The sequence below is a fragment of the Enterococcus sp. AZ188 genome (genome assembly GCF_050544075.1).
GTDB classification, from domain to species: Bacteria; Bacillota; Bacilli; order Lactobacillales; family Enterococcaceae; genus Enterococcus_D; species Enterococcus_D entomosocium.
Genome location: NZ_CP172943.1, coordinates 286,971 through 344,641, shown reverse-complemented (window position 1 = coordinate 344,641; position 57,671 = coordinate 286,971). Strand labels below are relative to the sequence as shown.

The 57,671-nt window shown below is 43.6% G+C and carries 51 protein-coding genes (1 of these 51 only partly in view); 11 read left to right on the top strand and 40 right to left on the bottom strand.

All coding sequences use genetic code 11. From position 1 onward, the window contains the following. Positions 1 to 139: 139 nt before the first annotated feature. From pepT to IGI86_RS01645, 4 genes are all read right to left on the bottom strand, one after another. On the bottom strand, positions 140 to 1,375 hold the full coding sequence (gene pepT, locus IGI86_RS01660; RefSeq protein ID WP_008376304.1) for a peptidase T: 1,236 nt from the start codon (positions 1,373 to 1,375) through the stop codon (positions 140 to 142). Positions 1,376 to 1,412: 37 nt separating this feature from the next. Then, a complete protein-coding gene (mgsA, locus tag IGI86_RS01655) occupies positions 1,413 to 1,835 on the bottom strand; it encodes a methylglyoxal synthase (protein ID WP_430617677.1) in 423 nt (140 codons plus the stop codon). 118 nt (positions 1,836 to 1,953) lie between these two features. Next, positions 1,954 to 2,730 (bottom strand): Cof-type HAD-IIB family hydrolase, encoded by a 777-nt coding sequence (locus tag IGI86_RS01650; RefSeq protein WP_005227160.1) that lies wholly within the window; start codon positions 2,728 to 2,730, stop codon positions 1,954 to 1,956. 218 nt (positions 2,731 to 2,948) lie between these two features. Then, complete coding sequence (locus tag IGI86_RS01645) at positions 2,949 to 3,746, bottom strand: formate/nitrite transporter family protein (protein ID WP_005227159.1); 798 nt, start codon at positions 3,744 to 3,746, stop codon at positions 2,949 to 2,951. Positions 3,747 to 4,114: 368 nt separating this feature from the next. Here IGI86_RS01645 and rpsD point away from each other — a divergent pair, with 368 nt between their 5' ends. After that, complete coding sequence (gene rpsD / locus IGI86_RS01640; RefSeq protein ID WP_005227158.1) at positions 4,115 to 4,726, top strand: 30S ribosomal protein S4; 612 nt, start codon at positions 4,115 to 4,117, stop codon at positions 4,724 to 4,726. 149 nt (positions 4,727 to 4,875) lie between these two features. On the opposite strand, the gene spx is transcribed toward rpsD, so the two are convergent. From spx to IGI86_RS01590, 10 genes are all read right to left on the bottom strand, one after another. Further along, complete coding sequence (gene spx, locus IGI86_RS01635) at positions 4,876 to 5,325, bottom strand: transcriptional regulator Spx (protein WP_008376310.1); 450 nt, start codon at positions 5,323 to 5,325, stop codon at positions 4,876 to 4,878. Between the two features lie 50 nt (positions 5,326 to 5,375). Further along, complete coding sequence (locus IGI86_RS01630; protein ID WP_005227156.1) at positions 5,376 to 5,777, bottom strand: Asp23/Gls24 family envelope stress response protein; 402 nt, start codon at positions 5,775 to 5,777, stop codon at positions 5,376 to 5,378. 287 nt (positions 5,778 to 6,064) lie between these two features. Further along, positions 6,065 to 7,486: a peptidoglycan DD-metalloendopeptidase family protein gene (locus IGI86_RS01625; RefSeq protein WP_430617676.1), complete on the bottom strand. Its 1,422-nt coding sequence runs from the start codon at positions 7,484 to 7,486 to the stop codon at positions 6,065 to 6,067. A gap of 223 nt (positions 7,487 to 7,709) precedes the next feature. Next, complete coding sequence (locus IGI86_RS01620; protein WP_086299008.1) at positions 7,710 to 10,004, bottom strand: glycoside hydrolase family 65 protein; 2,295 nt, start codon at positions 10,002 to 10,004, stop codon at positions 7,710 to 7,712. A gap of 13 nt (positions 10,005 to 10,017) precedes the next feature. Next, on the bottom strand, positions 10,018 to 11,031 hold the full coding sequence (locus IGI86_RS01615; RefSeq protein WP_086299007.1) for a LacI family DNA-binding transcriptional regulator: 1,014 nt from the start codon (positions 11,029 to 11,031) through the stop codon (positions 10,018 to 10,020). A 220-nt stretch (positions 11,032 to 11,251) separates the two neighbouring features. Beyond that, entirely contained in the window at positions 11,252 to 11,899 is a 648-nt protein-coding gene (locus IGI86_RS01610) for a DUF624 domain-containing protein (RefSeq protein WP_087626795.1), read from the bottom strand. 62 nt (positions 11,900 to 11,961) lie between these two features. After that, positions 11,962 to 13,527: a sugar ABC transporter substrate-binding protein gene (locus IGI86_RS01605; protein ID WP_375826438.1), complete on the bottom strand. Its 1,566-nt coding sequence runs from the start codon at positions 13,525 to 13,527 to the stop codon at positions 11,962 to 11,964. Positions 13,528 to 13,538: 11 nt separating this feature from the next. After that, positions 13,539 to 14,426 (bottom strand): carbohydrate ABC transporter permease, encoded by an 888-nt coding sequence (locus tag IGI86_RS01600; protein WP_016609205.1) that lies wholly within the window; start codon positions 14,424 to 14,426, stop codon positions 13,539 to 13,541. Between the two features lie 9 nt (positions 14,427 to 14,435). Further along, the gene (locus tag IGI86_RS01595) at positions 14,436 to 15,395 is read right to left on the bottom strand and encodes an ABC transporter permease (protein WP_430617938.1); all 960 of its coding nucleotides are present in this window, start codon (positions 15,393 to 15,395) and stop codon (positions 14,436 to 14,438) included. A gap of 315 nt (positions 15,396 to 15,710) precedes the next feature. After that, positions 15,711 to 17,072 (bottom strand): citrate/2-methylcitrate synthase, encoded by a 1,362-nt coding sequence (locus IGI86_RS01590; protein ID WP_086332918.1) that lies wholly within the window; start codon positions 17,070 to 17,072, stop codon positions 15,711 to 15,713. A 235-nt stretch (positions 17,073 to 17,307) separates the two neighbouring features. Between IGI86_RS01590 and acnA the strand changes: the two genes are divergently transcribed. The 4 genes from acnA (at position 17,308) to IGI86_RS01570 (ending at position 22,851) form a co-directional block, all read left to right on the top strand. Beyond that, entirely contained in the window at positions 17,308 to 20,004 is a 2,697-nt protein-coding gene (gene acnA / locus IGI86_RS01585; protein ID WP_430617675.1) for an aconitate hydratase AcnA, read from the top strand. Next, a complete protein-coding gene (gene icd, locus IGI86_RS01580; protein ID WP_315040770.1) occupies positions 19,997 to 21,247 on the top strand; it encodes an NADP-dependent isocitrate dehydrogenase in 1,251 nt (416 codons plus the stop codon). Before acnA ends, icd begins: the two co-directional genes overlap by 8 nt. Before the next feature lie 104 nt (positions 21,248 to 21,351). Continuing rightward, the gene (locus IGI86_RS01575; protein ID WP_430617674.1) at positions 21,352 to 22,206 is read left to right on the top strand and encodes a helix-turn-helix domain-containing protein; all 855 of its coding nucleotides are present in this window, start codon (positions 21,352 to 21,354) and stop codon (positions 22,204 to 22,206) included. Between the two features lie 105 nt (positions 22,207 to 22,311). After that, complete coding sequence (locus IGI86_RS01570; RefSeq protein ID WP_005232455.1) at positions 22,312 to 22,851, top strand: biotin transporter BioY; 540 nt, start codon at positions 22,312 to 22,314, stop codon at positions 22,849 to 22,851. A gap of 91 nt (positions 22,852 to 22,942) precedes the next feature. Here IGI86_RS01570 and IGI86_RS01565 read toward each other — a convergent pair whose 3' ends face one another. From IGI86_RS01565 to IGI86_RS01540, 6 genes are all read right to left on the bottom strand, one after another. Continuing rightward, on the bottom strand, positions 22,943 to 23,509 hold the full coding sequence (locus tag IGI86_RS01565; RefSeq protein ID WP_430617673.1) for a nucleotidyltransferase family protein: 567 nt from the start codon (positions 23,507 to 23,509) through the stop codon (positions 22,943 to 22,945). A 30-nt stretch (positions 23,510 to 23,539) separates the two neighbouring features. Beyond that, positions 23,540 to 24,289 (bottom strand): 3-oxoacyl-ACP reductase, encoded by a 750-nt coding sequence (locus IGI86_RS01560; protein ID WP_005232459.1) that lies wholly within the window; start codon positions 24,287 to 24,289, stop codon positions 23,540 to 23,542. Then, positions 24,286 to 24,507, bottom strand: coding sequence for a DUF2829 domain-containing protein (locus IGI86_RS01555; RefSeq protein WP_005227147.1), 222 nt, complete (start codon positions 24,505 to 24,507; stop codon positions 24,286 to 24,288). Before IGI86_RS01555 ends, IGI86_RS01560 begins: the two co-directional genes overlap by 4 nt. A gap of 85 nt (positions 24,508 to 24,592) precedes the next feature. Continuing rightward, positions 24,593 to 25,486 (bottom strand): metallophosphoesterase, encoded by an 894-nt coding sequence (locus IGI86_RS01550; RefSeq protein WP_005232461.1) that lies wholly within the window; start codon positions 25,484 to 25,486, stop codon positions 24,593 to 24,595. Between the two features lies 1 nt (position 25,487). After that, entirely contained in the window at positions 25,488 to 25,865 is a 378-nt protein-coding gene (locus IGI86_RS01545; protein WP_428214735.1) for an iron-sulfur cluster biosynthesis family protein, read from the bottom strand. Positions 25,866 to 25,880: 15 nt separating this feature from the next. Next, positions 25,881 to 26,450 carry a GNAT family N-acetyltransferase gene (locus tag IGI86_RS01540; RefSeq protein WP_430617672.1) on the bottom strand — a complete coding sequence of 190 codons (570 nt, stop codon included), beginning with the start codon at positions 26,448 to 26,450 and terminating at the stop codon, positions 25,881 to 25,883. A 107-nt stretch (positions 26,451 to 26,557) separates the two neighbouring features. Between IGI86_RS01540 and IGI86_RS01535 the strand changes: the two genes are divergently transcribed. Together IGI86_RS01535 and IGI86_RS01530 are read left to right on the top strand one after the other, a co-directional pair. Continuing rightward, the gene (locus tag IGI86_RS01535; protein ID WP_430617671.1) at positions 26,558 to 27,010 is read left to right on the top strand and encodes a YueI family protein; all 453 of its coding nucleotides are present in this window, start codon (positions 26,558 to 26,560) and stop codon (positions 27,008 to 27,010) included. Between the two features lie 14 nt (positions 27,011 to 27,024). Further along, a complete protein-coding gene (locus IGI86_RS01530) occupies positions 27,025 to 27,444 on the top strand; it encodes a hypothetical protein (protein WP_194199328.1) in 420 nt (139 codons plus the stop codon). 70 nt (positions 27,445 to 27,514) lie between these two features. Here the strand turns inward: IGI86_RS01530 and gshAB are convergent, their stop codons facing one another. Next, positions 27,515 to 29,779, bottom strand: a complete 2,265-nt coding sequence (gene gshAB / locus IGI86_RS01525) for a bifunctional glutamate--cysteine ligase GshA/glutathione synthetase GshB (RefSeq protein WP_244732905.1) — start codon at positions 29,777 to 29,779, stop codon at positions 27,515 to 27,517. A 245-nt stretch (positions 29,780 to 30,024) separates the two neighbouring features. Between gshAB and IGI86_RS01520 the strand changes: the two genes are divergently transcribed. Further along, positions 30,025 to 30,393, top strand: a complete 369-nt coding sequence (locus IGI86_RS01520) for a BlaI/MecI/CopY family transcriptional regulator (protein ID WP_005227140.1) — start codon at positions 30,025 to 30,027, stop codon at positions 30,391 to 30,393. Positions 30,394 to 30,675: 282 nt separating this feature from the next. Here the strand turns inward: IGI86_RS01520 and ftsY are convergent, their stop codons facing one another. The 14 genes from ftsY to IGI86_RS01450 form a co-directional block, all read right to left on the bottom strand. After that, positions 30,676 to 31,968 carry a signal recognition particle-docking protein FtsY gene (gene ftsY / locus IGI86_RS01515; protein ID WP_413132112.1) on the bottom strand — a complete coding sequence of 431 codons (1,293 nt, stop codon included), beginning with the start codon at positions 31,966 to 31,968 and terminating at the stop codon, positions 30,676 to 30,678. Between the two features lies 1 nt (position 31,969). Beyond that, the gene (locus IGI86_RS01510) at positions 31,970 to 32,788 is read right to left on the bottom strand and encodes a Cof-type HAD-IIB family hydrolase (protein ID WP_005227138.1); all 819 of its coding nucleotides are present in this window, start codon (positions 32,786 to 32,788) and stop codon (positions 31,970 to 31,972) included. A gap of 12 nt (positions 32,789 to 32,800) precedes the next feature. Next, positions 32,801 to 36,379, bottom strand: a complete 3,579-nt coding sequence (gene smc / locus IGI86_RS01505) for a chromosome segregation protein SMC (RefSeq protein WP_430617670.1) — start codon at positions 36,377 to 36,379, stop codon at positions 32,801 to 32,803. A 15-nt stretch (positions 36,380 to 36,394) separates the two neighbouring features. Continuing rightward, entirely contained in the window at positions 36,395 to 37,087 is a 693-nt protein-coding gene (gene rnc, locus IGI86_RS01500; protein WP_005227136.1) for a ribonuclease III, read from the bottom strand. A gap of 213 nt (positions 37,088 to 37,300) precedes the next feature. Further along, entirely contained in the window at positions 37,301 to 39,085 is a 1,785-nt protein-coding gene (locus IGI86_RS01495; protein ID WP_008376345.1) for an oligopeptide ABC transporter substrate-binding protein, read from the bottom strand. A 16-nt stretch (positions 39,086 to 39,101) separates the two neighbouring features. After that, positions 39,102 to 39,971, bottom strand: a complete 870-nt coding sequence (locus IGI86_RS01490) for an ABC transporter permease (RefSeq protein WP_153883525.1) — start codon at positions 39,969 to 39,971, stop codon at positions 39,102 to 39,104. Between the two features lie 63 nt (positions 39,972 to 40,034). Continuing rightward, on the bottom strand, positions 40,035 to 40,991 hold the full coding sequence (gene opp4B / locus IGI86_RS01485) for an oligopeptide ABC transporter permease (RefSeq protein WP_005227132.1): 957 nt from the start codon (positions 40,989 to 40,991) through the stop codon (positions 40,035 to 40,037). Beyond that, complete coding sequence (locus IGI86_RS01480; protein ID WP_005232492.1) at positions 40,991 to 41,935, bottom strand: ABC transporter ATP-binding protein; 945 nt, start codon at positions 41,933 to 41,935, stop codon at positions 40,991 to 40,993. The genes opp4B and IGI86_RS01480 overlap by 1 nt, the downstream gene beginning before the upstream one ends. Further along, positions 41,936 to 42,943 (bottom strand): ABC transporter ATP-binding protein, encoded by a 1,008-nt coding sequence (locus tag IGI86_RS01475; protein WP_005232494.1) that lies wholly within the window; start codon positions 42,941 to 42,943, stop codon positions 41,936 to 41,938. A 322-nt stretch (positions 42,944 to 43,265) separates the two neighbouring features. After that, the gene (acpP, locus tag IGI86_RS01470) at positions 43,266 to 43,508 is read right to left on the bottom strand and encodes an acyl carrier protein (RefSeq protein WP_005227129.1); all 243 of its coding nucleotides are present in this window, start codon (positions 43,506 to 43,508) and stop codon (positions 43,266 to 43,268) included. Between the two features lie 110 nt (positions 43,509 to 43,618). Then, positions 43,619 to 44,638, bottom strand: a complete 1,020-nt coding sequence (plsX, locus tag IGI86_RS01465) for a phosphate acyltransferase PlsX (RefSeq protein ID WP_005232496.1) — start codon at positions 44,636 to 44,638, stop codon at positions 43,619 to 43,621. A gap of 45 nt (positions 44,639 to 44,683) precedes the next feature. Next, positions 44,684 to 46,714, bottom strand: coding sequence for an ATP-dependent DNA helicase RecG (recG, locus tag IGI86_RS01460; protein ID WP_430617669.1), 2,031 nt, complete (start codon positions 46,712 to 46,714; stop codon positions 44,684 to 44,686). A gap of 113 nt (positions 46,715 to 46,827) precedes the next feature. Next, the gene (locus IGI86_RS01455) at positions 46,828 to 48,510 is read right to left on the bottom strand and encodes a DAK2 domain-containing protein (RefSeq protein WP_005232500.1); all 1,683 of its coding nucleotides are present in this window, start codon (positions 48,508 to 48,510) and stop codon (positions 46,828 to 46,830) included. 46 nt (positions 48,511 to 48,556) lie between these two features. Then, on the bottom strand, positions 48,557 to 48,919 hold the full coding sequence (locus IGI86_RS01450) for an Asp23/Gls24 family envelope stress response protein (protein WP_005227125.1): 363 nt from the start codon (positions 48,917 to 48,919) through the stop codon (positions 48,557 to 48,559). Positions 48,920 to 49,185: 266 nt separating this feature from the next. Between IGI86_RS01450 and rpmB the strand changes: the two genes are divergently transcribed. Together rpmB and IGI86_RS01440 are read left to right on the top strand one after the other, a co-directional pair. After that, the gene (gene rpmB / locus IGI86_RS01445) at positions 49,186 to 49,374 is read left to right on the top strand and encodes a 50S ribosomal protein L28 (RefSeq protein WP_005232504.1); all 189 of its coding nucleotides are present in this window, start codon (positions 49,186 to 49,188) and stop codon (positions 49,372 to 49,374) included. 162 nt (positions 49,375 to 49,536) lie between these two features. Next, a complete protein-coding gene (locus tag IGI86_RS01440) occupies positions 49,537 to 52,185 on the top strand; it encodes a YfhO family protein (RefSeq protein WP_430617668.1) in 2,649 nt (882 codons plus the stop codon). A 208-nt stretch (positions 52,186 to 52,393) separates the two neighbouring features. Here IGI86_RS01440 and IGI86_RS01435 read toward each other — a convergent pair whose 3' ends face one another. Beyond that, positions 52,394 to 53,380, bottom strand: a complete 987-nt coding sequence (locus IGI86_RS01435) for an Rgg/GadR/MutR family transcriptional regulator (protein ID WP_008376357.1) — start codon at positions 53,378 to 53,380, stop codon at positions 52,394 to 52,396. Positions 53,381 to 53,682: 302 nt separating this feature from the next. Between IGI86_RS01435 and IGI86_RS01430 the strand changes: the two genes are divergently transcribed. Beyond that, positions 53,683 to 54,996, top strand: coding sequence for an MFS transporter (locus IGI86_RS01430; protein ID WP_008376359.1), 1,314 nt, complete (start codon positions 53,683 to 53,685; stop codon positions 54,994 to 54,996). 57 nt (positions 54,997 to 55,053) lie between these two features. Here IGI86_RS01430 and truA read toward each other — a convergent pair whose 3' ends face one another. The 4 genes from truA to IGI86_RS01410 all read right to left on the bottom strand — a co-directional run. Beyond that, the gene (gene truA / locus IGI86_RS01425) at positions 55,054 to 55,800 is read right to left on the bottom strand and encodes a tRNA pseudouridine(38-40) synthase TruA (RefSeq protein WP_008376361.1); all 747 of its coding nucleotides are present in this window, start codon (positions 55,798 to 55,800) and stop codon (positions 55,054 to 55,056) included. A gap of 155 nt (positions 55,801 to 55,955) precedes the next feature. Next, positions 55,956 to 56,753: an energy-coupling factor transporter transmembrane component T family protein gene (locus IGI86_RS01420; protein WP_005227113.1), complete on the bottom strand. Its 798-nt coding sequence runs from the start codon at positions 56,751 to 56,753 to the stop codon at positions 55,956 to 55,958. After that, positions 56,743 to 57,609, bottom strand: coding sequence for an energy-coupling factor ABC transporter ATP-binding protein (locus IGI86_RS01415; RefSeq protein ID WP_008376364.1), 867 nt, complete (start codon positions 57,607 to 57,609; stop codon positions 56,743 to 56,745). Before IGI86_RS01415 ends, IGI86_RS01420 begins: the two co-directional genes overlap by 11 nt. After that, positions 57,585 to 57,671, bottom strand: the final stretch of a protein-coding gene (locus IGI86_RS01410) for an energy-coupling factor ABC transporter ATP-binding protein (RefSeq protein WP_005227109.1). It continues 750 nt past the right edge of the window; 87 of the gene's 837 nt are visible here — the last part of the coding sequence; its start codon lies off the right edge, out of view; the stop codon is at positions 57,585 to 57,587. Before IGI86_RS01410 ends, IGI86_RS01415 begins: the two co-directional genes overlap by 25 nt.

Sequence of the window (57,671 nt, the reverse complement as noted above, 5' to 3'; positions counted from 1 at the left end):
TCTTCTCTTTTAGCTTCTTTTCTATTATAAGGGTTTTGGTCCAGAAAAAAAAGGTTCTTTCACTTGCTGTTCTTCCTTGCAGCAAAACAAAAAAACACGCTAGACTTTTTCGCTTTAGTCTAGCGTGTTGCCGCGTTCTCTAGGAAACGGTAGTGTCTTCTTTCCCGACATGTTCCACGATCGCCACGATCAAATCACGGGCTTTTTCCATCGCTTCCACGGTAATAAATTCATACTGGCCATGGAAGTTTTCACCGCCAACAAATAAGTTCGGTGTTGGAATGCCTTTATAGGTGATTTTCGAGCCATCGGTCCCGCCACGAAACGGCGCTTCGATCGGTGTCACACCAATCGCTTGCATCCCTGCTCGGGCAGCTTCGATACTGCGGGGATCTTTCTTGATCAAATCCCCCATATTGTAATATTGGTCATACAGCGTATAGGTGATGCGTTCTTGCCCATAGGCTGTGTTCAATTCGTCAATGATCCCCACGATGTTAGCTTTTCGCTGTTCAAAAAGCATATGATCGTGATCACGAATGATATAAGAAACTTCTGCTCGACCAATATGTCCCGTCAAATTGTGCAGTAGGTAAAAACCTTCATACCCGCGGGTGCGTTCAGGAACTTCCTCTGCTGGTAAGGCATCGTCGATTTGATGCGCGATTTTCAAGGCGTTGACCAAACGACCGTAAGCAGTTCCAGGATGCACACTCGTACCATCAATCGTTATATCAATACGAGCAGCATTAAAGGTTTCATATTCCATATGCCCCACACGACCACTGTCCATCGTGTAAGCAAATGCCACTGGAAAATCCGCCGCATCAAAGCGATCAGCGCCAGTCCCGATCTCTTCGTCAGGCCCAAAAGCGACCCAGACATCGCCACGTTTATGCGCATCCATCGTTTGTAAGATTCGCAGCGCGTCAATGATCTCTGCGATACCAGCTTTATCATCTGCACCCAGCAGGGTCGTTCCATCCGTTGTGATCAGCGTTTCGCCGACATAGTCTTTGAGATTAGGAAATTCAGCAGTTGTCATATAAATGGCTTTTTCTTTATTTAAACAAACATCCTTGCCATCGTAATTTTCATGGATCTGCGGCTGAATATTTTCAGCTTCGAAATCTGCCGTGTCTACATGGGCAATAAAGCCAATCGCCGTTTTTTCAGGATTACCAGGTAGACGTCCGATCACAAAACTATTCTTTTCATAGTAAGCAACATCCGCTACCCCCATCTCGATCAACTGATCTTTCAATAAAAGAGCCAACTCAACTTGTCCCGGCGTCGTTGGGATGGTCTGACTCGTCGCATCTGAGCGAGTATTCATTTTTGCATAGGTCAAAAAATCCTTTAAGATTGCTTTCAATTCTGCACGTCCTTTTTCTTCAATTCTTCTACTATCTTTATAACGACAAGGGACGATTGTCCGTTTCGTGGATCACTTGTCGAAAATCAGCAAAGCCAGCTGCTAACCCCCGCAACAAGATTTCTGCCGTTCCCATATTGGTAGCTAAAGGAATCTCGTACACGTCTGACAAGCGAATCAATGCCGTTACATCTGGTTCATGGGGTTGCGCGGCTAAAGGATCGCGCAAAAAGATCACCATGTCCAAGTCATCTTGCGAAATCATGGCGCCAATTTGCTGATCTCCTCCCAGCGGCTCTGATTTGTAGCGGTGGACAGGCAACTGGGTTGCTTCTTCGATCCTCTTCCCCGTAGTTCCTGTTGCGAAAAGTTCATGCTGCGCTAAAATTTCTCGATAGGCAGTCACTAATTTTACCATTACATCTTTTTTTCGATCATGAGCAATCAATGCGATTTTCATTTGCTGCATTCCCCCTTTTTTCTATTGTACCAATTTATTTTCTTTGCGACCGAGAAAAAACAAAAAAACATAGCACAGATGCCGTAAACCGACTGTGCTATGTCTAAAGGATTCCTTTTTAAATCAGTTGTAATTCTTTCAAGGCTAACCAGATGCCATCTTCATCATTGCTAGCGGTCACCATATCTGCGACTTGTTGGATCTCAGGGACCGCATTGCCCATTGCCACACCGACACCTGCGGCAGTCAGCATTTCACGATCATTTTGGCCATCACCAAAACAGATCACATCTTCTTGCGCTATCCCTAATTGTTCCGCGACGCACAGGATCGTTGCTGCTTTGGAGCCTTCTTTTGGAACGACATCCACACTGTTTTCATGCCAACGCACAAAACGCAGTTTGCTGTATTTCTCGTCAAAGAAATGCTCATACTCTTTTCCGTAAAAAGCCAATGCTTGATAGACTTCTTTTTCTTCGGGAAAATCCATGTCCAACTCAGGAAGTTGGGCACCAAAAGAATGCATCGCTGCTTCCATTTTAGCAATATCCAAAGAAGACGCTCGTTTCGCTGTATCCATCCCGACAAATGCCGTGTCGATCCCAAGCTCTTGGGCTTCTGCCACGAAAGCAGCCAATTGCGTTTCATCGAGTAAGTTTTTATACACCTGCTGATGCGAAAGAAAAGCAGCTGCGCCATTACATAAAATGTAATTATCAAAGGACAACGAACGAATAATATCTTGAGCGTGGAAACGACTGCGTCCAGTGGCAACGGTCACGAAATGGCCAGCATCTCGCAAAAGATCAAGGGCTTTTAGCGTACTGTCGAGTGGCTGTTTGTTCGAGTCAAGCAAGGTTCCATCAATATCAAAGGCAAAGAATTTCCGATTCATAAAAGGTTAAGGCTCGCTTTCTATTAAGAAGTAACTAAGATTTTGGTCTTGATTGCGGTCATTTTTACAAAAAACAGCAAGAAAAACCGTACATACTTATTCTTAACATAAATAGGCGCTGATTTCAACGCTCCGTTAAGGGATGATGGCTTCTTCCTGGAGAAATGTTAGAGAAAAGAAAAAAAAGAAGCATCGCTGCTTCTTTTGGTAGGTTCTAATTAGTCGACATAGGTCGATTTTGAGTTGTTCAACCATGCATAGCCCAGTCCCATGACCAAGCCACCGCCGATATAGTTACCGATAAAGGCAAAAACTAAATTATGGATCACACTGCCGACAGTCATACCTGCCAAGTGTCCGCCTGAAGCCCAGAAAGCTAAGGTAAACGCTGGGAAGTTAGCAATAACGTGTTCGAATCCTAAGAAAGCAAAGATGAAGATGATGAAAATGATTGCTGCAACTTTTCCGGCATCGTCTTTCATCCGCATGCTTACTAGCACAGCTGTGTTTACAACGATATTGGCGAACATCGCTTCTACTAAAATTTGGATGGTCGATTTTTCTAATTTCGCAGTGATCGAGGTCAGCATAAAGTTGTCTGCGGTCAGCCCTTGAAAAGGACCTGTCAGTGCAACGATTGAGCCGAAAATCACCCCGCCGATCAAGTTGAACAAGACACACGTAAGCAAAATTTTCAATGCCAAAGGAATACTTAGACGTTTACGGTAAACCCCAACAGTCATATACAACATATTTGATGTTCCTAATTCTGCGTTCATATAAAGAATCATGACTAAAGACCAGCTAAACATAAATGCATATAGAATTTTCCCTAACCCGTGAACCATCGATTCACCTTTCATAGCGATCGCAAAAGCAATAGCTGTTCCGAGGGTCAAGAATAAACAAGCCATCATCGCACGTACAGCGTAACGCAAATAACTACTCTTGATCAGATCGATTTTCTTTTCTATGGAAGAATCGATCTTCTCAAATAATGGGGATACTGGATTCATTTTTTCTACTCCTTTTATGAATAATTTCACTTCGTTATCATTTGCACAATACTTTCATATTCTAATGACGAAAAGCTGTTTTGTAAAGAGATATTTGAAAATATAAGTAATTAATGAAAAATTTCAAGATTTGTTTTCATCAAATCCAAAGCCAGCTCCATCTTGACTTTTGCCCCTAGTTTGTCGTATACTATTCCTTGTGTAAAATAATGCAGCAGGAAAATAACAGCTCGTCACCAGTTCGTTGCCCCTCGGGTGCAATTGCGTAACCGCGGCTGCAAAGGTGAAGATTGAAGAACGAACTGCACGAATGTGAGTTTTTCAACGGATTATTTTACTCCAAACTATTTTATTGGAGGAACTAAATTATGTCTCGTTATACAGGACCATCATGGAAAATTTCTCGTCGTTTAGGAATTTCTTTATCAGAAACTGGAAAAGAATTGGCACGTCGCCCTTACGCTCCAGGACAACACGGACCAAACAGCCGTGGCAAAAAATCAGAATACGGCATGCAATTAACTGAAAAACAAAAATTGCGTCATATGTATGGCATGAACGAACGTCAATTCCGTACATTGTTTATCAAAGCAAGCAAAATCAAAGAAGGTAAACACGGTGTTAACTTCATGATCTTGCTAGAACAACGTTTAGATAACGTTGTTTACCGTCTAGGTTTAGCAACTACTCGTCGTCAAGCACGTCAATTAGTAAACCACGGTCACGTTTTAGTTGATGGCAAACGCGTTGATATCCCTTCATACCACGTTGAAGTTGGACAAGTCATCAGCGTTCGTGAAAAATCACAAAACATCTCAACAATCAAAGAAGCAGTTGAAGCAACAGCTGGCCGCGCGTCATTTGTAAGCTTTGATAGCGAAAAATTAGAAGGTTCATTAACTCGTTTACCTGAGCGTGATGAATTGTCTGCAGAAGTTGACGAAGCACTAGTCGTTGAATTCTACAACCAAAAACTTTAAGATTTCAACCGACACGATTCCTTTTTGGAATCGTGTTTTTTTGTGGAATCAACGGATTTACTGATTCTCTTAAGAAGACCCTTGAAAAAATACCAAAAAAACCGACAATGATACATCGCTGTATTCATTTGCCGGTTTTGTTCCTATTATTAGATAAAGTTCGCAACAGATTCGCCTTCTTCTTGCTTTTGGCGATAATTAAACATGAGTAGCTCTGTTTGGCGTCGTTTGAAAATGATCTTTCGTAAGTTTCGTGGCACGAATTTACGAATGTCTTCTTCATTGTACCCCACTTGGAGCTTGTTCTCATCTAAGATAATTGGCCGTTTCAATAAGTTCGGGTATTGTTCGATCAATGAAAGCAGCTCTTCTAGCTTCAACTCTTCTAAATCGATGTCTAACTTTTGGTACACTTTCGAACGAGTAGATATAATGTCTTCCGTTCCATTTTTTGTTAAAGAAAGAATCTCCATTAGTTCATCACTATTTAATGGATCGCTAAAAATGTTTCTCTCTTTAAATGGCAGTTCATTTTCGGTCAACCATGCACGGGCTTTACGACATGACGTACAGCTGGGTGTTGTATATAGTGATATCATTTGTTTATTCTTCCTTTCTCTTTGATGTACTTCGATTTTTTGCGTGGTGCTCAACCTTCGATTTGATCGATCGTTTCCTGTTTGACGATATCGGCGATTCGAATATTGATCTCTTTGACTTTCAAAGAAGTCAAGCGGCTAATTTCTTCTAAGACCACTTCTTGGACTTGCGCAAAGAGTTTGGGGATATCTTTGCCGTAAGCCACGATTACTTCCAAATCAACTGCAACCTCTTCTTTGCCAACTTCCACATCGATGCCAGAAGCGACTTGCGGCTGTTCTTCAAGGTTTTCGGTCATATCTGAAAGAAATCTGCCATTTACACTAATCAAGCCATCAATTGACTGCAAAGCGACACCAACAATTGTTTCAATGACTTTCTCTTCAAAGGACAGTGGACTTGCTTGCGCTGCTTCATTAGACACATTCGTTGTTTGCTGATCGTCAGTCATTTTTCACACTCCTTGGTTAAATAAGAAAGGATACTAGAGACATCGCAAAGTCGCATACACGACCTTGTCTAAAGTGGACATTCCTCTTGGGAATTTTTTTCCCTACCTTTCTAGCATAAATTCTTTTTGTTTTTTTTACAAAGAAAAACACTTGTTTTCGGAATAAATTTATCGTGCAAGATAAAATGAATGCGCTAAAAAAATCTCAAAGCATAATTTTCCTGAAATGATTCGTTTTTCTTGACAAAAAAAAAGAAAGCAGCTACACTGCTCTCTTTTATTCTTTGTTATTTTGACAAGGCATCTAATGGATCAATCAGTTGATGCCGGGCTAAACTAGGTGAAAGACTAACTTCAAAATGCAAGTGAGGACCTGTACTGTTCCCCGTACTTCCCATGGAAGCAATCACTTCGCCTTGTTCGACCGTTTGACCGACTTCCACTAAATTGCGATGATTGTGCGCATACAATGTCGTCAGCCCATCTTTGTGCTCGATAGCAACATAATTCCCCCATGAAGAATGATATTCTGAGCGGATCACCGTTCCTGAAAGACTAGCCATGATCGGCGTTCCTTGCGGGGCGGCGAAGTCCACTCCACGATGAAACCCATTGCCTCGTGGACCAAAGACAGAAGAGACAACTGGATTGCTGACAGGATAGATCATCTGTTCGCTGCCTGTCGGTAATTCTGGTTTCTCTTTGTCATAACTCGTCAGAGCATATGCTTCGATCAGCGCATTTAGCTTCTCATTGTATTGTGTATCTGATGCATAACGCCCGGTCAGATATTCCGTGGCATCTTCATAAGACTCCGTTTCTGATTTCCAAACACCTTTATAAAAATTCGGATTGTGGTCCAATCCTTCTTTCAACAATTTCGCATAATCTTTCAAAGAAGATTCGATACTGTCATATTGGCGAAACGTGGCATGAACTGTGTATAAATTACCGGAACCATCGTCTTCTTGCGTTTGGAAGGAAATCCCATTCCCTTCATAAAGTCCCTTAATACCAAATAGGTTATAAAAAGGCTCCTGGCTCAGACGACTTCTTCCGCTACCAGACTCTAAAATCGCTTGTGCAATCATGACCGATGCGTAAAGATCTTCTTCTTGTCCAACTTTACGAGCATCTTCTCCAATCTCCATAATAAAGTCCCACGTTTCTTTGACTGGCGTGACTTCAAATTTTGCTGGCTCATCTTCTTGCGGCGGCGTTACCGTCAACTCTGGTACGTTCGGTACTTCTTTGATGTCAGGCGAAGGCTGGCTTGGTGTTGATTCTGGCTCTGGATTTGGTGTTGTCTCTGGTTCTGGGTTTGGTGCTGGTTCTTCTGGTTCTGGCGCCGGCTCAGGTGTTGGTTCTGGCTCTGGATTCGGCTCTGGATCAGGATTTGGTACCGGTTCTTCTGGTGTTGGTTCTGGCGTCGGGGTTGGTTCCGGTTCTGGCAATGGTTCTGGTGTTGGCTGTTCAGGAACAGGTGTTGACTCTCCTGGAACTACTTCGCCGTTTTCTCCTGGTACCGTTGCGGCATCTTCAGGGACCAAGCCCATTGTTGGCCCGTTCACTCCCGGAACCGTTGACTCAGCTGTATTTTGACCAGCAGTAGACTCGCTCGTTAAAACAGCCGCAGCCGCTGATACTGGCAGCAATGTTGAAAATTGACTGGTAATAATGGCAATTGCCATCCATTTCTTTATTTTCATTCGTGAACTTTCCTCCTTTATTCCTCCCTCTATCATACAAAAAATGCAAGAAACTTTGTAATCAATTTTTGCATTCCTATATGAAAAAGGAGAAATACTTGATATTTTGCTACTCTTTCCTATCTTTAATTACGCACAAAAAGTTCCTCTTGCTTGCAAAAAAACAAAAAACAACGGTGCTTTTCTTCACCGTTGTTTTTTATGCGAATGAGGGCTAAGAAATTCAGACGCTTCTTTTCGTTGATCGCTCAATGACGATGGGGTTTTGAGTAAGCGTCAGTTTCTTTTGATAAACTTGTAGTTGAATAGCTCTACCCTTTATTAGCGAAATTTTGATTGACTGATGGTTGACTGACACGTCAATCAAACATTGGTTATACGTAATTTTGAATGTATATTTTTTCCAGTCAACTGGAATTGTGGGGGCTAGTTTTATTCCTTCCCTATCAGTTCTCACGCCACCAAATCCATAGACAATATTCATCCAAGCTGCAGCAATCGAAGTCATATGCAATCCTTCACGAGTATTACGATTGAAATTATCCAGATCCATTCTAGTGGCAAATTCAAAAAAATGATATGCTTCATTTTCCATTCCCAATTCTGCCGCCAAAATAGAATGGATCGAAGGTGACAGCGAGGATTCGTGAATCGTCCTTGGTTCATAGTAATCATAGTTGATTTGCTTTTCCGCTTTCGGAAAAGATTGGTTATACAAGAAAAGAAACATTAAGACATCTGGTTGTTTGATCATATTGTTACGATAGATGCGATCATAGGACCAATGATCATAAAGCGGGAACTCTTCGATGGGAATCGAGCGGATATCCACATGAGGTAATTTGAAAAAACCATCATGTTGTTCAAACAAACCATACTCCGTTTTTAAAATAAGCATTTCTTTGCTACAAATTTGCCAGTAGCCAATCTCCTTTTCACTCAAACCATGCGCTGATAGAAGTGTACTATATCTAGTTTCATTACTCGTTTTCAATTTTTTCAATACCTCTACAGTATAATCGAATGTTCTTTTCGCCATATAATTTGTATACGTATTGTGATTTACCATCATCTGAAATTCATCTGGTCCCATCACCCCAAAAAAGCCAAATTCACCTTCTGGAGACCAATCACCTCTAGAAGCCAAAAAGCGTGAAATTTCAATCAACATTTCGATTCCGTGTCCATACAAAAATTCAGTATCTTTCGCTACCTGCATGTAATGCCAGATGCCATAAGCAACAGCGGTGCTTGGCTGAAATTGAAGGCTTGCATGCTGCCAAAGATCGCTGGCTTCGTTCCCATTCAATGTAGCGATGGGGTAACAAGCTCCTTGGCAATCAAGCTGGCGTGCTCGTTTTTTGGCTTCCGGCAAAGTATGATAGCGAAATTCTAATAAATTTTTTGCTGCATCAAGATTTGTCAATAAGTAAAAAGGCAGGCAGGAAGTTTCCGTATCCCAAAAAGCATGTCCACCGTATGCTTCACCAGTGAGCCCTTTCGCACCAATATTATGACTAGGATCTTGACCATGGTATGTTTGATGCAACTGAAAGATGCAGTAGCGAATCCCTTGTTGATTACTTGGATCACCATCGATTTGGATGTCTTCCTTAGCCCAAACGTTTTGCCAATAGGTGCGACTCTTTCGTTGCATCTCATCAAAGGAAAGACTTTTTTCCAGATCGGTGAGACAATGTTGTTTTAGTTGATTTAAATCAAGTCCGGTTTTATCGGCAATATTTACCGCATTTCGGTTTACTTGAAAGTTCATCCCTTCTTCTAGTTTAACGTTAAACTTACGGCCGATAAATTTATCCCTTTCCACAAGTTGCGTGTCGAGGGATTCAGTGGCGGATAAAGAAAAACCCGCATAAATGGTTTGCTTGGTGCTTCTTGTTTCTGCTGCTAAAAAAGCATGCCTATTTGAAGATTCTTTTTCTCGTTCCACCCAAAAATTTTGACCTTCAGATAGATGGCTCGTGGCAAAGTCAATCCCCATCAAAATTGAGATGGATGGACTACCTTCAATGACTTTTAACGAGATCTGCTGATACCCTAATGATACCGTTTCTCTATCTAGTGAACGTACAAAAGTCACCTTTAATTTGATATCCTTCTCAGGTTTCCAATAAAAACTACGAGTCAAGATACCTGTTCTAAGATCAAGTCGTCGTTGAAAAGATTCGATATCTGAATAAGCTAAATCTAGTAACACCTCACCACACCAAATTCTGGTATATAGCCAATCGACCGCATTGACCATAAAATGACTCCTCGAAATGATCCCCTTATACTTTACGCGGTTTTCCTTAGGGCTATTTTCGTAGATTCCATTGAAGTAGCTACCTAGCAATCGTTCTCCCGAATATCCTTCTTCAAAATAACCTCGGATGCCCATATATTCATTTGCCAAAGAAAAGATCGATTCGGACACTTCACTTCGTTCTTTATCAAACCCTTCTTCTGAAACACTCCACGGATCAACCGTATAGTATCTATCTGCAATTTTCCCCATAACACGTTCCTTTCTAGTATGTTGTTTTTCTGACAATCAATTTCCCATTGAGTAATGTGATTTGCGGTTCATTCGAATGGTTATCAATGATATTGACCAAGGTAGTCATGGCTGCTTCCCCTTTTTTAATCTGATCTAATCTGATCGTAGTTAATGGAGGATCATTTAAAGCTGCATAACGGATATCATCAAAACTGATGATCGACAGTTTCTTTTCATAAAAAATAGCTTCTTGTTTTAATTTATGAATAAACTTGATCGCTAAGTAGTCTGCTGTAACGAGCACTGCTTGAAACTTGTCTATGCTGCTGATCATTGTTGCTTGTTGTTCTTCTGTATACTCTAATCCCTCATCAAGCTTTATACCAAAATCCTGCAAAGCCTGATGATAGCCTAGATACCTTTGTTGAATAACCGATGTCTTTGATTGATCAAATTCATAGGACAAAAAGCCGATCTTAGTCAGACCCTTTTCAAGTAAAAAGGCAGTCGCTTCATATGCCGCTTTTTGATCATTCGTATTAATAAAAAAACTATTCGGATAGTCCGTGATTCGATTGAACACTTCATCCTCTAGATGCGTATCAATGAAAACGATTGGGACCTGGACAATCCGATTGACTTCTTCAAATAATTCTTGACTAAATCCTACTGCAATAAACCCATCAAATTTCCAATTTTTCTGTAATTCTCCAATATCATCTGTTTTGGTCACGCTATGGACGAGTGTAAAAAAGCTGTGCTCTTTTGTCACTCGCTGTATGCCATCTAGAACTTCTGTCACAAAAGGGTCCGCAAAGTCCAAATTTTTTTGATCTGAAAAATACAGTACCCCAATTAAGCGAGAAGAAGATTTGACTAACGCTCGTGCATTCATATTTGGTGAATAATTATATTTTTTTATGATCCCTTCGATCATTTCTATCTTATCTTGGGACACACGGTGCGCTTTTTTATTTATAACATTCGAGACTGTCGTCACACTGACCCCTGCTTCTTCTGCAATTTTTTTAATTGTAATCCTCATGCGCTTTGTCCTTTCGATAGTACTTGTTTTTCCTTATTATACCGCATTGTCGAGAAGCATCAATCAAAGGATAGCCAACAAGAATGGGTACCCTTTATTAGAACAATGACAATTTAAGAAAGTGGACTCTTTCCTCCTTGAGTTCTTCTTACGCTCTCTATTTTGTAGGACAAAGGGGCAACAGCACATGGATCAAGGTCTCTAGCTAACTACGAACTCATCAAATTTCTTGGGGTTCAGCGATGGTTCGCTCAGTCTTTTGATACATTTTTTTTAAGAGTAGATTATTGATCAATGAAGTCATGGCGAACCCACCAAACGTATAAACGTAAATAGCAGTCAACAATCTTTCGGGACTACTCAAGCTAAAATACATCATCATACTATTAAAGAGCAACAGCAAACCCGCTTGCTTCCCATTTTGAATCGCTATCAGCAAACAGTTCTTGATACTACGCCACACACCATCTTCATATCTACCAATATAAGAAAATAGCATGACAAACAATAATAAGAGACAGACGATGAAAGGGAATAAAATGGCTAAGCCAATCACCCTAAAGACTATAGCTTGAAGGGTAAACAAATAGAAATTGAGTGAAAAGATCGTTGTAAAAAAAAGAATACCTAACCAAATAATTGTTGCTTCAAAAAAATCCCTTTTTATCGTAGAAAAGTAGTGTCGCACAAGCCCTTCTTCTTGGCCCGCCAGTATTTTTTGCCAACAAGTGTTCATGGCTGTCAAAGAGACGCCGATTGTAAGGATCGGCAGACTAGTAAGAAGAAATAAGCCATTAAGCAAGCATATATCGGTAATCCTTGTTAATCCTTTCATCAATGGCGTATCAAATCGAAACAAAGTTTTCATGTATACTCCTTTCACCTAGAATAGGAAGGCTGAAGCAGTATTTCTACTTCAGCCCGCACGATCTAATTTATAATTGCTGAGTATCGATCAAAGGCATCATTTTGGATCCCCATAAACTCTTCGATCCCCATTGCGTTCAATTGTTCCAGATAGCTCTCCCATTCTTCTTCAATTCCGCCTTCTACTACCCATTTGGCAGCCATTTGCGAAGCATAAGAACTAATATCTACATAAAGTGCTGACAACCGAGCCAATTCTTCTTGCGAGTAAATCACATTCGGAAATGCAGGTTGGACGTATTGATTGATTTCACTATCAAGAATCAATTTCAATCCATCCCCTTGTGTTTCATCAATCGTCACACGCTCATTAAATTGATCATCCACATATTTTGGTCCAAAATCGCGCAATGAATTGATCCAAGCCCATTCATCCGCTGATTTCCCATCCTGTGGTGGTAAAACTGTATACTGGTCCCCGTTTTTCTCAACACCAACACCAAATGAGCCATAAAAGGTTTGAATGCTTGCATCATCTGTATAGAATTGATCAGCCCACTTTAAGAGCGCAGCAGGATTTTCACAACTCGTTGTTATCATAAACTCATTCCGACCGTAGTTATAATGATCTGGATCGGATATGACATAGCGTTGTCCATCTGGTCCTTTCAATGGTGGTAGTGCAACATACTCCTCAGCATGTAAGCCAAACGTTGCATCCGCCGTCCATCCAGCAGCCACCCCTACAAGAGCTGTATCTTTATTCATTCGTTTCGCATCACTCATGGATGTATCTTGAGTAAACAATTCTGGATCAATTAACCCAGCTTGATACGCCTCACTCATCCAAGAAATGCCATCACGATAGGTTTCTTCCATGCGTAAGTAGATTGGTTTTCCATCCTTCATTGACATTTCGTACGTATTGTCAGCTCCAAGCCGATTGTTAAACGGTAAAATGAATGAGAAGGTTTCACTAAAGTTTCCGACACCATACGGAATCTCATCCGTTGCATCTCCATTTCCATTGGCGTCCTCTTCTTTAAAAGCTGTTAAGACATCAATAAAATCTTCATACGTATCAGGCATCTCCAAGCCAAGATTATCAAGCCATGTTTGATTGATAAATAGTTGGTTCGCAATGAGCGGACGCATCGGTAGTTTTTTCGGTAAGCTATAGATATGCCCGTCTGGAGAGGTGATCATTGCTTTAATTTTCGGATCTTCCGACATAATGCGAGTAAGATTAGGCATGTTTTCTGCAATCAAGTCTTCTAAAGGGATAAACACATCTTGATTTTGGGCTATTTCGGCATCATTAAAGGTGATTGACCCTAAAAAGGCATCAGGCAAATCGCCTCCAGCCATCAAAACAGACTTTCTCTCACCCCAATCTGCTGAAAGATGAATATCCCATTCGATTTGAATCCCTGCATTTTCTTCTGCTTCTTCTAAAAAGCCTTTTGTAAAATCATCTCCCCAGTCTGACCAGCGAACAGTGGTGATTTTAAATTGATTCGTGTCACTTCCTTGCTCCTCTACGGCTCCTTCATTTCCACAGCCAGTCATCATCCCTAAAATTCCTAAAGAACAAAACAAATACCTCCATTTAAACTGTTTCATCATCATTCCTCCATTTTTTATTCTTTCAACGCGCCGATCATGACACCTTGATTAAAATACTTTTGTAAAAACGGGTATAACATCATAATTGGTGCTGTTGATACGACAATTGCTGCATATTTCATCATGTCTGCCGTTGCTCTTAGCTCAGATGCAAGTTCTCCGGTTGCTTGTGTTTGTAGTAATTGATTACTTATTAGTAATCGTCTAAGTATCAATTGCAGTGGTTGTAGATTGTCATTGGTCAAATAAATCAATGCATTGAACCACGAGTTCCAAATGCCAACTGCTGTCCATAAACCGATAACAGCCAGTATCGCTTTTGAAAGTGGTAATACCATGCTAAAGAAATAGCGGATCGTTCCACAACCATCAATTTGAGCTGCTTCCCATAAACCAGCAGGAATACTATTGTTGAAGAATGTTCTAGCTACGATGATATTGTAACTAGATACTGCAAAAGGAATGACCATTACCCAAAACGTATCTAAGAGACCAACATTCTTGATCGTTAAGTAAATCGGGATCAAGCCGCCCGAAACGAACATGGGAATAATAAACAATAAAGCCAGCCATTTCCTACCGTGCAAATCTTTTCTAGATAAGGCATAACCAGCGGGGATATTAACGAATAATGCGACAGCGGTTCCTACGATGGTATATAAAATGGTATTCAAGTAGCCTCGCCAGAATAAGCTCTGCTCAAACAAGCGGATATACCCATCTAATCGCCATTCATTTGGCCACAACCAAACATTTCCATTCCCGACATCCGCTGGATCACTAAAGGAAGCAATGATCACAAACCAAAGCGGATAAATGATTAGAAGGATCAACAAAATGGCTACCCCATAAACAAAGAAATCGAATATCCTTTCAGAACCAGTTTTTTTACTTTTTTTCATAATCTCCTCCTAAAACAACCCAGTTTTCGTCAAGCGCCTCGACAATGCATTCACTAAGATCAATATGATTATATTGATCACTGTATTAAATAAGCCGATAGCAGTTGAATAACTATATTGAAAGTTTATTAACCCTACTTTATAAACATATGTGGAGATAATTTCACTTCCTGCTAAATTCAAGGCATTTTGTAACAGCAACACTTTTTCAAACCCAACACTCAATAAACTACCTGCTCTTAATATAAGCAAGATCATTGCGGTGGGAAGAATCAGTGGTAAATCAATGTGCTTGATTTTTTGTAGTCTTGTGGCACCATCCATAGTCGCAGCTTCGTAGTAAGTGGGATCGATCGCTGATAAAGCCGCTAGATAAATAATGCTGTCCCACCCAACATGTTGCCAGACATCACTCCAAACGTATACGCTTGCAAAACTTCCTGGCTGAGAAAGCAAGGAAGGCAATTCTATGCCAACAAGCCGCATGAGGTTGACAATCAAACCATTGGTAGGTGATAGAAACAAGATCAACATCCCGCACATAACCATTGTAGAAATGAAGTGAGGTAAATAGGTGGTGACTTGGAAAAACTTCTTGAATTTTTCTACACGAATTTGATTGCAAAGAATTGCTAATGCAATTGGCAATGGAAAGCCGACAATCATACTGTAGAGGGAAATAGTTAGCGTATTTCTAAGGGTTACTCCAAATTGGAACGAATTAAAAAATTGAGAAAAATGCTTAAAACCAACCCACGGACTTCCAAAAATACCCAGTGATGGGGTGTAATCTTTAAATGCAATTACTAAACCATACATTGGAATATAAGTGAATATGACTAATAAAATCAAAGCTGGCGCTAATAAGACGTACAAAGAAAGACTATTTTTCATTTTATTCTTGTGAAAACTTGCGTTGCTTTTTTTTTGCACATGTAACCCTCCTTCAAAGAAAATCATTCTTTTCATTTTTTTTACGGTAGAGATAGGAAAAAAGTAACTACTCCTCCAAATAGCCTTTCGTCTACTATAGAACGAATGTAAAACAATCATTGGCCACGTATCCTGATTGTTTTTTACTTAGAAGTCAATCAATTTTTTAGTCTGTCTCTTGAAGGTTTAACGTTAAACTATAAGACAAAGTTTAACGTTAAACTTATTCGTTGTCAACGCTTTCATTAATAAAAAACAACAAACTTCTGCTGAGTAATTGGATGGTCGTATAAGCACTAGGATTTTGAACAAAACAAAAACAGCAGCGAGCGTCCTCCCTGCTGTTTTGATCTATCTTGACTCTATATCGATATATTCGCGATCATTTGACACTTCTTTATAGGCGGGGCGCATGATTTTTTGTGCGTTGACCAGCTCTTCGATCCGATGGGCGGACCAACCAACGATCCGTGCAATAGCAAACATTGGTGTATACAGTTCTTCTGGTAGATCCAACATGTTATAAACAAACCCGCTGAAAAAGTCGATATTGGCACTGACTCCTTTGTAGATTTTGCGCTTTTCATTGATGACTTGAGGAGCAATGCGTTCGACCATCGTATACAATTGATATTCTTGCCAAGCTTCTGATCCTTTTTCTTGTGCCAGTTTGGCTACATAATTTTTAAAGATCGCCGCACGAGGGTCGTTGTCGCTGTAAACCGCGTGGCCCATGCCATAAATCAATCCTTTACGGTCAAATGCTTCTTTATCTAGGACTGCTTCCAAATAAGTGCGGACGGCCTGTTCATCGGTAATATCAGCAACGTTGCGCTTCAAATCTCCCATCATTTCCGTCACTTTGATATTGGCGCCACCGTGTTTAGGTCCTTTCAAAGAACCTAGCGCTGCAGCAATCGTTGAATAGGTATCCGTCCCACTGGAGGTAACGACTCGTGTCGTAAAGGTCGAATTATTCCCGCCGCCATGTTCCATATGCAAAACAAGTGCCATATCCAATGTTTGGGCTTCTTGGAAGCTATATTCTTTCGTTGGACGCAGCATAGTCAAAATCGTTTCAGCTGTACTCAACTCTTCGGTCGGGCGGTGGATGTACATGCTCTCCCCTTGATTGTAATGATTGTAGGCATGATAGCCGTAGATTGCCAAGAGTGGAAAGACACTGATCAGCATCAGACTTTGTTCCAACACATTTTCAATACTGATGTCATCTGCTTGCGGATCATAACTTGCCAGTGTCAAGATACTGCGAGATAAACTATTCATGATATCAGAAGAAGGTGCTTTCATAATGACGTCACGAACAAAATTGGTCGGCAAAGTACGTTTTTCTGCTAATAGGCAATGAAATGCCGCAAGTTCTGTTTTGTTTGGCAGTTCGCCGAAAAGTAATAAATATGCAATTTCTTCAAAGCCAAAACGTTTCTCATTGACGAACCCTGCTACTAACTCATTGATGTCAATTCCGCGATAACGCAGCTCGCCACAAGCTTCAACTGGCTTGCCAGCAATGATTTTTTCTGGATAAATGGTGGAGATCGTCGTAAGACCTGCTAAGACCCCCGTGCCATTTAAATCCCTCAGTCCACGCTTTACATCATATTCTGAATAAAGATTCATATCTATCAAATTGTATTTCTGACATTGCGATGCAAGATAGGACAATTTCTCTTTCTTTTCTAATCTTTCCACGGTGATGTTACCTCCAATCTTTCTACAAACTATCGACTACAATGTTATTTAACCGTATACAAACATCGTTAAAATAGTCATCCTATAAAATCGTTGCTTTTTAACAAACTTTCACACATTATAGCACGATGTTTAGAAAATGAAATATTTTTCATAAATTTAATTGATTTTTTAAATTATCAACGTATAATTATTCCTAATAAGTACGATTATCTTCGTAAAAAGGAGGATTCTTATGAAGTGGCAAACTCAACTCACCGTCAATGACACCCAATACACGTATATTGACTTAGCGAAAATCACCCAAGACTTAGGGGCTGATTTATCTCGCTTGCCCTACTCCATTCGAGTTTTATTGGAAAGTGTTGCTCGTCATCAAGACGAGGAAATTACAGAGGATTATTTACCATTTTTAGCGAATTGGCAGGCAGAAAGCCCTACCGGTGTCGTGCCATTCAAACCAGAGCGGGTCGTCTTGCAAGACTTTACTGGGGTGCCTGCAGTCGTTGATCTGGCTGCCATGCGGGATGCGATGGTCGCTTTAGGCGGTGCCGCAGAAGACATCAATCCTGAGATCCCCGTCACACTCGTCGTCGACCACTCTGTGCAAGTCGATCAAGCCGGTACGCCTGGGGCGATCGCTTTTAATACGGAGCGGGAATTTGAACGCAACGCAGAACGCTATCAATTCTTGAAATGGGCACAAGGTTCTTTCGACAATTTCGAAGTCGTTCCGCCTGAAACAGGGATCATTCATCAAGTCAACATCGAATCATTGTCTGATGTGATCTTGCAAAAAACACACGAAGACCAACGTCTGCTGTTTCCTGATACATTGCAAGGAACCGATTCTCACACCACGATGATCAACGGTTTGGGGGTCCTCGGTTGGGGGGTTGGCGGTATTGAAGCGGAAGCTGCGATTCTTGGCGAACCTTCTTTCTTTCCTACACCTGAAGTCATCGGGGTGAAATTTATCAACGAGATGCCTGCAGGTACCACAGCAACCGATTTAGCACTAAAAGTAACCGAAGTGCTGCGGATCGAAAAAGTGGTTGGAAAATTTGTCGAATACTTTGGCCCAGGCTATGGTCATTTGAGCTTAGCCGATCGGGCGACATTAGCGAACATGGCCCCTGAATATGGTGCCACTTGCGGTTTTTGTCCGATCGATCAAGAGACCTTGAACTACTTGGCAACGACCGGGCGCTCCAGCGAGCTGATCGAACTCGTTACCGCTTACGCCAAAGCCAACCATTTCTTTTATGATGAAACGACCGTGCCGACCTATACTAAGACGATCACCATTGATCTAGCAGAAGTTCAGCCGGCATTAGCGGGCCCCAAACGCCCGCAAGATCGGATTTTGCTTCCAGCAGTCCGTCAGGATTTTGAACAATCAGTCACGGCAGCCGTTGGTCCCAAGGGCTTTGGACTTTCGGAGGATGAATGGCAAAAAGAAACCAGCGTTACTTGGCCAGATGCTGCAGCAGACAAATTAGAGACCGGCGATATCGTTTTGGCGGCGATCACTAGCTGTACGAATACTAGCAATCCTTTCGTCATGCTCTCTGCAGGCTTATTGGCCAAAAAAGCCATTGAAAAAGGTTTGACCGTCCCTCGTACGGTCAAAACCTCCCTTGCACCTGGCTCCCAGATCGTGACCACCTATTTGCAAAACAGTGGTTTGCTGCCGTATTTAGAGCAACTCGGCTTTTATTTAGTGGGCTACGGTTGTACCACCTGTATCGGAAATTCCGGTCCTTTAGAAGCGCCGGTCGCTGAAGCAATTGAGGCGGAAAATCTACTGGTGGCGTCGGTTCTGTCAGGCAATCGGAATTTTGAAGGAAGAATCCATCCACAGATCAAAGCCAATTATTTGGCTTCGCCGCCGTTAGTTGTTGCCTATGCGATCGCTGGCAGCACTCGCAAAGATCTTACAAAAGAACCATTAGCTATCGTCAATGACGAGCCGGTGTATTTGTCTGATATTTGGCCTAGCAATGAAGAAGTCAATACTTACGTTCAAGAATACGTCGGACCAGAAGCATTTCGCGCTGCCTATGAGCATCTTTTTGATGCCAATGAACGCTGGAATGCGATCGAAACCACCACGAGCGCATGTTATGAATGGGAGGAACAATCTACTTACATTGCTCATCCACCCTACTTTGAAACATTGACCAAAGAATTGCCTAAACCAGATGTCTTAGCCGATCTGAAAGTCTTGGCAAAATTGGGTGATTCCGTCACCACTGACCATATTTCTCCTGCCGGCAGCATCAGTATGGATTCTGCAGCTGGAAAATTTTTACAAGAAAAAGAAGTTCCGTATCGTGAATTCAATTCCTTTGGTTCGCGGCGCGGCAATCATCAGATTATGATGCGGGGGACTTTCGGCAACATCCGTCTGCAAAACCAGCTGGTTCCTGGCAGCACTGGCAGTGTCACGCATTATTTTCCAACTGGGGAAACCTTGTCTATATTTGACGCCGCTACGAATTACCAAAAAGCCGGCCAAAGCTGTATCATTTTAGCCGGTAAAGATTATGGCATGGGTTCTTCTCGCGACTGGGCCGCCAAAGGAACACAATTGTTAGGCGTTAAAGTCGTTTTAGCAGAAAGCTTCGAACGGATCCATCGCAGCAACTTGGTCATGATGGGGATCATTCCTCTTGAATATCTGGCTGGTGAAAGTGCCACCTCTTTTGCTTTAGATGGCAGCGAAACATTCTCGATCGCTTTGCCAGAAGAGCCAGCGGTCAAGCAGCTGGTCGAAGTCACCGCTCAACGGACCGACGGAGGGACTGTCTCCTTTATGACCCGTCTACGCTTTGATGCCCCGGCAGATATTCGCTATTGGAAGCATCAAGGAATTTTGCCAATGGTCATTCGAAAAAAAGCGGAATTAGGAGGAGCTGCCCATGTCTAACCAAACAACCCATGAAGCAACGACGATCACCATTCCTTACATTGCAGGAGACGGCATCGGTGCCGAGATTTGGCAGGCTGCGCAACCTGTGATTGATGCAGCTGTGAATAAAGCTTATGACAATCAGCGCCACATCGAGTGGCTGGAAGTTTTCGCTGGAGAAGCCGCCTTTGAACAGACAGGGGAATGGCTGCCGCAAGCAACCATCGATACGATCAAGGCCGAGCAATACGCCTTGAAAGGACCGTTGACTACCCCGATTGGCGAGGGCTTTCGCTCCTTGAATGTCACCTTACGGCAGACCCTGGATCTTTATGCCTGTGTCAGACCTGTTCGCTATTTTACAGGGGTCCCTTCGCCTTTAAAACAGCCAGAAAAAACCGATATGGTGATCTTTCGCGAAAATACTGAAGATGTTTATGCTGGCATCGAATTTGCCAAAGACGACGACGCAACACAGCGTTTGATCCAGACACTGCAAGCAGACTTTGCCGTCAAGGCGATTCGTTTTCCTAAAACTGCCGCTATTGGCATCAAGCCAATCTCTTTAGAAGGCAGTCAGCGCTTGATCGCTGCTGCCATTGAGTATGCGATTACTCAAAAGCGGCCCACGGTGACACTGGTGCATAAAGGCAATATCATGAAATTTACAGAAGGCGGATTTAAAAACTGGGGCTATCAGCTTGCAGAAACCACGTACGCCGACCAGTGTTTTACGATGAATCAATACAACAAAATCAAAGCAGAAAATGGTTCAAAGGCAGCCGAAGCCGCCCTTGCCTCGGCAAAAACGGCTGGAAAGATCGTTGTTAACGATGTGATCGCCGACAACTTTTTACAGCAGATCCTTTTGTATCCAGAAAAATTCGATGTCATTGCCACTTGTAATTTGAACGGCGACTACATCTCTGATGCACTCGCTGCACAAGTTGGCGGCATCGGGATTGCCCCCGGCGCCAATATCAACTACGATACTGGGGCAGCCATCTTTGAAGCTACCCACGGAACGGCACCGGATATCGCAGGACTTGGCAAAGCCAATCCCTGTTCACTTCTGCTATCGGCGTGCATGCTATTAGAACATTTGAACTGGCCGGAAGCTGCTGCAATACTGACGCAAGCCATTGAACAAGCCTTGCAAAGTCAGCACGTCACTGCCGACTTCGCACAGTTGATGCCCGAAGCCGTCTGTTTAACGACACAAGCGTTTGGTGAACACCTCCTTCAGCTGATCCATTCGTAAACTCAAGCTGTGATTGAGTCGGCATTTGCCTGCTCAATCACAGCTTGATTGCGTTTTCACCTTTTGAGAAACTATACTTAGAGCATGAAAGGGGGAATTCATTTATGAGTGAATTCAACATGAGAAAAATTGGTCAGCAGATCGCTACCAAACGCAAAGAAAAAAATCTGACCCAAAGCAACTTGGCAGACCAATTACTTGTCCGCTATCAAGCGGTCAGTAATTGGGAGCGGGGCAACTCACTGCCGGACATTGAAAAATTGCCGCAGCTAGCGGCGATTTTAGGCCTATCGATCGATGAGCTGTTAGGGAAGCCAGCAGCTGCGGTTCAACATTATCAAGCAGGAACCGCGCAGCCAAAAGAAATCGCCGAACTAGCTCCGCTGATCAAACCGCAAGAACTATCGGCACTGATTCAAGAAGAACCGTTTCAAGAATCTTCTTTAGACCTAGACTTATTGCCTAGACTAGCACCTCATTTGAATAGTGCTGACTTGCAGCACTTGCTTAATGGCGCCGAAAATATCCCAGAAGATGTCATGGAAGAACTCTTGCCGTTTTTGAAAAAGCCCCAAATAGAAGAGATCCTTAAAGGCAACCACTATTCCATGGCTTTTTGGGAAGAGGCGGCGCCCTTTTTAACCCCCAACTTTTTGGTGGGAGAAATCAAAGGCTGGCTTGAAACCCCTGACTTTCGCTTTTCTGAGATTGAAGAACTGCTTCCCTTTTTACCTGCACCGTATCTGGATGAACTCCTGCTGACGGCCCTGGAACAGCCAAACGTTACCGCATCAGAACGCTTGTCTTATGATGAAATCGAAGAACTGCTGCCGTTTCTGACAGAAGCAACGATCTGCCGGCTTGTTCAAGCACTGCCCTTCTCAACAGATGAATTGGAAGAAATCGCCCCTTTCCTCTCCTCAAAGAACTTACTTGTCCTATTAAAAAAAGGACACTAAAAAAACAAGATTCTTCTTTACTTTTGGTAAACCACCGTTTATAATTTCGTTAACCAAATAAATCTTTTTTAGGTTAACGAAATTATTACTAGAGAGAAGGATTCGATGAAATTATCATTACGTGAACAAATCCATGCCGCATTATTTGCGATCATTATTGCTGGTCTTTCCCAATTGACGATTCCGTTCGGTTTGATCCCATTGACAGGACAAACCTTTGCGATTGGACTGGCGGTGACTTTCCTCGGCACGCGAACAGGAACGATGGCGATCATCATTTACTTGCTGTTAGGATTGATCGGTTTGCCCGTTTTCGCTGGTTTTTCCAGCGGTGTCGGTGTTTTGTTAGGACCAACCGGAGGCTATTTAGTCGGCTTCCTCTTTAACGGATTGCTTACTGGATTGGTCGTAGAAAAAACGGCGTTTCGCTACACAGGAGCAGTGATCGGCAATATTGTCGGTGCGCTGGCAACTTTGTTGTTTGGTACATTATGGCTGAAATGGAGCACTGGCATGGCATGGCCGGCGGCTTTTAACGGTGGTTTTGTTTTGTTTATTATCCCCGGGATCATCAAAGCCGTTGCCGCAGCTTATCTAGGTATCTTTTTAAGAAACCGCTTGGCGCAACGACTGGCTTTGCGTTAATAAAAAACACTCGCGTCATATGCAGCGATTCCCATCAGTTAGCTTTTTCGTCTAACTTTTGGAAATCGCCACATCACGCGAGTGTTCTTTTTTAGTTGTCGATCTCTTCAATCAACAACTGCGGCCAAACTTTCTGCCACTGCTTCATCGCTTGGCGTTGTCGGTAAACCGCAAGGTACTGGTCATTTTGGGCGAAATGCGGTGTTGGACACACCCGAAAACTGCAAACATCCTGCCAACCGAAAGGCGCCATCAATTCAATCTCGCCTTGTTTCATTCGTGCCGCCACCGCTGTACAACGCTCTGGAAACTTCGTTAAAGCATCGAAGGTACTTGTATAAGTGGGTTCCTCGACAAAGTTGTGCTGGTGCATCAATGCTTGATTTCGAACCTCCCAAGGAAATTCGGGAAACGAACGGCGCAGATGCGCTTCGATCGCTGCTGTTTCTTCTACGCTTACAGTCGGATCATAAAACACGACATCAATATCGGTTATCGGCACCTCCGCTATTTTTCCGCTAAGAAAACCCCATAAATAATTCCGCAGGTACCCGGCACACAGCCAGCAATCCGGCAGCTGTAACGCTTCAATGATCGTAAGCAGTTGTCGACATTCACGATTTTTTGCAAACAAGTTCTGGATCGCTTGTTCCTTCATTGGCGTCCTCCTCTAATGGGCTCAGGCTAGTTATTTCAAGGTCCAACCACCGTCGATGGGCACGATCGCCCCCTGCAAGTAACTAGCTTGCGGGCTGGCAAGAAAAAGGGTCAGCGCTGCAACTTCTTCTGGTTGCGCCCAACGCTTGACCGGCGTCTCCTCTGCCACCCATTGCGCCATTTTTCCGTCACCAGCAAAATCAGCCGCATTCATCGGCGTTTGAATCGCACCTGGCGCGATGCCCTTCACCGAGATCCCTTGATCTGCAACATCCAATGCCAACTGTTTGGTAAACCCGACGATCGCGTGTTTTGCGGTTGTATAAGCGATCCCACCTCCACCAGCGACCATTCCAGCGATCGACGCCATATTAATGATCGTTCCGCCACCATTGGCTTGCATCAGCGGCAAAATTTCTTTCGTTAAATAAAACATGCTGGAGACATTGGTTTGAAATATCTCCTCCCACTCCATTGATGTCGTCTCAGCGATCGTATGATAGCCATCTAGTTTCCCGGCTGTATTCAACAAGATCGTCATGCCACCAAAGTGTGTAACACAAGCTTGGACCGCTGCAAGACAATTTTCTTCCACCGCTAAATCGCAACACGTGCCGAAAAAGCGGGGCTGGGCTAAAAGCGTATCAGGAAACGATTGGCAGTCAACCCCAAATACTTGAGCGCCTTCTGCAAGAAACGCCTCTGCTTGCGCTCTGCCGATGCCTGAAGCAGCTCCTGTGACAAACACAATCGTTTTGTCATCGATCCACGATGCTGTCATTCCACGATTTTCCAATCTTCCGCAAGAATGTCGCAAACAGTCGGTGCGAAACTCGAGAATCCCTCATCTGCTGTTTTGATCAAAAAGTAAGGGGTGACTGGGGCATTGTCGTACACTTCGCCTTCAACGAATGTCACATAAAGTTCAAAACCGCCCCAACCTTCACGGATGATTTTTTTGCCGGCTTTTAATTCTGGTAAGATTTCTTCAAATGTCATAATTTTTCTCCTTTGTGTTTTTCTTCTAATGGTTTAAATTGCTTGGAAATTCAATTACGAAAACAAGCAGGACTCGGTTGCTGCGCTAATACGGCAGTAGTGTGATCGCTTGCGCCAATTCTTCTAAAAGATGCGTCGTTTTATAGTCCTCAAATGCCTCATGATGGTTTCGCAGCAGCGTCCGAACTTTCGTTGGCGAATATGCTTCTGCTAAGTGATTTTCCATAACGAACCGGCGGGTCAACTGCCATTCATAATAGTAGCCGAAGGGGCGGCAATAGTAGCTGGTTCCCGCAAGTTCTTTTTTCTCAAAGCGTCGATGGGTATGCCCAAAGACAACTGCCCGAACATTGGCGTAGCGGTCGATCACTGCGCCAAAATCGGGCGACCCTAAAAACGCATTTAGGTGGTTCCAGCGGGCATACTTGCCGGTCTGACGAACAATAAACGCTTCTTGGGGCACAAAATGGGTAGAAAGAAGAATTTCTTGGTCTTGCGGCAAACGGGCCAATGTTTCCGCTAAACGCTCATTGATGGCTTGGCTGATTTCCTTATCCGATCCCTTTCGCTGAATCATGCGGTCATACCAAAACAAATTTTTCAGCCGCAAGATCTCAGATTCACTGGTCAGATCAGAATATTGGTAGTCATACCAGCCATTGATTCCCAACAGCAGTGTTTTTTCTGATAAGCGATACGTCTGAAAATTAAGAAAGGCGGGATCATCGAAAGCCTCGATCTCTTGTTCCGTCAAGTCCACCATTTCATGATTGCCCCAGTGAAAGGTCGTTGGCACCTGTCGACTTTGAAAAAATGCGACCACGTCTAATAGCCTTTGCTTTTTATTCGCCACATCTCCTGCCAGATGCAGATGGGTCACCTGATTTTGCTGCAAATAATCAGCGATCAGCTGCAGATGGGGGTCGAATAATTGGTTGATATCGACGTGCAAGTCGCTAATAACCGCCAGCGTGCCCATATCAGCGGCCTGCCGTCTGCTTTTCGATCCGTAACAATTGGACATCATTAGCTAAGATCCCGCTATTTCCCACCAATTGCAACCGTTGATAGGTCGGTTCCACCTGCAATCGGGTCTGTTCTTCTAAATACACCTGTGCCCCTTGCTTCAACCAAATCGTGCCTAATGGTGTCGTTAAAGGGGTGTCGTAGATCGCCAATCCTTCTTCTGGATAGCTTTGCGGCACGATAATCAGGCGAAAATGGATGTCCAAACGGCAGGTGATCTCCGTTGCGGGAAACGGACCGACGCCGTCTTCAAAATCCAAATAGAGACGATCGTCTGGCTGCACATAAGGGGTTATTTTTTCAATTGCTGCTGGCTCAATGTTCAGTTCCATGACGAGAGCACTCCTTTACATAATACGTTTTTTCCATTCCTCCAGCGTGATGCCGCGCGTGACTTCATCGATGATTTCTTCACCCGATTTGCGGGCAGCTGGGATCGTTGCTTCCAATTTCATCCCAATTTTCTCCATGACCCGTCCAGACTTGGGATTTCGAGCATCATGTCGAGCAAAAATCCGAATCAATTCGAGTGTTTCAAAACCAAAATGCAGCAGTGTCATTGCCGCTTCTGGCATGATCCCTTGCCCCCAGTAATCGCGACTTAATGTATAACCAAGCTCAGCGATCTCTTTTTCAGATTCCACCCGTAAATCGATGGTCCCGATCATTTTGCCTGAGTCTTTTTCTTCGATCGCATATTTCCCTAAGGGTGCAGCAACAAAATACTCGGCAATGCGCAGTTTTGTTTCGTCAACCGACCCATGTCTAGCAAAGACGAAGGTCGTCGTTTCTTCATCATTTGCATAGGCAAACATGTCTGCTGCATCCGCCAAGGAAACGGGGCGCAAGAGCAGCCTCGGTGTCTCCAACCACTGATTTTCTGCTAATAATAGCAAATGTCGTTCTTTTGTTGTCATAGGATCCCTACTTTCTATCAGAACTCTCTCACGATCGCACCCCTCTTTTGCTATTTGTTGGATATGCTATAATAAGCATAAGTAAACGCTTTGAGGAGGATACTTCAATGTCAGACGAATTAGAAAAACGCCTTGATACAGGAATGTATGGGACGCCTCGCGTCAACCCAGATGAACAGCGCAAGTATTTAGGCACGTTTCGTGAACGGTGTTATCTTAGTATGACAGTAACAGAAATGAAGAAGAAGGACAACCAGAAAACGCTCTTGAACGCCTTACCAGATTATCAAGGTGCGCTCGTGCTGCTCAACGGAAAATTGCCAGAATCGATCCAGACCGATTACATCACTTTACTGACCAAACAACAGATGGAATTTCGGATCGTCTCCGATGCCCAAGATGCCGGTCCAGACAGTATCGGCTTGCTGATTGCCGGGAAAGAAGCCGTCAATCAAGACGTCATCGATATCGAAAAAAAATACCCTGCAGCTGCCGCTCCATCAGATAAAGAGCACGAACAACCAGATAAAACGTCATTTTGGAAACGTCTTTTCCATTAAAAGGAGGAACTATCATGGAACAATCAACACCGCCCTACCTTTCATTAAAGAAAGAACTGCTTGATGCTTTGGATTTGCATATCGATTTGTTGAAAACGGCCCCTACGATCGAATCCAGCCATCTGGATGGCGTATTGTTCATGATGCGCAGCTTGGGTTTTATGCTGGATCGCGCTCCGAAAGTACTCCTACTGGAGGATCAGAATGAAATGAACTTTATGATGTTTCAATATTATAGCCTCCTGTCGGAACTGAAGTACAATCTCGTTTTAAACTTTCCCTATGCCTCGATTCAAGGCGTACCGTTATTGACCTTGATCCAACGTTTTCCTACCACGTATGAAAAAGAAATGAAACAATGGTGGGAAGCCCGAACGGGTCTCAAGGTGGAAGAAACAAAACAAACGATTGAGATCGCTACTTTTGAAGCCTAATAAAAAGACTGCACACTTTCGAAGGGAATCACCTTCCAGAGTGTGCAGTTCTTTGCTCTCTAAGCTTCCATCAGCTTTCGAAGACTTCAGGGAACAACAGGCGTAAAACAGACATAGTTAAGCGTCGGCCTTTCCCGCTGTATGGATAAACGTGCATATGCATCGCTGGGTTGAAATTGGCTTCAATGATTCCATAAGCCCCCGGTTCATTGGCTGGCTTGGTTTTATCTGGAATAATCAGATCGATTCCACTGATAGACGCTTGTAATGCGGCGACCGCATCGACTGCTACTTGTTTGTAGTCATCGTTGAAGTCATCCGTTACATCGATAGAATCACCGCCAGTACTGATATTCGAGTTTTCTCGCAGATAAACGATCTGCCCCTCTTCTGGCACTGAATCTACTTGATACCCTTGCTCTTTTAACATCAGTTGTTCCAGTTCCCCTAATTGAATCAACTCTAATGGAGTCCGATGATGGGTGCCGCGCAATGGATCGAGATTTTTCTCTGCGACGAGTTCCGTGATCGTACGCTTGCCGTCACCCACGACATTGGCTGGGATACGTAATAAAATCGCATCAACTCGCCCATCGATCACGAAGAACCGATATTCTGTCCCTGATAAAAAGGTCTCAACGAGGATCGAATCATCTTCCGCAAAGGCAATGGCGACCGCCGCTTGATAATCCGCTAAAGAGGCGCCTTCTTTGAAAATCGAGATACCGATCCCATAGTTGGTGGTTTTCGGTTTTACCACAAACCCGCTGTGGGCAACTTGAGGATAAAACGCGATCGCTTCTTCTGCCGAAGCGAATTCAGCACCACCTGGTACATGAAAGCCATTTTCGGCTAAGATTTTTTTGGTGACCGTTTTATTCGCCATGATCAATGGAACGATATACTGATCCTTACTAGTCATATTGGCATTTTTAACATATTCGATGTGGTCTTTCACGGCTAATTTCAAGAATTGATCCGTTTCATCCAGTACCGTCACTTCGATGCCTTTTTGGATCGCATCGAACAAGAGAATCTGGGTCGACAATTCCATTGCTCGAAAACCAGCCAATTGATACGGTTTTTCCCAAGCAGCATGATGATACTTTTGTCCCAGCAATGTTGCTGTCTGCGCTTGGCTGGTTGCTTGACTCGCTGAGAAAAGACGTCCGGCGAAGGTTCTTTCTGGTTCAGCCAGCATCTCAGAAAGCTGATCCAAAAATGGCGGATGCGGCAGCTCAAGGGCTTGGGCAAAGTCCATCATCTCAGCAATCAGTGCTTGCGCTTCTTGCTGATACGTTAATGGTGCTAAGGGATGCTCTAATGCGACCTGATCATTTTTCTGATTGCCTTCTTCGATCCACGCATCGGCATCGCTGCCTTCTTCTTTTGTACTTAAAAACAATAAGAAGAAATGTAAGAACGCGACTTGCTCTTTGGAAATGCCATAGCGGGCAAAGGGATCGATATCGATATTTCTTAACTCAATATAACGGATACCAGCTGAGGCTAGATCTGCGACCCGTTTTCCCCCACGTAAACGCACTGGCGCATAAAATTCTTTTTCTTCTGAAAGCTTTCCTGTCTCCACTAATTTGGCAATATCCGCAAGATAGGTCTCTAACGAAGCATAAGATACCTTGACGTCTTCGTGATTCGTGTAGCCATAACGGCTATTGCGAATACTGCGGACTGGTTCTTGCGGTCCGTTTTCTGTCGTAAAATAATTGGCTTCTGATGCAGGGGTCGCCCCAAAGAAATACGTTAAAAACCAGCGATAATGCAAATAATTGCGAGTTACTTTCAAATAAAGCGCCGTTTTAAAGGCTTGATAGCTTTCCTTCGTTTCAGATAAAGCATACAGTTGCTGCAAAAAGTCTTCCGCAAATTCAAAATTGAAATGTATCCCACTGACCATTTGCTTACGGCGACCATAAGTTTTGGCCAAATAGCGGCGGTAGAGCACATCTTCAAATTGGTCTAATTTAGCAATGACGATGTCTTCTTCTTTTTCTGGTAAAGCCGGTGGCATGCTCAAAGGCCAGAGCATTTCTTCTGCTGCCATTGAACGATATGCCACATCGTGGATGGCCCCTAAGAAACGGAACAATTCATCCACTGAATCCGCGACCGGCGTGATCAGTTCCAGTTGATTTTCCGCAAAATCCGTTTGGATATAGGGATGGAAGCGCCGATTGCCTAGCGCTTTCGGATGATCGGTTCCCGCGAACGTCCCATCGAGCCGCACCCGTTGCGCTTCACGCTCAATCCCATAGCGTCCTTTCAATAAATAGGGAAAAAGCTCTTTATGTGATAACAATGTTTTTATTTTCATTCGACTGCCCTCTATGTTCTTCTACTATTTTTTTCTTATATTCTGTTTCTTTCCATCTATTATAGTGAAAAATGGTGAAAAATGCAGAAATTTGCTCCTCACTTGTAATATCTCTTACTAAAATTACCAAGAATTTATAAAATACTTGAATAAATTTGATATTTACCTTCAAAATAAAGTATACTGCTTATAGAACAGTAAATTATTATGTCCATATTACTCTTTTTTGAAAGGAAGAATAGTGAATGAAGCCACTTAATCTTACCAAACGCGAACGTCAAATCATGAATATCTTCTGGAATTCAGACAAACCTCTTTCTGCAAATGACATTGCTGTCCAACAGCAAGATCTAAGCAAGAATACCATTCAAGCAGTCGTACGTAAACTAAAAAACCACGACTTATTGAAAGTAGCAGATATCGGCTACAGCGGTACTGTTTTGACTCGGTTGTATTCTCCGAATGTGACCCAAGAAGACTTCTTAGCAGCAGAATTGTCTGATCAATCTTTATTGAATTTGATTACGAACTTTATCGAAACCAATAAAGATATCGATACGTTGAACAACTTGGAAAAAATGATCACTGAGCGCCAAGGGGAACTTAAGAAATAATCTTTCCCCCTCGTTCAACTCGTTGTATTCTGCCTGATACTTCCCAAAGTTTTTAGACAGCGCAGAAGAAAACGAATCGTTCAAACTGCTTTTCCTGATTTTTGGCAAAGTCGTGCATCGCTGTACCCACATTTGCCACGCCAAGTGTTCTCAGCTTTCCGTCACAAGTCAAGCTCATGGAAAGAGACGACGACCCGTTTTCTCTTCCCTTTGATCTCACAAAAGCAACAATAAAGGAGAGCCATGTGCAGGTATTTGACCTGACACAGGGCTCTTCTTTTTTTATTCTTTGATCAAGCCTTTGAATAAGCCGACGACAAATTCATTTGGATCAAATGGTTCTAAATCGTTGATGCCTTCTCCAAGTCCCACTAATTTGACTGGCAGCCGCAGCTCGTTACGGATCGCCAAGACGATCCCTCCTTTAGCTGTGCCATCAAGTTTGGTTAAGACGAGGCCAGAAACATCCGTCGTCTCTTTAAACTGTTTTGCTTGATTCATGGCATTTTGCCCCGTTGTTGCATCCAACACGAGCAAGACTTCATGAGGGGCCGTTGGGTCCACTCGCTGAATGATCCGTTTGATTTTTTCTAATTCGTTCATCAAATTGACTTTGTTTTGCAAACGACCAGCGGTATCTACTAATAAAACGTCAGCATTTTCTCGTTTTGCGCGCTCCATCGCATCAAACACGACTGCTGCAGGATCGCCTCCCGCATTGCCACGAACGACTTCAACACCAGCCCGTTCACCCCAGACCACTAATTGATCGATGGCACCGGCACGGAAAGTATCCGCTGCAGCCAATAAGACTTTCTTGCCTTCGGCTTTGAATTGGTGGGCTAATTTCCCGATACTGGTGGTTTTTCCAACACCGTTCACGCCAACAAATAAAATGACGGTCAACCCCGACTGCATATTCAACTCGTTGACTTCACCGACACCTGCTTCCCCATATAGGTCAACCAATTTTTCGATGATGACATTTTGGACATCTGCCGTTTTCTTCACATTACGTAGTTTGACTTCTTGTCTCAATGCATCCGCGATCTTCATCGCCGCATCAAAGCCGACGTCTGCGCCGATCAGCGTTTCTTCCACTTCTTCGAAGAAGTCTTCGTCCACCGTACGGAAGTTGGCAAACAATTCGTTCATCCGTTGCCCAAAGGTTTTCCGTGATTTCGTCAATCCTTTGGTGTATTTATCCTGCACACTTTCCGTTTCTGGCGCTGGTTGAAGGATTGGTGTAGCCGCTGGGGTTTGCTCTGATGGTGTATCCTTAGCCACTTCTTCTGGAATACTTGGTGCTTCTTCTCCTTTATTCGCTGTCGTTGCTTCTTGCTGCGGGGACACTTCAGCAGTTTCTTGCTCTGCCTCCAAATCACTGGAGTCGGCGGTTTCTGCAGGTGCCACTGGTTCTGAAGCGCCTTGTTCAGCAGGAGTTTGTGCTGGCTGGCTTTCTTCTGAACGCTGTGCCTCTGGTGAGTCAGCATCGACTAACGGTTTGTCGGTTTCTTGCTCTGCTTCTTTGGTTTCTCCAATCAGCGCTTTTTTGATTTTGTCAAAAAATCCCATCTTACGCACCTCCTTTTAAGACATATTCTTCAATCACTGCTGCCACACCGTCTTCTTGGTTTGAAACGGTGACAACGTCAGCCGCCTCTTTAATGATTGGCACGGCATTGGCCATCGCTACGCCAATCCCTGCATAGCGAATCATCGGCAAGTCATTTTCTTCATCACCGATCGCCATCACTTCTTCTTGCTTGATCCCTAAATCTTGCGCCAATAGGCTGATACCATAAGCTTTGGTGATTCCTTTAGGCATAAATTCCAACAGGTTATTCCGGCTTTTGATGATTTCATATTTCTCGCGGATCTCTGAGGAAATCTCAGGGATCTTAGGATCCAAGACTTCCTGATGGTAGGCGATCACCGCTTTATTATAGAGCATCGATTCATCAAGATCAGCTACGGCAAAAGGACGACAATCCAATAAAGGATTTAACGAGCCATAAATCGATGGATGCGCTGCTGAAGTGGGTAAACTCAAGACGATCTCTTCGGATACCACGTCTAGAGGCAAATTCAAGTCTTCCGCTACTGAAACCAATTCATGGATATCTGCCAGCTGCATCGCTGCTTTTTCAATGATCTCGCCAGTCTCATTTTTTTGAACCAAACCGCCGTTAAAGGTGATGCTATAGTCGCCGGGTTCTTTCAGCGATAATTCTTCTAAATAGGGACGGATCGCCCGTAATGGACGTCCCGTACAAATGACGATTTTTACGCCTTGTGCTTTGGCACGAGCAAGTACCTCTTTGTTGCGAGGAGTCACTTCTTTTTTGTCATTCAATAACGTTCCGTCTAAATCGATCGCAATCAGTTTAATCATATCATTCCTCCTCTATGCTTGATCTGCTGCAAAACTACCGCCTTCACGCACTTCTTCTAAGCGCACGGACACGGTCTTCGACACTCCAGATTCTTGCATGGTCACACCATACAACACGTCTGCTGCCTCCATCGTTCCTTTGCGGTGAGTTACGACGATAAACTGTGTATCATTTTGGAAAGCACTCAAGTAATGACCGAAACGAGAGACATTGGCTTCATCCAATGCTGCTTCCACTTCGTCAAGCACACAAAACGGTACTGGACGAACTTGAATAATGGAAAACAATAACGCAATCGCAGTCAGCGCCCGTTCGCCCCCTGATAGCAAGCTGAGGTTTTGCAATTTCTTGCCCGGTGGTTGGGCTTCGATCTCAATCCCAGTGTTCAATAAATCTTTCGGATCTGTTAAGACTAATTCCGCATGACCGCCGCCAAACATATTAGGAAATACTTGTTTGAATTGCAGACGAATCGCATCGAAGACTTCGCCGAAACGGGTTTTGACTTCTTCATCCATTTCAGACATCGTATCAAACAGCTGTGCTTTAGCCGACAGCAGATCGTCTCGCTGACTCGTCAAGAACAAATGCCGTTGATTGACTTGCTCATATTGTTCGATCGCATTTAAATTGACTGGACCAATTTGTTCGATCGCTTGTTTTAGTTCCTGAATGTCGACTTTGGCTTGATCTGCATCCTCGATTTCAGAAAAATCTTGCGCTGCCTTTTCAAAGGTAAGATTGTATTCTTCTTGTAAATACAACAAGCGATTGTCCATCACCAATTCTGCGCGATTTTTTTCGATCTCAACTTCAGTTTTTTCTGACAGCTTTTCTTTTTGCGTTAAGTTTTCAGCACTCAGGGCTTCGTCTAATGCGCCGATTTCTTGTTGAACCACTTGCCGTTGTTCACGAATCACCGTCAATTCCGCTGTTACCTGCTGCTTGGTTTTTGTGAATGCTTCAATTCGCTGAAGAATGTTTTCTTCTGAGAACTCATGATCGCTGACGTTACTTGTCAAGGCAGCTAACTGCCGTTCTAAGGAGTGCTGACGCGCTTCGTTTTCTTCCAATGCTTGATTCGTAGCGGCAATTTTTTGCTGCAAATGCGCCACTTGTTCTTTTTGAACGGCGAAAGCTGCCTGCAAGCGCGCACTTTCTTGTGCTAAGGTTTGGCGTTTTTCCTCGATCAAGTCTTCTTCGGCATTCATTTGATGAATATCTTGATCGATTTTCGCCAATTGCGCCGCAATATTCTTTTGCTGTTCTTCCAAACTCGTCTTCTTCTCATCATATTCTTCAAAGAAGGCTTGCACTTCGCGATGTTCAAAATCAAACACTTGCTGTTCTTGCTTCAAGCGGCTCAGGTCATTCTCAAGATTTTGTAAGCGGCTTTGCAGCTCATGCTCCGTCATGCGAGCCTGTTCCCCTTGCGTCCGCAATTCTTCTAGTGCTGCTTGTGCTTCTTTGGTCGCTGCTTCAAAATGCTGGACTTGCTTTTCCGTTTTTAAAAGCCGCTCATCCAGTTGCGCCGCTTGTGCCGTCAATTGTTGCAGCTCATTGCTTTGGCTAAACAAACTACCGGCATTTTTCTTCGTTGCGCCACCCGTCATGGAACCGCCAGCATTCATGACATCCCCTTCTAAGGAAACGACCCGATAGCTATAGTTCAATGCCCGTGCTAACGCATTGGCACTTTGCAAGTCTTCGGCAATCAAGATACTACCTAACAAGTTATCCGTAATGGTTTGAACGTGTTCAGACGACTGTACCAATTCGCTGGCAACACCGATAAAGCCAGACACTTGCTTGGCTTGATTGCGGGCATAATCTGGCAAATGACGGGCTTTGATGGTCGTCAACGGTAAGAAAGTGGCACGACCGCCGCGATTTTCTTTCAAATACGTGATGGCTGACCGTGCATCTCGTTCATTTTCAACGACGACATGCTGTGCAGCGGCGCCTAGTGCGGTCTCGATCGCCACGGTATAGTCTTGTGGCACATCGATCAACTCCGCTACTGCGCCAACGATGCCGCTGATTTGCTGTTTGTTTTTCAAAATCAAGCGAACGCCTTGATAGAAGCCGCTATAATTTTCTTGAATGTCTTGCAGACTGCGCTGTTTCGCTCGTGCCTGCTGCACTTGACTCATTAACTGATACATTTTCTTTTGTTCTTCATCAAAGCGTTTTTTGTTGGTCTGAGCTTTTTCTTGAAGATGGATGTATTGCTTGCGTTGTTCTTCTAAAATCACCTTAGCCTGCGTTAGCTGCTCTTCCACGATTTGCGCTTCCGTCGTCTTTTCTTTCAACGACGTATTCATTTGCGTCTGCTTGCTTAACGCCGTTTGATTTTTCGCGGCTTCTTGCTGGTATTGACGCTCCAAGTATTTCAATTCGTTTCCGATCGTTGCCTGCTCTTGCATGGCTTCGACATATTGGCTACGCAATTCTTCAATGATTTCTTTTGCTGAACGTTGGTACTTTTCCTGCTCTTGCTGACACGCCAGCATCGCTGCTTCAACTTCCTGCACACTCCGATTCTTTTGTGAAAGCAAGCCAATCAGTTCTGCTTTTTCTTCATTTAAAAGTGTGACCCGTTCCGTGACTTCCTCTAAGGTTTCTTGGTATTCCGCGGAGCTTTTTTGCGTATGTTTTGATCGTTCATCCAAGACTTCTTTTTGTCCTTCAGCTTGCTTCAGTCCTTCGGTAACCTCTAAAAGCTGCTGATTCAAACGCTCCAACGTTTCATCAAAGGCGGTACGTTGTTGTCGCAAAGAATGTAGCGACAGTTCCCCTTGGTTGATCTTTTCGGAAATCTGCGCCAGTTCTTGGTTAAAGGTACTCAGTTGAGCTTTGGCTGTCTCCCACGCTTCTTTTGCTTTCGTGATCTCTAAGACCGCATAGGCCACATCAACCGTCGTCAATTTTTCTTTTAACGCTAAAAAGCGATTGGCTGCGTCACTTTGGGCTGCCAAAGGCACCAACTGATCTTCTAGTTCATAAATGATATCTTGTAGACGGCTTAAATTGTCTTCCGTTTCAAACAACTTTTGCTCGGCTTTCTTTTTCCGCTGTTTGTACTTCAATACCCCCGCCGCTTCTTCAAAAATCCCACGACGGTCTTCTGGTTTGCTGCTGAAAATTGCTTCTACCTTGCCTTGGGAAATGATCGAAAATGATTCTTTCCCCAACCCAGAATCCATGAATAACTCTTGGATGTCCTTTAAGCGGCAAGCTTGTTTATTTAAGAAAAAGTCGCTTTCGCCGGTTCTTCTCAAGCGGCGAGTCACGCTGATCTCACTGTAATCCATCGGTAAGTAATGATCGCTATTGTCTAAAACGATCGTCACTTCCGCTATATTTAGCGCTCTGCGGGTGTCAGAACCTGCAAAAATAACATCAGGCATTTTGCCACCACGTAGATTTTTGGCAGATTGTTCTCCTAAAACCCAACGAATCGCTTCGGTAATATTGCTCTTGCCGCTGCCATTTGGTCCGACGACTGCAGTCACACGATGTTCGAAATCAATGACTGTGCGGTCGGCAAAGGATTTAAAGCCGGCAATCTCTATTCGTTTTAAATACACTCCGCCAGTCCTCTCTTACTGTTCAAGATCTGCCAAGGCATTCGCCGCGGCGTCCTGTTCTGATAATTTCTTCGATTTTCCTTGTCCTTTTCCGATCAAGGTATCATCGCAATAGACTTCCGTCCAAAAAATCCGTTCATGGGCGGGGCCTGCTTCTTTGATCAAACGATAGTTGATGGAAACATCGCCGCCACGCTGCAAGACTTCTTGCAAGCGGGTCTTGTGATCCATCTCATGGGAAAAAGCACCTGCTTTTACTTTTGGAAAAACAACTTTCGTCAAAAAGCCGCTGACACTTTCCAGTCCTTGGTCCAAGTATAACGCACCTAAAAAGGCTTCAAATAGATCACAAAGCAAAGAAGGTCGTTTACGACCGCCAGAGTTTTCTTCCCCTTTGCCTAGACGAATGTATTCATCGAATCGGCAATCTTTGGCAAACATGGATAAACTGTCTTCGCGAACGATTGCCGCCCGTAGCTTCGTCAGCTTACCTTCGGGCAGATCTGGCAATTCACGATACAAATACCGTGAAACGATCAACTCTAAGACAGCATCGCCCAAAAACTCTAAACGTTCGTTATCTGACAAGTGCAAGTTGCGGTGCTCATTCACATAAGATGAATGCGTAAACGCTTGTTCAAGCAGATCTACATCATGGAACACAATATCAAACTTTTCTTTTAGTTCTTTCGTTAATTGTGTATTCATTTGTCACATTCCTTCATTAGTTTATCGACACTTCCCTATTATACTGGTTTTTGCCGAATTATGAAATGTTTCCTCCAAATTCTTGGAAAGACCGTAATAAAATTTTATCTACTTATTCTTCTCCTGTATAAAAAAAGCCTGTTTTCCTCAGATACCTGCAAAAAAACAAGAAAAAAGACGTCCCAGAAAGGACGTCTTTTCATCGATCATTGATTAACGAGATTCAGCTGTAACTGAAATTGTTGCCCAAGGATTGTAATTCACATCATAGGCCCATGTGAAGTCTTTGACACGATTTGATACAGGTAACACCGCACTACGGTAAAGTGTTGGGATAACAAATGCTTCATCAGCAGCATATTCTTGCCATGCATCAAACGCTTCTTTACGTTTTGCTTCGTCAAACGAATCTTTTGAATCGATTGCTTCTAGCAATTTCGTATTTTCTTCTGATTCAAAACGAGTGTAGTTGAACGCAGAGTTAGGTCCATACAAGCCCATTGGTGATGGGTCATAGCCAGTATTCCATGCACCTTGGTAAACATCAATCTCAGGATCATCATTTTCCAATTTGTCATAGAATGCTTGGAAGTCGATCAAGCGACCTGTTGTGTATTGTACATCAAGTCCGATTTCATTCCATTGTTGGATGTAGTAATCTGCTAACGGTTGTGCTGTTTCGCCACCGGACATTGAAGCAAAGTTGATGGTCAATTTCTCACCATTTTTGTCTTCACGCATACCGTCGCCATCGACATCTTTGTAGCCAGCATCATCAAGTAATTGATTTGCTTTGTCGATGTTTAAAGTATAACCTTCAACATCTGTATTGTGTAATGAGCCAAATACTGGTGGGATCAATGTCGTTGCATTTGTACGCAAGCCATTGTAGAAACGGCTTCCGACAGCATCATTATCTAATGCATACCCCATTGCTTGACGCAATGATTTGTCAGCCATTTTTGAATCAGGATTATATTCTACTTTTCCTTCATCAGCATTCCATTTACCTAATTTGAAACCTAAATAGGTGTAAGCAGTATCTGTTCGGCCTAAGATTTGATAACCATCAGTATCTTTATAAGTAGGATACGTATCTGTCGGCATTGATAAAGCCATATCATATTGTTTTGCGTTCATCGCTTCAACAATAGATGAAGTTGGAACTGCTTTAAATGATAATTTATCTAGTTTTGGCTTATCTCCATAATAGTATTCGTTTGGAACGTACTCTACGGATTCACCAGCTACGATATTTGACATTACATATGGTCCGAAGACGATTGGATTTTTACGAACTTGATCGCTTGATTCCATATCTTTGACTTCGATTCCTTCAAAGGCGTGTTTTGGTAATGCAGAAGCCCAAATACCACCACCTGCTTGCATCATACCAGGGTGAACTTCTTTGTATTCGATTTTAACGACTTTGTCACTTTCTTTGGTGATACCAGAAATAGTATCAGCTTTGCCATCATGGTAATCTTCCATACCAACAATGTTAGTAAAGTTACTATCATAACGAATACCAGTATAATCTTTGTTACCAATTACTTCGTATGTGAAGATGATATCATCTGCCGTAACATCTTCGCCATCAGACCATTTCAGGTTGTCGCGTAAAGTAATTGTTGCTGTGTTGTTGTCTTCATCTAGCTCAAGATTTGCAGCCCCGCCGTCAACAATTTTGAAATCAGCGTCATTGACGAATAAACTTTCATTACTTGGCAACATAAATTGTGCATCATAGTTATCTTGATAAAATTCTGTTTGGAACAACCCTTGGAATTGCGTATCCATCACTACTGCAACATCCAAAGTACCACCTTCGATTGCCTCTGCATCATTGCTAACTTCGATTGGGAAGTTGCTTACATCTTCCGTATCGTTTGCTGCATTGCCGCCACCAGAAGAATCGGTTCCGCCGCCGTTGCTGCCACAAGCTGCCAATGCTAACACTGACAAAAGAGTGACCATACCAAAAATATTTTTCTTCATCCTGTATCCTCCTTGTTTATCCTAGTCGTTGACGCGCATCCGCTGAACGCTTAAATGCTTGACCAACGTAATTGATACTCAACATCAAGACTAAAATTAGAATTGATGCGGGTAACCAGATCCACTGTCTGTTGACCAGCACATCACCGCTGCTGGCATATCCGATCAGTGTTCCCAAACTTGGAACATTGGTCGGCAGACCAAAACCTAAGAATGTTAGTGTCGTTTCAATACCGATATTCGCTGCAAAGTTCATTGTTAAGTTGGTGATGATCAATGAGCTAAGGTTCGGCATGATTTCGCGGAACATGATGACAAAGTCATTGGTTCCGAGGGTTTTCGATGCACTAACATAGTCGCGACGGCCTTCTGAAAGGGTCTTACTTCGGAAGAGCCTTGCTTTTCCGACCCAGTAAAAGGCACTCATGACCCATATAAAGGTCCAAACGTTATAACGAGGTACGATCGATACGATAACGATAATGATCAACATGATCGGCAAAATCATAACGAAGTCAACGATACGCATCAAAATGTTATCAATGATGCCGCCGTAGTAACCTGAGATGATCCCTAATCCGACCCCAACGATCGACGTAATGATCGTGATTGAAAAACCAATCAAGATTGAGTTACGCGCACCGATGATCAATTGTCCCCAAACATCACGGCCACCTTCATCCGCCCCTAAAAGGTAGGTGCCGCCGTTTGGCGAAATCGCGCCAGGTACAGCATATTTATCAAGGATGCTGACACGCATCACTTGTGATTGATCGATAACTGCCGAGCCGATAAACACGAATAATAAAACTGCGACTAACAAAACTAATGAAAAAATCGCCATTTTATCTTTTAAGAATTCGCGAAAAATCATTTTCAATCCCATAGGCGGGATGCTCTCTTGTTTTAGTACTTTTTCTTTCTTTTCAGACACATTTATCCCCTCCTATTACTGGATTCTGATTCTTGGATCGACAATACTCATGATGATATCTGACAGCAGCGTACCGATCAAGGTCGCTAGTCCTAAGATCAATGTCAGTGAAGTGATCACGGCATAGTCCCGTTGGACGATACTATCGATAAACAGTTTTCCGACACCTGGGTAGGCGAAGATTTTCTCAATGACCACAGAACCTGCGATCAATGACGTGATCTCGTAGCCCATTTGTGATGCGATCGGCAACGATGCATTCCGGAAAACGTGACGTGAGAAGACTTTGTTCGTTGGTACCCCTTTTGAACGAGCGGTACGAACGAAATCCAATGATTTCGAATCAATGACTTCACTTCGCAAGTATTGGATCGTCACTGCTGTTCCTAATAATGCAGAAGTGATTGCCGGTAATAGTAGGTGATACAAGCGACTCCAAAACTCAGCCATGCCGCTGACCCCCGGTGCAACGGAACCACCCGTTGGGAACCAAGCCAATCGGTAACCGAAGATGAACAATGCGATCAACGCAAAGATAAACAACGGTACGGCGAAACTGAAGAAGTTGTAAACAACGACGACTTTATCAAGCAATGAATTTTGGTAACGTCCTGCCCACATCCCTAAAGGAATGGCAATCACGTAAGTCAAAATGACCGTCAATAAGGATAACCACAATGTATTGCTGATACGTCCTGCTAATAATGTTGAAACAGGCAATTTAAAGATGAAGCTTTGTCCAAAGTCCCCTTTTAAGGCATTTCCGATCCAACGGAAATACTGGGTATACCATGGGTCATTCAAACCAGCGGCTTCACGCATCCGCTCAATAACAGCTGGATCTTGGTTTGGATTGATCAAACCAGTAAATGGATCCCCAGGCATTGCTTGTGCGATCAAGAAAATCAAGATACTCAAAATAATGACTTGTGGGATCATCAACAACAAACGACGTAGAATTGTTTTCCACATTATTCAGCACCCCCGTTTTTCAATGCGACTTGGTGCGACTCGGTGATTTTACGCAAGTCATACACTCTGCCAGATTCGTCGTAGTAATCTTTTTGATGGGTCACATATTCCAACTCGACCTTGCGGCGGTTTTCTTTGTGAGCATCGCGATTTTTTACGTCGATTTGAGGAATCGCTGATAATAAACGTTTTGTATAGATGTGACGCGGGTCTTGGTAGATATCTTCCCGTGTCCCGATCTCAACGAAGCGGCCTTTGTACATGATGGCGATATTGTCGCACATATGTTTTACGACCCCTAAGTCATGAGAGATAAATAAGAAACTTAAGCCGAATTCTTGCTGGATCCGTTTCATAAAGTTCAGTACCTGTGCTTGCACGGATAAGTCAAGAGCTGAAACCGGCTCATCGGCGACGATCAGTTTTGGATTGGAAGCTACCGCACGGGCAACCCCTAACCGTTGACGTTGTCCGCCAGAGAATTCATGCGGATATTTGTATAGGGCATCTTCTGGCATCCCAACGATATCCAACAAACTTTTCACACGTGTTTTCTCTTCTTGATCGCTTAAGCGTTCAAAGTTGCGCAATGGTTCTGCGATAATGTCCACCACACGTTTTTTAGGATTCAAGCTAGACATTGAATCTTGGAAAATCATTTGGACATCTTTGTTGTAGTTCATTTTCTTGCGGACAGAACGTTTAGTCACGTCTTGCCCATCATAAATGATTTCGCCGCTAGTGATTTTTTCTAACCCAACGATAGCTTTCCCAGTTGTGGATTTACCAGAACCAGACTCACCAACCAATCCGTAGGTTTTTCCTTTTTCAATGACGAAGTCCACACCATCAACGGCGTACACGTGATCCGTGACGCGGTTGAAGAATCCGCTGCGAATAGGATAGTGGACTTTCAGATCTTTGATTGTAATTAATTCTGTCATCTACACTTCTCCTTCTTCGTCTCTAAAATGAAAATGCTTGTAGCATGTGCAACGGACCAAATGATCAGGTGCTACTTCATGCAAGACTGGGTTTGCTTCGTGGTCGCTTTCAGGGATCCAAGGAATCCGTGCAGCAAACCGACAACCAGTCCGAGGCATATTTTTCAAGGAAGGAACCACCCCTTCGATCACATGCAGTTCACTGTCTTGAGAATTTTCTTGAGGGATCGAGTTAAGCAATGAGCGGGTGTATGGATGTTTCGGATTGGCAAACAACTCTTCGGCTGATGCGACTTCCACAAACTGTCCCCCATACATTACGGCTACTCGGTCGGCCATCTCCGCTACGACACCTAAATCGTGGGTGATCAAAATGATCCCCGTTTGCGTTTCTTCTTGCAAATCTTTTAGTAGATCAAGGATCTGTGCTTGGATCGTCACGTCCAACGCTGTCGTTGGCTCATCCGCAATGATGATTGGCGGTTTACAAGCAATCGCGATCGCGATGATGACCCGCTGACGCATCCCACCAGACAATTCATGAGGGTATTGACGTCCTACACGTGGCGGATTTGGAATCCCAACTTGTTCTAATAATTCTAATGCTCGTGCTTGGCGCTGTTCGGCATTCATATCTGTATGATAAGACAAACCTTCTTTGATTTGGTCTTCGATCCGCATCAACGGATTCAGTGCAGACAACGGATCTTGGAAAATCATCCCAATATCATTTCCGCGAATTTTGTTGTATAACGTTTCATTTAAGTTTGACAAGTTTAAATCTTTATATAAGATTTCCCCAGTGATTTTCGTGTTGTTTGGGTCATGTAGCCCCATGATCGTTGTAGCCAACGTACTTTTTCCGCAACCAGATTCTCCTACGATTGCTAAGATCTCATTACGATCCAGTGTAAAAGAAATACCATCTACTGCGTCATAGTAATCGTCTTTGATACGAAAACCTGTGTGAAGGTTTTGAACATCTAGTAATTGATTATCTCTGGACAATCGAATACCCCTCTCTACTTTCTAAGATGTCTTGCGTTTTAATGTAAAAAAGAAGGAACATGCATTTCATTTCCAAAAGCTTTCTTAACATTGTATAATATATTCTTAATAATTATATAGAAATGCTAACAATAATGCAAGTCCCAGAAAACTTAATACACTGAATTTTCAGAAAATTTACATTATGCTTCCAACGCCGTCATGTCAGGTTTAACGATCGTTTTTTTGATTTCGATTCTAAAGAAAAACCGCCCAAATCACAGCGGATCAATTATGAGAAAGAAAGAGCTAAGTCATCTAGGACTTAGCTCTTATGTCTGTCTTAAGCAAGATGGCTTGAAATATAATCAACCGCTCCACCGACTGTTTCGATCTGCTCGGCATCTTCATCAGAAATCTCGGTACCAAATTCATCTTCTAGTTCAAGGACGAATTCCATCACACTGATCGAATCAGCGTTCAAGTCGTCTTTAATGCTCATCGTATCCGTTACGTTCTCTGCGTCAATTTCAAAATGATTGGCGATCACGACCGCAACTTTCTTGAATACTTCATCTCGTGTCAACTGGCTTCACCTCCACGCGTTTGCACAAAACATAGAATGGCTAACAAACATTGTACTGCTTTCTATGCTTTTTGTCTAGATTTTTTTGCAATTTCATTACAATGATTGCATTATGATTGCGTTTCGTCTTTTGCAGCCGGCATTTCTTCAAAGTGGGCGACCAATTGTGCCACGACATCTGTTGCTAGCATCGTATGGATCTGCTTGATGGTGTACGCTACCGCTTCTGGTCCTGTCGCACCATGGGTTTTGATGACTGGTGCTTTCAAACCAAACAATACGGCCCCGCCATGTTTCGCATAATCCATTTCATTTTTCACTTTCCGCAATGCATCTTTCAGTAACAATGCGCCTAATTTTCCTTTGGTACCTGAATCAAGAATCGATTGTTTCAACAACGCCATCAAGTTCAAGGCGGTTCCTTCGATCGATTTCAAAACAGCGTTCCCAGTAAAGCCATCTGTCACGACGACGTCAGCTGCACCATCCAGTAATTCCCGGGCTTCGACATTGCCGATAAAGTGGATCGTAGGATCCGCTGACAGCAGTTCAAAGGCTTTTTTCGTTAATTCACTACCTTTGGTTTCTTCCGTTCCGTTATTTAACAAGCCGACCCGTGGTCGATTGATCCCACGAACTTTTTGGGCGTAAAAGGATCCTAAGACGGCATAGTTTGCCAAATGTTCTGGTTTATTGTCGGCATTGGCACCTAGATCCAGCATATCAAAGCCAGCATCTTTGCCAATCACTGGCATTGTGGACATCAATCCTGGACGATCGATTCCTTTGATCCGACCGACAATAAACAAGCCAGCCGCTAACAAGGCACCGGTATTTCCAGCTGAAAAAATCGCATCTGCTTCGCCATTTTTCACTGCTTGTGCCGCTAAGACCATTGAAGCGGTTTTTTTCCGTCTGATTGCTTTGACGGGTTCGTCATCACTATTGATTTTTTCATCTGTGTGGATGATAGTGACATTTTTATCATCCGTCATGTATTTTTTGATTTCATTTTCTTTTCCGTAAAGGAGGAATTCAATCTCTGGAAAGTCTTTTTTCGCCAGCATGACTCCTTCTACGATCGCTTTTGGGGCGTTGTCTCCGCCCATTGCATCAACAGCAATCCGCATCTCGCTGCCACTCCCTTCATTTTCCCAATCAGTATAGCATATTCTTTAATCAAAAAATTGTTTGCCTGCTTTTTTTGCTGCCAAATAGTTCGCCAATGCCGAAAATTCTGGCAACAGCTGCCAGCTGTTTTTTTGCCAAAGCTGGGTAGCTTCGACTTGTGCCACTTCTAGAATATGGGCATCCGCGACCAAATCGGCAGCCGTAAACTCTGGCAAGCCCGATTGTCGATTGCCGAAGACTTCTCCTGGCCCCCGCAACTGCAGGTCTTTTTCGCTGACTACAAAGCCGTTGGTGGTTTCTGTCATGATTTTCATTCGTTCGACCCCCGTCTCATTTTTCGGGTTCGCGATCAAAATACAGTAAGAAGCATCGGCTCCGCGTCCTACCCGTCCACGTAATTGGTGGAGCTGGGCTAATCCGAAACGATCAGCATCGATGATCAGCATCACTGTCGCATTGGGAACATTGACCCCTACTTCGATGACCGTCGTGGAAACCAAGATCTGCAGTTGATTTTCTTTGAATGCTTCCATAATAGTGTCTTTTTCTTGATTCTTCATTTTCCCGTGCAACATCCCTACTTGATAGGTTGGGGAAAAATAACTTTGCAGCTGCTCATAAATCTCCGTGGCATTCTTGACATCCAGCATTTCGGATTCTTCGATCAAAGGACAGATGACATACATCTGATGCCCCTGTGCCAATTCTTTTTGCGCCCACTCTAAGATCGATTCAAACTGCGGCGGTCTGACCCAGCGAGTCTCTACAGGAATCCGTCCTGCCGGCATTTCATCGATCACCGAAACATCCATTTCGCCATAGGCGGTGATCGCTAGTGTACGTGGGATTGGTGTGGCGGTCATAAAGAGCACATCAGGCAGATAGCCTTTTTCCCTTAAGACTTTTCGCTGATTGACCCCAAAACGGTGTTGTTCATCGGTGATGACTAAGCCAAGATGTGCAAAGTCTACCCCTTCTTGGATCAGCGCATGGGTCCCAACGATGATATCGATCTCCCCGGCTGCTAATTGTTCTAAGATGACCCGCCGTTCTTTTGGTTTGGTCGAGCCTGTCAAAAGAGCGGTGGTCACTTCTAAGGGGTCAAAGAGTTGATTCAAGCTTTCTAGGTGCTGTTGGGCCAAAATTTCAGTCGGCACCATCAGTGCGCCCTGAAAGCCAGCCGTCATCGTAGCATAGAGGGCGATCGCCGCAACGACTGTTTTCCCGCTCCCTACATCTCCTTGCAAGAGCCGCTGCATGTGCTGCGGACTTTTCAGGTCATGGCAGATTTCATTGGTCACGCGCTTTTGCGCATTCGTCAATTCAAAGGGCAGTTTACGAGTAAATTCTTTCAAGCGTTGCACATCATAATCGATCGTCAAGCCGTTTTTCTCGGCTTTTTCGCTTTTCTTCAGTCCTTGGATCTGCATTTGGAACAAAAAGAACTCTTCAAAAATCACCCGACGTTTCGCTTGATGGCTCTCTTGGGTATCTTTGGGAAAATGCATTGCAAACATCGCGGATTTCCGATCCAACAAGCGATATTTTTCGATCAATGACAAAGGCAAGATCTCTGTGATCTGATCACCAAAATCAAGAAATGCCTGTTTGATCAGTTCGATCAAAACACTTTGACGCACGGCTTTATTGACATGATAGATCGGTGCAAAGTCTTCGCCGCTTTTACTACCAAGAATCTTCATCCCCGTCAGTCCTTTGCGTTTGGCGTCCCATTTGCCATAGACGGCGATCTCTTCTGAGACCTCTACTTTATCCTTCAAATAAGGCTGATTGAAAAAGGAGACATTAAAGACATCGTGGTCTTGCATCATGCGAAATTGCAACCGACTTTTCTTGTAACCAAAGCGATTGACGACCGGTGGGGAAACGACGATCCCCTTGATCGTTACTTTTTCTTGGTCTTGAATCTCCGCTAATTGCCGTTCTTGAATGTCTTCATAACGAAACGGGTAATACTTTAGCAGGTCTTCGATGGTTTCGATTCCTAAACTCGCCAAGTCTTGGGCGCGTTTTTCTCCGACACCCTTTAATACCGTAAGTGGCTGATTCAGCATAGGTACCCTCCTTTTCCAAAAGTGATTTTGATTCATTACAGGGGTTCCTGCATTCATAGAAAAAGACGGAGCCAAAAATCATCTACGATTTTTGCCCCCGCCGCCTAATTTGTTTATTCTGCTGAGAAAAGATATGGATAAACCGGCTGATCTCCTTGATGGATCTCTACTTCGATCTCAGGATGCAGTTCAACAATCGCTTCTTCGATTTTCGCTGCTTCTTTGGCTTTGCCTTCTTCACCGATAATGATGGTGACGATCTCAGTATCTTCTGTGATCATTTTTTCTAAGGTAGTCATAGAAGCAGAGAAACGATCGGGAACAGAAACAACGATTTTGCCGTCCACCATTCCTAAGAAGTCGCCTTCTGTGATTTCGATGCCATCAATTGATGTATTACGGATCGCATGGGTCACTGAGCCACTGACAACACTTGCTAAGACATCAGTCATCGCTTGCTGGTTTTCAGCTAGTGTGGATTGCTCGTGGAAGGCTAGCATCGCCGTCATCCCTTGAGAGATCGTCCGTGTTTCAACAACCGCTACTGGAATCTCGGAAACTTCCGCTGCTTGCTGCGCAGCCATAAAGATATTTTTGTTGTTCGGTAATACGATCACTTGATCAGCATTGACTTCATTGATTGCCACCAAAATGTCTTCTGTACTTGGGTTCATCGTTTGGCCACCACTGATGACATAAGAAGCGCCTAGGCTAGTAAACAATTCTTTCAAGCCTTCGCCAGCCGCGATCGCGATGATCGCAAATGGTGTCCGCGGACGTTTTACTGGTGCAGTTTTTGCTTCTTGCTGATCGTGTTCCAAGATCGTTTCATGCTGAAGACGCATGTTATCGACTTTGATTTTCACCAACGAGCCAAATTTTTGACCATAATTCATAACTTCGCCGGGATGTTCCGTATGGACATGGACTTTGATGATCTCATCGTCATTGACCACTAATAAGGAATCCCCTAACTCGTTTAAGTAATTACGGAATGTTTCATAATCAAATTCACTATCTACAGTCGGACCTTCACCGATCTTCACCATGATTTCTGTACAGTAACCAAAGGTGATGTCTTCTGTCGCTAAGTGCCCTTGAACGCTGCGATGATGTTCGGCATTGACCATTTCGTCCATAGCCGCTGGGGAAGGTTCGAAGATTTCATCGGCTGGGTATTCCCCAGTCAATGCATTTAAGAAGCCTTCATAGATAAACAACAATCCTTGACCGCCGCTATCTACCACGCCGACTTCTTTTAAGACGGGCAATAGATCAGGGGTTTTCGCCAATGAACGTTTTGCGCCGTGAACCACGGCTTTCATCACTTCGATACAATCATCGGTAGTTTGTGCTTTTTTCTCGCCATATTCAGCTGAGATGCGTGCCACAGTCAAGATGGTTCCTTCCACAGGTTTCATGACTGCTTTATAGGCGGTTTCTACTCCATGAGTAAAGGCTTGAGCCAATTCTGGTGCAGTGAGTGTTTCTGCGGTCGGGATAGCTTTAGAAAAACCGCGGAATAATTGAGACAAAATGACGCCGGAATTCCCACGTGCGCCCATCAATAGTCCTTTTGAAAGTGTAGCGGCAAGATCGCCGACGTTTTCTGAAGTCGCATCTGCGACAGCTTTTGCTCCACTGGTCATGGATAGATTCATGTTTGTCCCGGTGTCTCCATCTGGAACAGGAAACACATTCAATGAGTTGACAAACTCTGCATTAACTTGTAGACGAGCCGCGCCTGCCTGCACCATTTCTTGAAACTGACTTGCGCTGATATTCGTTACCTTCACTTAGATAGTCCTCCTTAAAATCATCCGCCATGAACGGATCCCTTGCCTAATCTGGCAGTACACGTACGCCTTGAACAAATACATTTACCGAGTTCGCAGATACACCTAGCATCGTTTCTAAGTTGTATTTCACTTTTTCCTGCACGTTGCGGGAAACTTCGGAAATTTTTGTTCCATAGCTAACAATCGTGTATACATCCACTGCAATGCCGTTTTCTTCTTGGCGGACAACGACACCGCGAGAATAATTTTCTTTTCGTAAAATTTCATTGATGTTATCTTTGATTTGTTTCTTGCTAGCCATACCAACAATGCCGAACACATCTGTTGCTGCGCCTCCGACCACTGTTGCAATGACTTCATTGCTGATTTCAATAATACCTGATGAGGTTTGAATTTTTACAGCCATTTTATAGCCTCCTTCAATGGGCATGACCCATCTTTCTTCTTACATATTTTATCATAGCTGTACCGCAAATAAAAGGATGAGACATATGAAAAGGGGCTTTCTGACCAAACGTCTTGCATTTCGACCTTGTTTAATTTACAATGTTTACTGGGAAAAGTCAATGTTTCTTGAAAATTACTCTTGCTTTTTTCACCTTTCTGTGATAAATTCAGATGGTATGAGCTGAAATAGCGCTCCAACATCAAGGCAAAGGAGGAAATAACCACATGGCTAAAGTTTGTTACTTTACTGGACGTAAAACTGCAAGTGGAAACAATCGTTCTCACGCAATGAATGCGACAAAACGTACTGTGAAACCTAACTTGCAAAAAGTTCGCGTTATGATTGACGGAAAACCTAAAAAAGTTTGGGTGTCAACTCGTGCTTTGAAATCTGGAAAAGTTGAGCGCGTATAATTAGACCTTTTCGGCCGTTCGTTTTGAACGGCTTTTTTTGTACCCTTTTTTCTTTGGTGCGCTTTCACTTAGGTTTTCATTAAAGAAAATAGGTCTTTGTTTTTTTAATCGATTCACCTGTGGTAAACTAAGAAAAAATTGATAAAGAACAGGTGACTTCTTGTGACGAAAATAAAAACATTTGCCAAACAACATTGGCCTTATATGCTTGCTAGTTTCTTCTTGCCGTTTCTTATCATGGCAGTGATCTATTTGACCATCGGTATCTACCCCGGCAGCAGCCGCAGTGTCTTAGCCAGTGATGCCTTTTCGCAATTCTCAAACTTTCATGCCAGCTTTCGCAATATGCTCTTAGGCAAGCAAAGTATCTTTTATACATGGAACGCCTCTTTAGGCTTAAATTATCTGGCATTGATCTCCTATTATTTAGGGGGAATCTTCACTCCCCTCGTCTTATTTTTCCCAAATCAGCTAATGCCAGATGCCCTGTACTTTTTAACCTTGATCAAAATCGGCAGTGCGGGCTTGGCGTTTTGGTTCTATGCCAGCCAAACCTTTAAGATCCAACGTTGGCAGCATGTGACCTTAGCCGTCTGCTATGCCTTGATGTCCTTCATCACCGCCCATTCGGAACTGATCATGTGGCTTGATGCCATGATCTATCTACCGCTAGTGATTTTAGGTATTGACCGGTTAATGAAAAAGAAAAAACCAGTCGTGTTATTTATCAGTTATCTGCTGTTATTTTTATCCAGTTTTTACATGGGCTTTATGATCGGTCTCTTTTCCGTGATGTATTTCTTGGTTCAATTGGGTCGCAACTGGAAGCAAGCTCGGGGGGCGATCATTCCTTACGGCATCACCTCTTTGTTAGCTGGCGGCGCCTCAATGGTGATCATCTTACCTGCCTTATTAGATTTGCGGTCGAACGGGGAAGAATTGACGACGATTTCTTCCTTTAAAACCGAAGCCACCGATGTCTTTGATCTCGTGATGAAAAACATGATCGGTGTTTACGATACGACAAAATACGGCTCCATTCCCTTCATCTATATCGGCTTATTGCCGTTGCTGTTGTGTATTTTATATTTTGTTTCGAAGAAAATCCGCTTGAAAGATAAATTCTTATACGCTGGCATGTTTGCTGTTTTGATCGCCAGTTTTTATATCGTGCCGATGAATCTTTTTTGGCATGGGATGCATGCCCCAAATATGTTCCTTTTCCGCTATGCCTATTTGTTCTCCTTCTTAGTGATCATGCTGGCGGGATACGGATGGGAGCAACTGCAGCAAAAAGATCGCGGATTGTTTCTCATTATTGGTCTTTCTACGATCGTGGTATTTGCCCTCTCCTACGCATTGAAAGGAGCCGGAACCTATGAATATGTTTCCGCTACTTCCTTTGCGCTAACGATCGTATTCTTTGTTCTTTACTTGTTATGTATTGGGTTCGGGCAATTAGGTCTTTTAACACAAAAACGAGTGACGATCTTGATGCTGATCTTCGTCTGCGGAGAAATGGCCGTCAATACGAGCGGCATGGTTCGCGGAATTTTGAATGATTGGAACTATGCTTCTCGTAGTTTGTATACAGAACCTTATCCGGACATCAAAAAACTAGTCACTCAAGCCAACGAAGACAATGATACCTTTTTCCGATTAGAAAACCTTGATCCTGTTTCTTCCAACGACAGTATCAATTATGGCTACAGCGGGGTCAGCATGTTTTCTTCAATTCGTAACCGCAATTCCTCAAGCTACCTGGATAATCTGGGCTTTCGGTCTCGCGGCACCAATTTAAATATCCGCTATCCGAATAATACCTTGCTGATGGATGCTTTTACAGGAATCAAATACAATATCTCCAAGCCAAATCTCACCAAATACGGCTTTCAACGAGTCGGAGAATCTGGTGAATACAAGCTCTATGAAAATCAAAATGCGTTACCTCTAGGTTTCTTGGCTGAACCGACCATCGAATCGATTGAACAGCCGCAAAACGACAACTTGACGAGCCAGAAAAATCTTTTCAATGGCTTGGCCGATTTAAATTTAGAGTATTTTGCCTTTCAGCCGATCACGGTGATCCATAGTAAAAATACAGATATCACCAATGACGGCATGTATATGAAATTTACTGAGCAAGAAAGCAATGTCGCAAAAGAAGTGACTTGGCAAGTGGAGGTTCCGGCGAACTCGCAAGCGTACTTGAGTCTCTTCCCTGCCAACTTCGGAGAATTGGAAAGCTCATCTGCCACCGTGACAGTCAACGGTCAGCAGCGAGAAACGCAAATCAGTATCAACGGTCAATACTACGACTTAGGACATTATGAGACCGATACGACGGTTCAATTCACCGTCAGCTTCTACGGAACGCCTGAAATCTCCTTCCAAAACCCGCAAGTTGTGACCTTGGATACCAACGCCTACCAACAAGCAATTGATGCGATCCAAGAACGAGGGGTCGCTATGACTGTCGGCAAACGCAGTGCCAAAGCCGACATCACGACTGAAAAAGAGCAGCAGCTTGTAACAACCATCCCTTATGACAAGGGCTGGACTGCTACGCTTGACGGCAAAGAAGTCCCAATCACGGCCTTTCAAGATGGCTTTATCAGTGTGACGATCCCAAGTGGCACCCATCACTTGGAACTCTCCTTCTTACCGCAAGGCTTTGTTATCGGTGTTTGCTTGTTCTTTGGCTGCATCGCATTGTTTATCTTGTTTGCTTGGTTTTACCAGAAACAAGTAGCCAAAAAGCAAGTCTTGGACAACCAACGCCAACTCATGGATCAACCACCAGAAACCTAATCGAAAAAGAACCAACTCGTCTTTTTGAGGCGATCTCCTTAAGTTAGAGCAAAAGCTGACTTATGGGTGTCGCTCAATGATCGGTGAGTTTGGTTCTTTTTTGTGCTCAGGTTCCGCAGTTGTTCGCTCTAGTGGTCTTAGCATCCATTACCCGCTAGATCCCCTTCGATTCGGGGAGCAATGCCTAGCCCGTTAGCCCTTAGAGCGTTTAGCGAAACATAAGATAACTGTTGGGTTCTTCCGCATTTTTCTTGATGGAGTGCAACGATCGCTCCCATAATTTAACCATTTTGGTTTGTTTTAAGACGCGAAAGATCGAAAGCCCTTGATCGATTTTCAACAGTCCTTTTTCTTGATCGCCATAAATATACCAGTACCATCCTTGATAGCAAAGAAGATGCGTACTGTTTAGCATGTCTCCGCGATCTGCCAATAATTCCTCTGCAATGGTCAACACCTCTTTTGCCCACTCCAGGCGGCGAAAATTGACAAACGTCGTAAAACAACTAAAAATCAAATCCATTTGAATTTCTCGCATCAAGGACAAACCTTGTTCTTTTTTTGTGCGAGAGATAGCGATCTGCAGTAAGTGATAGGAGGTTTCGACAGGAAATAAGAATTGAAAATAACGAAAAAGCAAAATCTCATAAACGCCCCAGTTGTCTACTTTCGTAAGGTAGGAAATGACGGGGCGAGTTTTGGTGCGTAGCTTTTCCATATAGTCACCAGAAGAGTGATTGAGTTTAGGACCTGAGAGATTGATTTCATGTATCTCCTTTGTGATCTCAAGGTACAGAAAAACAAAAGAATGCTGTTTGGAAGCGGCGATCAGTTCGCTACGCATTTCCTCCAGCCCTTCTTTGCTTCTCTGGGCGTGGGCGTTACTCAAATAAGCTTCTTTGTTGATCCCTAAAATTCGATCCAGTAAATCCATAAATTCGCTCGTCATATAGCTGGGAAAGCTCATCAGGTTGTCGTGCCCTTTTACGCCCTTTTGCTGCGCACGCAAATAATAAAACTCCTCCACTGTGACATGAATATTTTCTAATAAGCGTTCCAATCGATGAATACTGATACTTGAAGCACCTTGCTCAAATTTACTGATAAACGAGCGACTGTTTTGTTCATCCGCCACTTGAGCGATCGTATAGCCGCGCTCTTTGCGCAATTGTCGGTACAGTTTTCCTTCTTCCATAACCATCCTCCTCACAACGATCGGTCTACAAACGCCAAACCAATCCCACTTCACGAATGAAGCTCCGCAATTAAATTTTCCTGTTCTAGATTCAAGTTTAGATTCAAACCTATAAAATGTTGAGGAGCAAAATCTGCGGCACCTTATTTACATGCCACTCTTTTAACTGCTAATCACTCGTGACAGTAACCTCTGGTATGCTCCTGGTGCATTTAAATTCCACTATAGTGGATTATTTTCTTCTCTTAGTATAAAGCATCCTATACTGATTTTACAACGTAGAACGTGAAAGGATGATTTCGATGAAAGAATATCAACAAAACAAAGGCTATCGTGCCTTAGTCAACGCCGCCTTACTCAGCGGCATCGGCATGAGTTTATTTAATATCGTCTTTGTAGTTTATGCCAGTACATTACCCTTTAATGCCCTTGCTGTTTCCTTAGCCTCCATGGCACTGTTAGTCCCTGATCTCTTACGGATCCTGACTGGCTATCTAGCCGATCGTACCAAAAACAAAGTGCAATGGATGATCAGCAGTCGACTCTTACAAGGAGTCCTTTTTGTGGCACTCGCTTTTTTGATCCAACTGCCGCCTAGTTTATGGTCTTTCTTCCTTTTGCTAGGCATCAACATTGTATCTGATTGTTTGGGCGCTTATTGTTCTGGGTTGCAGCTGCCCTATGTTCGCCGTCTTGTGCCTGCTGATGCCTTAGACAGTGCCATGGGCTTTCAAATGGCGTGTCAAACCACCGTTCAAATCGTCTTTCAAGGCATCGGTGCTTGGGGGATCATTTTACTGAATAATAACTTTGCGGCTTTTGGTTTGATCAATGCCGTGACGTTTTTCTTAGCCGCGATCGTGATCTTCCTGAACCGCTCGCTCTTCTATGCGGTGCCAGGGAAAATCAATCAAGCAGCAACACCACTCTTTCAGAATTTCTCGGATACTTTTAAATTATTGACTGGTACGGCTTTTCTTAAAAAGATGATCCTCTTTGCCTTACTGATCAATACCTTAGCTGCTAGTACGAGCGGTCTACTAAATCTCCAGCTGTTGGATGACCTTGCGCTTTGGTTTGCCACTTATGGCAACACCGTTGCGATGGCAGGCATCGCTACTTCGATCGGTATGGTCGCTGGCGCCTTGTTTGCTGCCGACTGGTTCAAGAATACCGGTCTGGTTCGCTTGATTGCGTATACCTCTTTCGTTTTATGTCTGTTGACCTTGAATTTTCTCTTCCTGCATAACCGTTGGCTCATGATTGCGCTGCTCTTTGCTGAAGGCTATCTGATTGGAAAAATCAATCCTCGTTTTTCGGCATATCTGATTCGTGAGATTGATGAAGAACATCTCGCCATCAGCAGCGGGATCTTTTCCACCATTGTGATGCTAGGGGGACCTGTCGGACAAATGGTCTTTTTAGGCATCGGCAATCGCTATCACGTTGCTTGGAGCTGGCTGCTTTACTTGCTTTTCGCATTTTTGGTAGCCATCGCCGCCTTAGTCGCTGCCGGTACCTTGGAAAAAACACCCACCATTGCTGCGCCTAAAAACGCGACGGAAAGGACTGAAGATTGGCAAGAAACCACCTCTGTTTTGCCTGAGAAAAAATAAAAACACAAGCTTTCGCTATCTCTTGTTGTGTAAGAGCAGCGAAGCTTGTGTTTTTCCTTATTCATAAGCAACATGAACCAAATACAATCCTTCTGGATGAGCCGTGGGACCTGCCGCATTTCGGTCTTTTTGCGCAATGATTGCAGGAATGCTGTCAGGTGCGATCCGTCCATTGCCGATTTTCAGCAATGTGCCCACCATGATCCGGATCATCTTGTACAAAAATCCATCGCCGCGAAAGGTAAAAATCAACTCATCTCCAGCGTCATTGACCGCCATGGACGCCTCATGGATCGTCCGCGTCTTGTCATCGACTGAACTGCCCGTCGCACAAAAACTGGTAAAGTCATGGGTGCCTAAAAAATCTGGCAACGCTCGTTGGATTTTTTCCAAATCTAGCGGATACGGATAATAGCTGGCATAATGGCGGCGGAAAGGACTGCGGGGTTTCCCAATGTCTACCCGAAACTGGTAGGTTTTTTCAATGACTAAGTAGCGGGCATGGAAGGTATCGTCAACGATCTCCACCGATTTTACCGCAACATCTTCTGGCGTTTGGGTATCTAATCCAAAGCGCATTTTTTCCAGTGGACGCTTTTGAGGGAAATCGAAGTGGATCACTTGCCCTTGCGCATGGACCCCCGCATCGGTGCGGCCAGAGCCATGAATCTGGATCGGTTGCCCATTGTTCATCTTCGTTAATGTCTTTTCAATCTCTTCTTGAACCGTTCGTCCATTGGGTTGACGCTGAAATCCTTGAAAATTCGTACCATCATAAGCGATCGTCGCTTTATAGCGGACCATTGAATCACCTGTTTCTTTCTATTTTTTCAAAAAAAGGCCTATGAGAAAAGTCTGATCGATCGACAGGCCTTTTCGAACCAGCCGCTGGGATTGCCAGCAGTCTCGTTGCTTCGTTAAGAACCTTTCGTGGGTTGACTTCAATCATAGGTCTTCGTTTATCCTCTTAAGAACACTAATGCTACTGTAAAGAGCGCAAAAACGATGACAACCAATGTGTCCCGTTGATGCCAGTGCAAAATACGATACTTGGTACGCCCTTCGCCGCCTTGATAGCCTCTGGCTTCCATAGCGGTAGCTAGATCTTCCGCACGGTTAAAGCTGCTGACAAATAAAGGAATCAATAAAGGAACGATCGCCTTCATCTTCTGCAACAGTCCCCCTTCGCCGAAATCGACCCCGCGGGCACGCTGAGCATTCATAATTTTTTCTGTTTCATCCATCAAGGTTGGTACAAAGCGCAACGCAATCGACAGCATCAGTGAGATTTCATGGACAGGGAAACGGATCGCTTTTAAAGGACGCAAAATGTATTCGATCGCATCTGAAAGCTCTAATGGGGGCGTCGTTAACGTCAACAGAGTCGACATGAAAATGATCAAAACAAAACGACAAAAAATAAAGATCCCATTTTGGACACCAAATTCTGTGATGTTAAAGATCCACCAAGACCAATAGACGTCACCGCCGGTAGTAAATAAAATCTGTAACGCCACGGTAAACAAAATCAGCCAAATCAAAGGACGTACGCCGCGAATAAAGAAGCCAAAATCAATTTTTGAAAAAGAGATACAAAAAAGCGTAAAAGCCCCCGCTAATAAATAGCTTTGCCAATTATTCGCCAAAAAGATAATCGCGATAAAATAAAAACTAGCAATCAATTTGACCCGTGGATCTAAACGGTGGATCAAGGAGTCCCCGGGAATAAAACGACCGAAAATCAGTTTATTCATCATGGGCAGTCGCCCCCTTTGCTACTAAAACATCTGCCAGTTCATCAGCCGTTAGCGGCAACTGCTCAAATGCCAATCCTCTGGCTTGTAGTTGCTCCGCAAATGCGGTTGCTGTCGGTACCCCCAACTGCTTTTCTTGCAGCCAAGCAGTGTCTTGAAACACAACGGACGGCGTGCCGGCTTTGACGAGACGTCCCTTTTCTAACACATAGACATAATCAGCATAGTTCGCCACATCATCCATCAAGTGGGTCACTAAAATGATCGTCATGTTCTTTTCCCGATGCAGGCGATCAAACATTTCCATCATCTCTTTGCGTCCTTGTGGATCTAAGCCAGCTGTCGGCTCATCTAAGACCAAAACTTCTGGTTCCATAGCTAAGACTCCAGCAATCGCTACACGGCGCATTTGGCCCCCTGAAAGGTCAAATGGTGAACGTTCCAGAAAACTTTCATCTAAACCTACCAATTGAATGTATTCTTGGGCTAAACCTTTGGCTTCTTCTTCGGAGATGCCAAAGTTTTTCGGTCCAAAAGCGATATCTCTCGCAACGGTTTCTTCAAATAATTGGGATTCAGGAAATTGAAAAACGATCCCGACTTTTTTACGTAACGGTTTTAGATTTTTGTTGTCTGACTCGGGTTTGATGACTCGCTCACCGATCGTGACCGTTCCAGTCGTTGGTTTTAATAATGCATTCAAGTGCTGCAGCAACGTAGATTTTCCGCTACCCGTATGACCGACTAAGGCGGTATAAGAGCCTTCTTTGATCTCTAAATCGATATCGAACAAAACCCGTTGTTCAAACGGAGAATGCGGTTGGTAGGTGAATCCTACTTGTTCAAAACGGATGTCCATAGCCAATCCACCATCCCTTCTTCAGTTAAGTACGCTTGTGGTACCGTGACGCCCCGCTGTTT

Coding starts and splice junctions, on each gene's coding strand:
- mgsA (WP_430617677.1), bottom strand. CDS start 1,835: ATGAAAATCGCATTGATTGCTCATGATCGAAAAAAAGATGTAATGGTA.
- IGI86_RS01650 (WP_005227160.1), bottom strand. CDS start 2,730: ATGAATCGGAAATTCTTTGCCTTTGATATTGATGGAACCTTGCTTGAC.
- IGI86_RS01645 (WP_005227159.1), bottom strand. CDS start 3,746: ATGAATCCAGTATCCCCATTATTTGAGAAGATCGATTCTTCCATAGAA.
- rpsD (WP_005227158.1), top strand. CDS start 4,115: ATGTCTCGTTATACAGGACCATCATGGAAAATTTCTCGTCGTTTAGGA.
- spx (WP_008376310.1), bottom strand. CDS start 5,325: ATGATATCACTATATACAACACCCAGCTGTACGTCATGTCGTAAAGCC.
- IGI86_RS01630 (WP_005227156.1), bottom strand. CDS start 5,777: ATGACTGACGATCAGCAAACAACGAATGTGTCTAATGAAGCAGCGCAA.
- IGI86_RS01625 (WP_430617676.1), bottom strand. CDS start 7,486: ATGAAAATAAAGAAATGGATGGCAATTGCCATTATTACCAGTCAATTT.
- IGI86_RS01620 (WP_086299008.1), bottom strand. CDS start 10,004: ATGGGGAAAATTGCAGATAGATACTATACGGTTGATCCGTGGAGTGTT.
- IGI86_RS01615 (WP_086299007.1), bottom strand. CDS start 11,031: ATGAGGATTACAATTAAAAAAATTGCAGAAGAAGCAGGGGTCAGTGTG.
- IGI86_RS01610 (WP_087626795.1), bottom strand. CDS start 11,899: ATGAAAACTTTGTTTCGATTTGATACGCCATTGATGAAAGGATTAACA.
- IGI86_RS01605 (WP_375826438.1), bottom strand. CDS start 13,527: ATGATGATGAAACAGTTTAAATGGAGGTATTTGTTTTGTTCTTTAGGA.
- IGI86_RS01600 (WP_016609205.1), bottom strand. CDS start 14,426: ATGAAAAAAAGTAAAAAAACTGGTTCTGAAAGGATATTCGATTTCTTT.
- IGI86_RS01595 (WP_430617938.1), bottom strand. CDS start 15,395: ATGAAAAGAATGATTTTCTTTGAAGGAGGGTTACATGTGCAAAAAAAA.
- acnA (WP_430617675.1), top strand. CDS start 17,308: ATGAAGTGGCAAACTCAACTCACCGTCAATGACACCCAATACACGTAT.
- icd (WP_315040770.1), top strand. CDS start 19,997: ATGTCTAACCAAACAACCCATGAAGCAACGACGATCACCATTCCTTAC.
- IGI86_RS01575 (WP_430617674.1), top strand. CDS start 21,352: ATGAGTGAATTCAACATGAGAAAAATTGGTCAGCAGATCGCTACCAAA.
- IGI86_RS01570 (WP_005232455.1), top strand. CDS start 22,312: ATGAAATTATCATTACGTGAACAAATCCATGCCGCATTATTTGCGATC.
- IGI86_RS01565 (WP_430617673.1), bottom strand. CDS start 23,509: ATGAAGGAACAAGCGATCCAGAACTTGTTTGCAAAAAATCGTGAATGT.
- IGI86_RS01560 (WP_005232459.1), bottom strand. CDS start 24,289: ATGACAGCATCGTGGATCGATGACAAAACGATTGTGTTTGTCACAGGA.
- IGI86_RS01555 (WP_005227147.1), bottom strand. CDS start 24,507: ATGACATTTGAAGAAATCTTACCAGAATTAAAAGCCGGCAAAAAAATC.
- IGI86_RS01550 (WP_005232461.1), bottom strand. CDS start 25,486: ATGGGCACGCTGGCGGTTATTAGCGACTTGCACGTCGATATCAACCAA.
- IGI86_RS01545 (WP_428214735.1), bottom strand. CDS start 25,865: ATGGAACTGAACATTGAGCCAGCAGCAATTGAAAAAATAACCCCTTAT.
- IGI86_RS01540 (WP_430617672.1), bottom strand. CDS start 26,450: ATGACAACAAAAGAACGACATTTGCTATTATTAGCAGAAAATCAGTGG.
- IGI86_RS01535 (WP_430617671.1), top strand. CDS start 26,558: ATGTCAGACGAATTAGAAAAACGCCTTGATACAGGAATGTATGGGACG.
- IGI86_RS01530 (WP_194199328.1), top strand. CDS start 27,025: ATGGAACAATCAACACCGCCCTACCTTTCATTAAAGAAAGAACTGCTT.
- gshAB (WP_244732905.1), bottom strand. CDS start 29,779: ATGAAAATAAAAACATTGTTATCACATAAAGAGCTTTTTCCCTATTTA.
- IGI86_RS01520 (WP_005227140.1), top strand. CDS start 30,025: ATGAAGCCACTTAATCTTACCAAACGCGAACGTCAAATCATGAATATC.
- ftsY (WP_413132112.1), bottom strand. CDS start 31,968: ATGGGATTTTTTGACAAAATCAAAAAAGCGCTGATTGGAGAAACCAAA.
- IGI86_RS01510 (WP_005227138.1), bottom strand. CDS start 32,788: ATGATTAAACTGATTGCGATCGATTTAGACGGAACGTTATTGAATGAC.
- rnc (WP_005227136.1), bottom strand. CDS start 37,087: ATGAATACACAATTAACGAAAGAACTAAAAGAAAAGTTTGATATTGTG.
- IGI86_RS01495 (WP_008376345.1), bottom strand. CDS start 39,085: ATGAAGAAAAATATTTTTGGTATGGTCACTCTTTTGTCAGTGTTAGCA.
- IGI86_RS01490 (WP_153883525.1), bottom strand. CDS start 39,971: ATGGGATTGAAAATGATTTTTCGCGAATTCTTAAAAGATAAAATGGCG.
- opp4B (WP_005227132.1), bottom strand. CDS start 40,991: ATGTGGAAAACAATTCTACGTCGTTTGTTGTTGATGATCCCACAAGTC.
- IGI86_RS01480 (WP_005232492.1), bottom strand. CDS start 41,935: ATGACAGAATTAATTACAATCAAAGATCTGAAAGTCCACTATCCTATT.
- plsX (WP_005232496.1), bottom strand. CDS start 44,638: ATGCGGATTGCTGTTGATGCAATGGGCGGAGACAACGCCCCAAAAGCG.
- recG (WP_430617669.1), bottom strand. CDS start 46,714: ATGCTGAATCAGCCACTTACGGTATTAAAGGGTGTCGGAGAAAAACGC.
- IGI86_RS01450 (WP_005227125.1), bottom strand. CDS start 48,919: ATGGCTGTAAAAATTCAAACCTCATCAGGTATTATTGAAATCAGCAAT.
- rpmB (WP_005232504.1), top strand. CDS start 49,186: ATGGCTAAAGTTTGTTACTTTACTGGACGTAAAACTGCAAGTGGAAAC.
- IGI86_RS01435 (WP_008376357.1), bottom strand. CDS start 53,380: ATGGAAGAAGGAAAACTGTACCGACAATTGCGCAAAGAGCGCGGCTAT.
- IGI86_RS01430 (WP_008376359.1), top strand. CDS start 53,683: ATGAAAGAATATCAACAAAACAAAGGCTATCGTGCCTTAGTCAACGCC.
- truA (WP_008376361.1), bottom strand. CDS start 55,800: ATGGTCCGCTATAAAGCGACGATCGCTTATGATGGTACGAATTTTCAA.
- IGI86_RS01420 (WP_005227113.1), bottom strand. CDS start 56,753: ATGATGAATAAACTGATTTTCGGTCGTTTTATTCCCGGGGACTCCTTG.
- IGI86_RS01415 (WP_008376364.1), bottom strand. CDS start 57,609: ATGGACATCCGTTTTGAACAAGTAGGATTCACCTACCAACCGCATTCT.